Below are 43,978 nucleotides of genomic sequence, written 5' to 3' on the forward strand. Positions count from 1 at the left end.
TTGTTGTGCAGCTCTTCGCCACCAATGATGAAGCCCCACGGCGACACGTTGGTCGATGCATCCTCGCAATCGTAGTTGCGATAACCCCACCAGTGGCCAAGGCCGTTGATGATGCCGGCGGCGTGGATCGGGATCCACAGCATCTGCACGGCCCACACGCTCATGCCGACCACGCCGAACAGCGCCAGGTCGATGATCAGCATCAGGCCCACACCCTGCCAGCCGAAGCGCGAATATACATTGCGCTCGACCCAGTCATCGGGCGTGCCGTGACCGAACTTGGCGATGGTTTCCTTGTTCTTGGCCTCGGCGCGATACAGCTCGGCGCCTTCCAGCAGCACCTTGCGGATGCCGCGGGTCTGCGGGCTGTGCGGATCGTCCTCGGTTTCGCACTTGGCGTGGTGCTTGCGGTGAATGGCGGTCCATTCCTTCGTCACCATGCCCGTGGTCAGCCAGAGCCAGAAGCGGAAGAAATGCTGGGCAATGGGATGCAGGTCCAGCGACCGGTGCGCCATGCAGCGGTGCAGGAAGATCGTGACACCGGCAATCGTGATGTGCGTCACCACGAGCGTGTAGATCACGATCTCCCACCAGGACCAGTTGGCGAGGCCGTTGGCGGCCCAGTCAAGAATTGTGTCGAACAAACTATGTTCTCCGTCGTAAAACGAGTGTTTGCAGCGCGGCACCACCGTGCGGCGCACCTGTCGCGCAGAAAAAAGACTGCAAATTTATCGATTGCGATAGCTTTCTGGCGCGGGCTGTATCCCTGAGGGAGCCTGGCCGAGGCACGAACCGCTGCAATCTGGCGGTTGTCTGGTGTGGGGCTGCGGGTCATCCGTATACCCCGCGACAACCCGGCATTCTACCGGATCGGCGCGAGAGGGACATCCGCTTTTTCCCCGACTTCGATACCTGCCAGCGGCCTTTGTTCCGCAGGTGATGCGCGAAGAACTTACTCGGCGTTGGCTGCGGTGACGGGCAAGGCACCCGCAGTGGGGTTCAGCACCCGCAATTCTCGCTGCGGGAACGGTATGGACACGCCATGTTTCTGGAAAGTTCGCCAGATGGCGCGGTTCATCGCCGATTGCACGCCCAGCCTGCCGTTCTGCGGATCGGCGATGTAGACGGCAGCTTCGTACTCGATGCCGCTATCGGCAAATGCCACCAGGAAGGCGGCAGGTGCCGGTGCATCGAGCACACGTGGAATATCGCGCACACATTCCTGCAACAGCCCGATCACCGTTTCGGGGTCCGTGTTGTAGTCGGCCTGCACCCGCACCGCCACCCGCACATTGGTCCCCGAGAACGAATGGTTCTGCACCGACTGGGCCACCAGCTGCTCGTTCGGCAGCAGCGTTTCGCCGTCGCCGTTGCGCAGCACCGTGTAGCGCGTGCGGATCTGCGACACGATCCCGGTGTACTTGTCCACGGTGATCTGGTCGCCGAGCGCGATCGAGCGGTCCAGCAGGATGATGAACCCGGAGATGTAGTTGCTGGCGATCTTCTGCAGGCCCAGGCCGAGGCCCACGCCCAGCGCGCCGCCGAACACGGACAGCACGGTCAGGTCGATCCCCACCAGCGACAGGCTCACCAGCAGCGACACCAGCAAAAGCAGCGCCTTGGTGATCCGCGTCAGCACCACCTTGAGATTGGCGTCCAGCGTCTGGGCCCGCATCAGGCGGTCTTCGAGCCAGGAGCCGAACCACATCGCCACCAGCACGGTCAGCAGGATCCAGACCACACCCATCAGCGCGTCGGCAATGCTGATCGGGTGCTTGCCGCCCACCGAAAACCGCACGGACTCCATCCACCGCACCACGTCTGGCAGCAGACCTACCACGTACAGCGCCATGCCGATCCACACCAGCGTGGTCAGCACCTTCTCCACCAGCACCAGTATGCCGTGGAGCTGTCCGTTGGCGGACATCACCCGGCGAAGGATATAGAAGGTGAAATACAGGCCCGTGATGCCGAACAACGGCACCAGCGCCAGCCGCAACACGCTGATCGACGCGAACGGCGCCAGCGCGTACCGCGCCACCAGCACCAGCAGCCAGGCGAACAGCGGGAACATCGCCCGCTCCAGGCTGACGGCCGCCAGGCGCAGCGCGAAGCTCGATGTCTCGTGCCGCGCTTCGAGCCGCTTGACCACGTTGCGCGCCAGCGGCCACGCCACCAGCAGGCAGGCGGCCAGAATGCCGATCTGCCAGAAGAACCCCTGCCCGCCTGCATCGTGGATCAGGTCGTCGAGCATCTTGCCCATGACCGAATGCGAGCGGGTCAGCGCCGCGAGCGTATCAGGGTTCATCGTGCTGCCTTCTGCATGGTTTTGCGCATCTCCCGCTTCAACCCCTTATTCCCTTAGCGCGTACGTTCCAGCACGGCCGCGAAGAAACCGTCGGTCTGGTGGATGTGCGGATACAGCGCCAACATGCCGCCTTCGGCCGGCAAATCGGGCACCGTGATCTTCTGCTCGGCAAACACCTCCGCCGCCGGCACAAGGCGGAAGTTCTCGTTTTTGGCCAGGAAATCACGGACGATGGCTTCGTTTTCGGCCTCCAGCACGCTGCAAGTGGCGTACACGACACGCCCGCCACCCTTCACCAGCTTGGCAGCCGCTTCCAGAATCGCCGCTTGCTTGGCGGTCAGTTCCAGCACCGATTCCGGCGTCTGACGCCACTTCAGGTCCGGATTCCGGCGCAGGGTGCCCAGGCCGCTGCACGGCGCATCGACCAGCACGCGGTCGATCTTGCCGGCCAGACGCTTGACCTTGACATCGCGCTCGGAGTCGATCAGCACCGGATGAACGTTGGACAAGCCGCTACGTGCCAGGCGAGGCTTCAGGTTGGCCAGGCGCTTTTCCGACACATCGAATGCATAGAGCCGGCCCGTCGAACGCATGGCCACTCCCAGCGCCAGCGTCTTGCCGCCCGCGCCCGCGCAAAAGTCGACGACCATTTCGCCGCGCTTCGGTGCCAGCAGATGGCACAGCAGCTGGCTGCCTTCGTCCTGTACTTCGACGCCGCCGTTGATGAACAGCGGCAACTGGTTCAGCGCAGGCTTGCCCTTCAGGCGGATACCGGCGGGGGCCATCGGCGCCGGTTCGGCCGCGATACCAGCGGTCTGCAGTTCGGCCAGCGCCTCCTCGCGGGAGAGCTTGGCCGTGTTGACGCGCAGGTCCAGCGGCGCCGGGCGCAGCCAGGCATCGCCCAGGGCGGCCGTGAACGCTTCGCCATGATGCGCCACCAGGTCGTCGTACAGCCATTCGGGCAGGTTGGCGCGCACGCGCGGCGCCAGGCTCGATCGCTCGATCGTGGTCAGGCGGTCCAGCCACTCGGCTTCGTCGGGATACAGGAACGGCGTCAGCGTGTCGCGGCCAAGCGTTGCGGCCAGGCCCAGCAGGCCCAGGCGGCGCGTGGCCGCGCCGGTGCCGCTTTCGGCAAACTGACCAAATTCGACGCGTCGGCGCAACACTGCGAAAACTGCTTCGGCAATGATTCCGCGATCACGATGGCCAAGTTTGTTATTTTCACGGAAGTAGTGGCTCACCACGGCATCGGCCGGACGTGCGAACAGCAGCACCTTGCCGATCAGGCGGTCGATGTGCTGCAGGTGAAACGCCTGCAGCGCGCCCGGCGTACGGGGCGCGTGATTGGCCTGGTCACCCTGAGACCTGCGGATCGGGCTGGCCTTGCCCTTGCTGCCGCGCGAACGCTGGCGGTTGTCGCGGGAGGTCGTGTTTTCTTGTTGGCGACTCATGGCTGTTTTCCTGCCGCTGCGGGCGAGATGGCCATGAACCATTGGGGTTCGGCCGGTTGAACTTGAACTACGCCGTCCTGCACATGCAGGCGGTCTTCGACAAACCAGCGCACGGCGCGCGGGTAAATGACATGTTCGCTATCGAGCAAACGATCGGCCAGAGAGTCTGGCGTATCGCCAGGCAGAACATCAAGCGCAGCCTGTACCACAATCGGGCCATGATCGAGTTCGGGCGTGACGAAATGCACGGTCGCGCCATGCAGCTTGACGCCCGCCTCCAGCGCTTGCCGGTGCGTATGCATGCCCGGAAAGCTCGGCAGCAGCGACGGATGGATATTCAGCATCCGGCCCGCGTAATGCTCGACGAAGTCGTCGGTCAGGATGCGCATGAAGCCGGCCAGCACCACCAGGTCGGGCTGGTACGCGTCGATGGCGTCGCGCATCGCCGCGTCGAAACTGGAACGATCGGGAAACTGCTTGTGGTCCACCGCGCCCGTGGCGATACCGTGACCGGCGGCAAACTGCAGGCCCGAGGCATCGGGCCGGTTCGACAGCACTGCGGCCACGCGCGCCGGCCATCGCTCGGCCGCGCAGGCCCGGACAATGGCTTCCATATTGGAGCCGCGCCCGGAAATCAATATGACAATATTTTTCATCGCCGCGATTCTACCAAGCTGTGGTGCAAACGCTTGCAATCCGTGCTCAATAGGTACTTAATTACCGCGAAACGCGCTTCCCACAACGCTTTTGGGCACGCCTGCAAGAAGAAATACCCAAGTGCCACCGATTGTGACGCGCACCCCGCTCTGTTAGAGTGGGTCCTACGTCCACGCGCCGCTTTCTCGGAAAACGGTGACAACAAGGACGAAACGGGAAATTAGACGGGAATACGCATGTCGAACGCTGCACCGACTTTGTTGGTGGTCGATGATCATCCTATGGCTCTTTCCGGCACCACTGCCTTCCTGGCGGAGGTGATGCCCGACGTTGCTGTCCACGCTGCCGGGAGCGCCAAGGAGGCTCTCCACTCGCTGAACCAGGGACTTCGTCCCGATATCGTGCTGCTCGATATCTGGTTGAATGACGGCACGGGCTTTGATGCCATGCAGGCGTTCAAGACCGTGATTCCGGGCGCACGTTTCATCTTCATGTCCGCCGAAGCCACGCCAGAGATCGTGGGCCGTGCGCGTGCGCTGTCCGCATGCGGCTTCGTCGGCAAGCATCTCGATGCCAATGCCTTTACGGCCGCCGTGCGCAAGGTGCTGGCCGGCGATACGAGCTTTCCGTCGGACGAAGCGCTGTCCGGTCGCTCGCAGTCTTTCGGCCCGGCGCACGGCATTCCCGTCACCCCGGCCGAACTGGGCCTGACGCCGCGCCAGGGCTCGGTGCTGGCACTGGTGCTGGAAGGCCTGCCCAACAAGGTCATCGCACGCAAGCTGGGGCTGACCGAAAACACGGTCAAGGAACACGTGTCTGCCATTCTGCAGCGCCTGGGCGTGCGTACGCGCATGCAGGTGATGTCGCGCATGGAGCGCTTCCGCCTGCGCCAGTAAGCGCCCTGCCCTGCCCGCCACAATAAGGAAACGCCGCCTCTGGTATCCAGGGCGGCGTTTTTGTTTGGGTGATGCCCTTTGACGCGCGGTTGGACAGACGGCGACCGCTTCAGCCAACCTGCAGCCAGCGGCGCAGCAGCATGCGCAGATTGGCCGGGTCCACCGGCTTGGGCAGCACGAAATAGCCGGCATCCTCGGCCGCCAGCAGCGCCGCCGATTTCAGGTCGCCAGTCAGCAAGGCGCTGCGCGCCTGCGGCTGCGTGGTCTGCCAGCGTTCCAGCAGGTCCAGGCCGTTCTCGTTGCCCGGCAGGCGCAAGTCGCAGAAGATGATGTCCGGCTTCAGGCCCTTGGCGAACAGTGCATCGGCCTCCTGCCCGTGCGCGGCACAGGCGACGCGGATACCCCATGCCTCCATCAGCGCGATCCACGCCTTGCGGATCTGGCTGTCATCGTCCACCACCAGTACCGTGCCGCGCAGCCGATCCTGCCGCGCTTCCTCGGCCTGCGCATTGGCGCGCATGGCCCGGACGTTGGCCACGGTCTCGGCCGGCACCGGCGCCAGCGCGAACCAGAACACCGAACCCTTGCCCGGCACCGAGCGCACGCCATAGGTGCCGCGCATCAATCGCACGCATTCCTTGAAGATGGCCAGCCCCAGCCCCAGCCCCTGCGACGGATCGCGCTGGGGGTTATGCACCTGGTAATAAGGCGAAAAGATCTCGGGCAAGTGTTCCGGCGTGATACCCGCGCCGGTGTCCCAGACTTCCACGCGCACATGCTTGCGGCGCTGGCGCGCGGTGACCAGGATGCCCCCGCGCCTGGTATAGCGCAGCGCGTTCTGCACGAGGTTGAACAGCGCGCGCCGCAGCAGCACAGGTTCGGCCATCGCGTAAAGTTCGTCGGGCACGCGCGGCGTCAGCGTCAGACCGCTTTCGCGCGCGTCGGCGGCGAACTGGCTCATGACGTCGTGGATCAACGAGTGCAGCTCGCACGGCTCCAGCGTGGGCAGCACCTTGCGCCCTTCGAGCTTGGACAGGTCGAGCAGCGAGCGGAACAGCAGGTCGATGGTCTGCGTGCCGGCCGCCACCTGCTCCACCAGCGGATGCAGCGCGCTGGACTGGTTGCGCGCGCGCAGCGCCTCGACCAGCATCACCAGCGCATGCACGGGCTGGCGCAGGTCGTGGCTGGCGGCGGCCAGGAAGCGGGATTTTTCCTCGCTGGCGTGGAGCGCCCGCTCCTTTTCCTCCTGAAACTGCTTGGCCAGCCGGCGGCTTTCCGATTCGAGCTGGATGGCGCGCACCAGCGTGTGCTGCAGGTTCAGCGAATGGCGCGCCAGCATCAGCGCATAGACCACCAGCAGCAGCTGCACGTAGCCGCCATGGGCCGGAAAGGCGATCTCGGCCAGCAGGATATTGGGCACCAGGATTGGCACGCCGGCAAAAACCAGGTTCGAGGGGATCGGCGACTGCGACGTGGCGCCGCCCGCCAGCACCCCCAGCGTCAGCAGGTACAGCACGCTGGAAAACACCACCGAGCCTGTATACAAATGCAGCAGCGCCGAGCTTCCCCAGGTCAGACCTGTCAGGAAGGCTATCGCCCGCATGTTGTTCCACCACTTGCGCGTGTGCGCCGAACGGCTCATCTTGCCGCTGTCGCGCTGGTATCCAAGGTAGAACCAGCTGCCGCCAGCCGTCAGCAGCAGCATGATCGCGCACCAGACCAGTAGCGCCGAATGGCTGGCTTCGTTCCAGAACGCCCAGGCGGTCAGGCCCGGCAGGAGCACGGACGAGGCAATGGCGGTGGGGGAGACGCGATGGACCGTGGCCAGCAGCTTGGCCCGCGTCTCGGTGTCCAGTTGCGGCCCGGGGGGCGGCAATATCTTGTTAAGCAGCGCGTTCAAGTGTGGCCTGGCATGTAAGGCGACGACATTCCGCTGCGACAGACCCGGGGAGCGGCGACTGTTGCAGGAATCGCGCGGTTCTTGTTCTGAATTGGGCATATCATGCCGCCTTTTGCGGCGCTGCGCCATGGCGGAGTGGCGGATAGGCCCACAAATTCGCCATTTGTGGGCAGCTTGCCTACAACGGCACAAGGCCGGTGCCGTCAAAAGAGGCAATCCGGCGGCACGCGGGGCCATTCGCCTTATAATGCTCGCTTTCCCTGAAAAGCTCGTCCGCCGTCCTCGTGAAAGTCTTCCGCGGCCTGCCCAACGCCGAAAGCCGGGCGCCCTGCGCGCTCACCATCGGCAATTTCGACGGTGTGCATCGCGGCCACCAGTCGCTGCTCGCGCGCGCCCGTGCGGCCGCCGACGCGCGCGGCCTGCCGCTATGCGTCATGACGTTCGAGCCGCACCCGCGCGAGTTCTTTGCGCCGGAGCACGCCCCCACCCGTATTGCCCTGCTGCGCGACAAGCTCGATGCCTTGCGCCGCAACGGCGTGGACCGCGTGGTGGTGGAACACTTCAACGCCCATTTTGCCGCCCAGTCGCCGCAGCAGTTCGTCGAGAACGTGCTCTGGCACGGCCTGCATGCGCGTTGGGTGCTGGTGGGCGACGATTTCCGCTTTGGCGCCAAGCGCGCCGGCGACTTCGGCTACCTGCTGCAGGCCGGCCGCCAGTTTGGCTTCGATGTGGAGCAGATGGGCTCGGTCTCCGAAGGCGGCATCCGCATTTCGAGTTCGGCCGTGCGCCAGGCGCTGGCCGATGGCGACCTGGAACACGCGCGTCGCCTGCTGGGCCACGGCTATGCCATCAGCGGCCACGTGATCCACGGCCGCAAGCTGGGCCGCAACCTGGGGTTTCCGACCCTGAACCTGCGGATCACGCACAAGCGCCCGGCCGTGAACGGCATCTTCGTGGTGCAGGTCCATGGCATTGCCGATCACCCGCTGCCAGGCGTGGCCAGCATTGGCGTGCGACCCACCGTGGAAGACGCCGGCCGCGTGCTGCTGGAGGTGCATTTGTTCGACTTCAACGCGAACCTCTACGGCAAGCTGGTGCGCGTGGAATTCATGAAGAAGCTGCGCGACGAAGAGCGTTTTCACACGCTCGAGGCGCTGACCGAGGCCATCGCCAAGGATGCCCGCGAAGCCCGGGCGTTCTTCGGCCTGGAGGCCGCCAATCCGGCCGGCGACCGGCGCGACTTCGCCACCTCCGCCACCGACCGAATTAGCTAGCGGCCGGCGGCGCGCCCCATGCATGCGCGCCGCCGGGACCCGCCCTGCCTTGCCCCGAAATGACACGCGCGCGGCGGTCATCCCCCGGTCCGCGCCCAAACGAATTGCCCCGAGAATCAACCATGTCCGACGACAAACGCGCCAAGCCTGAAAAAAGCAAGTATCCGGTCAACCTGCTGGATACCCCGTTCCCGATGCGCGGCGACCTGCCCAAGCGCGAGCCGCTGTGGGTCAAGCAATGGCAGGACAAACAGCTCTACAAGAAGATCCGCGCCGCGCGCAAGGGGGCGAAGAAGTTCGTGCTGCACGACGGCCCCCCGTACGCCAACGGTGACATCCACATCGGCCACGCGGTGAACAAGGTCCTGAAGGACATGATCATCAAGGCGCGCGGCCTGACCGGCCTGGACGCCGTCTACGTGCCGGGCTGGGACTGCCACGGCATGCCGATCGAGATCCAGATCGAAAAGCAGTTCGGCAAGGGCCTGCCGGTGCAGGAAGTCCAGGCCAAGGCACGCGCCTACGCCACCGAGCAGATCGCCCGCCAGAAGAAGGACTTCGAGCGCCTGGGCGTGCTGGGCGACTGGGACAATCCGTACCTGACCATGAACTTCAGCAACGAAGCCGACGAGCTGCGCGCGCTGGGCAAGATCATGGAAAAAGGCTATGTGTTCCGTGGCCTGAAGCCGGTGAACTGGTGCTTCGACTGCGGTTCGGCACTGGCCGAGGCCGAAGTCGAATACAAGGACAAGGTCGACCTGTCGATCGACGTGGGCTTCCCGTTCGCGGAGACCGACAAGATCGCCCACGCCTTCCACGTGCCGCTGGCGCAGCTCGAAGGCAAGCCGGGCTGGATCGTGATCTGGACCACCACGCCGTGGACGATTCCGTCCAACCAGGCGCTGAACATGCACCCGGAAGTGGAATACGCGCTGGTCGAAACCCCGCGCGGCTTCCTGATCCTGGCAAAGGATCGCGTAGAGGAACAGCTGAAAACCTACGCGCTGGAAGGCCGGATCGTGGCGACCGCGCGCGGCGATGCGCTGACCGAAGTGCGCTTCCACCATCCGCTGTCCAGGATGGACGCCGGCTACGCGCGCACGTCGCCGGTGTACCTGGGCGACTACGTGACCACCGACACCGGCACCGGCATCGTCCACTCGGCCCCGGCCTACGGTGTGGAGGATTTCCAGTCGTGCAAGGCGCACGGCATGCCGGATTCGGAAATCATCAGCCCGGTGATGGGCGATGGCGTCTATGCCAGCACGCTGCCGCTGTTCGGCGGCCTGTCGATCTGGGATGCCAACCCGAAAATCGTCGAAGTACTACGTGAGTCGGGCAACCTGTTCAACTCGCACAAGTACGAGCACAGCTACATGCACTGCTGGCGTCACAAGACGCCGATCATCTACCGCGCCACGTCGCAGTGGTTCGCGGGCATGGACGTGGACCCGGCCGACAACGGCCCCACCCTGCGCGAGAGCGCGCTGGCCGGCATCGAGGCCACCGAGTTCTACCCGTCGTGGGGCAAGCAGCGCCTGCACAACATGATCGCCAACCGCCCGGACTGGACGCTGTCGCGCCAGCGCCAATGGGGCGTGCCGATGGCCTTCTTCATCCACAAGGAAACCGGCGCGCTGCATCCGCGTACGCCGGAGCTGCTGGAAGAAGTGGCCAGGCGCGTGGAGCAGCACGGCATCGAGGCCTGGCAGTCGCTTGACCCGAAGGACCTGCTGGGCGACGAAGCCGCGCTTTATGAGAAGAACCGCGACACGCTGGACGTCTGGTTCGACTCCGGCACCACGCACTGGACCGTGATCCGCGGCTCGCATCGCGACGAACTCTACGATCCGTCGGCCGACACGCCCGATGGCCGTCTGGCCGACCTCTACCTGGAAGGCTCGGACCAGCACCGCGGCTGGTTCCATTCGTCGCTGCTGACCGCGTCGATGCTGTACGGCAAGCCGCCCTACAAGGCGCTGCTGACGCACGGCTTCACGGTGGACGGCGAAGGCCGCAAGATGTCGAAGTCGGTGGGCAACACGGTGGCGCCGCAGGACATCTCGAACAAGATGGGCGCGGAAATCATCCGCCTGTGGGTCGCTTCGACCGACTATTCCGGCGAGCTGTCGATCTCCGAGGAAATCCTCAAGCGCGTGGTGGAAGGCTATCGCCGCATCCGCAACACGCTGCGCTTCCTGCTGGCCAACCTGACGGACTACGACCACGCGAAGCATGCGCTGCCGGCCTCGGAATGGCTGGAAATCGACCGCTACGCGGTGGCCCTGACCGACCGCCTGCAGAAGGAAGTGCTGTCGCACTACCAGGCGTACGAGTTCCACCCGGTGGTGGCCAAGCTGCAGACATTCTGCTCGGAAGACCTGGGCGGCTTCTACCTCGACGTGCTGAAGGACCGCCTGTACACGACGGCCCCCGATTCGCAGGCGCGCCGCGCCGCGCAGAACGCGCTGTACCACATCACCCAGGCGATGCTGCACTGGATGGCGCCGTTCCTGTCGTTCACGGCCGAGGAAGCCTGGCAGGTGTTCGCGCACGGCACCGAGCACACCGACACGATCTTCACGAGTACGTACTACGACCTGCCGCCGGTCAGCGAAGCCGACGACCTGCTGCAGAAGTGGCACGAGATCCGCGCGGTGCGCGCCGAAGTCACGCGCCAGCTGGAAGCGGTGCGCGTGGAAGGCGACATTGGTTCGTCGCTGCAGGCCGAGGTCACGATCGCTGCGGGCGGTCCGGTGCTGGCCGCGCTGCAGAGCCTGTCCGACGACCTGCGCTTCGTGCTGCTGACGTCGGCGGCCAAGGTCACGCCGGCGCCGGAAGGCGGCGACCTGCTGGTGACGGTCACGCCGTCGCAGCACGCCAAGTGCGAACGTTGCTGGCACTATCGCGCCGACGTGGGCCACAACCCGGCGCATCCCACCCTTTGCGGCCGCTGCCACAGCAACCTGTTCGGCGCCGGTGAACACAGGAGCCACGCCTGATGGCATCGTCCTCGACCCGTTCGACGCGTTCGTCCTCGCCGCGCAGCAAGAGCAAGTCCGGCGGCAAGCCCAGCGCCAACGTCACGCCGTGGCTGTGGATGGCGTTTGCGCTGCTGGTGGTGATGATCGACCAGTTCTTCAAGGTCGTGATCACCCGGTCTTTCCAGTACGCGGAATCGCGGCCGGTCACCAGCTTCTTCAACCTGGTGCTGGTCTACAACAAGGGCGCGGCGTTCAGCTTCCTGGCTGACGCGGGCGGCTGGCAACGCTGGTTCTTCACGGTGCTGGGCGTGGCGGTGGGCGGCTTCATCGTCTGGCTGCTGTATCGCCATACGGGGCAGAAGATGTTCTGCCTGGCCGTGTCGCTGATCCTGGGCGGCGCCGTGGGCAACGTGGTGGACCGCGTGATCCATGGCCATGTGATCGACTTCCTGGACTTCCACTGGCGCAACACGCATTTCCCGGCCTTCAACGTGGCCGATTGCGCGATCACGGTTGGCGCGATCCTGCTGATCGTGGACGAATTGCGACGCGTGCGGCGGCACTGAGGGCTCGTCGTACTCCCCTCTCCCGCCCGCGGGAGAGGGGTTGGGGGAGAGGGCTCGGAGGCTCTGCTTGCCACTCGCTGCAGTTTGAGCCGCCCGCCCCTCTCCCCCGGCCCCTCTCCCACAAGTGGGAGAGGGGCGCAAACCTGTCGCATCCTCCCAGCGCCCCCCCTCACCCGGCGGTATCATGCACAGATTCCCGTTCCCTGAAGAGCCTTCCCCATGGATCTGCGCGGCAAGCACATTGTCCTTGGCCTGACCGGCGGCATCGCCTGCTACAAGTCGGCCGAGCTGGTACGGCTGCTGACCAAGGCAGGTGCCACCGTGCAGGTGGCCATGACCGAAGCGGCAACGCATTTCATCACCCCGGTTACGATGCAGGCGCTGTCCGGGCGCCCGGTGTTCCTGTCGCAATGGGATGCGCGCATCGACAACAACATGGCGCATATCGACCTCTCGCGCGAGGCCGACGCCATCCTGATCGCCCCCGCTTCCACCGACTTCCTGGCCAAGGTGGCCAACGGTCTCTGTGACGATCTGCTCACCACGCTGTGCATCGCGCGCGAGTGCCCGCTGCTGGTGGCACCGGCCATGAACCGCCAGATGTGGGCCGCCGCGCCGACGCAACGCAATGCGGCCCAGCTGCGCGCCGATGGCGTGACGATCCTCGGCCCTGGCACCGGCGACCAGGCCTGCGGCGAAATCGGCGACGGCCGGATGCTGGAGCCCGAGGAACTGGTGGAAGACCTGATCGCGTTCTTCCAGCCCAAGCCACTGCAGGGCAAGCGGGTGCTGATCACCGCCGGCCCGACCTTCGAGGCCATCGACCCGGTGCGCGGCATCACCAACCTGTCATCGGGCAAGATGGGCTTCTCGATCGCCCGCGCGGCCCGCGAAGCCGGTGCCGACGTGCTGCTGGTGGCAGGACCCACATCGCTGCCCACGCCGCGTGGCGTGGTGCGTACCGATATCCGCAGCGCCCAGCAGATGCACGATGCGGTCATGGCGCAACTGCGCGATGTCGATGTGTTCGTTGCCGTGGCCGCCGTGGCCGACTGGCGCCCGGCCGAGGTGGCCCAGCAGAAGCTGAAGAAGGCCAACGACACCGACACGCCGACGCTGCAGTTCGTGCAGAACCCGGACATCCTGGCCGCCGTGGCAGCCCGCGCGGATGCGCCCTACTGCGTGGGATTCGCGGCCGAAAGCGAGAACCTGGAGCAGTATGGCGAGCAGAAGCGCCAGCGCAAGGGCGTGCCGCTGCTGGTGGGCAATATCGGCCACCACACCTTCGGCCTCGACGACAACGAGATCGTGCTGTTCGATGCCAACGGCATGACGCGCCTGCCGCGTGCCGACAAGCTGTCGCTGGCCCGCGAGCTGGTGGCCGCCATCGGCCAGCGCCTGCCGCACAAGTCCGTGTCACACCGCCGCACCCACAGCCATGAGTAATACCCGCCCCAGGCTGCGCCTGTCCGTGCTGGACCAAAGCCCCGTCATCCACGGCCATACGGCCCGCGATGCCCTGGCCGCCACGATCGATCTGGCCCAGATGGCCGACAGCCTTGGCTTTACGCGCTACTGGTGCGCCGAGCACCACGGCCTGCAAGGCGTGTGCAACCCGGCCCCCGAAGTCATGCTGGCGCGGCTGGGTAGCGTGACCCGGCGCATCCGGCTGGGGTCGGGCGGCGTGATGCTGCCCTACTACAGCCCATTCAAGGTGGCCGAGCAGTTCCGCATGCTCGAGGCGCTGTTTCCGAACCGGATCGACCTTGGCGTGGGCCGTGCCCCAGGCGGCGACATGCGCACCGCACAGGCCGTGGCCATGGGCCAGTACAACCGGGGCGACCAGTTCCCGCAGCAGGTGCAGGACCTGGCCTTCCTGCTGCGCGGCGAGGTGCCGCCCGATCATCTGGCCGAAGGCGTGCTGCTGCAGCCGGCCATCGATACCCGGCCCGAGATCTGGGTGCTCGGCTCCAGCGACTTCGGCGGCGCGCTGGCCGCACGGCTGGGGCTGCGGTTCGCCTTCGCGCATTTCATCAACGCCCATGGCGGCGACATGGTGGCGCAGCAGTACCGCGAGGATTTCGAGGCCGGGTACGAAGACCAGCCATACAGCGCGGCTGCGGTGTTCGTGATCTGCGCCGATACGGAGGCCGAGGCCTCCGCGCTGGAGCGCGCCGTCGATATCCGCCGGCTGCAGATGGCCTATGGCGTCAACGCGCCGATTCCGTCGCTGGCCCAGGCCGCCGATTTCACGCCCACCGAACGCGACCGCCTGATCATCGAACGCGAGCGGCCCCGTACGATCTGCGGCACGCCCGCGCAGGTGGCCGAGCGCATGCTGGCGCTGAAGGGCCGCTTCGCGGCCGACGAACTGGTGGTGCTGAGCGTGACGGCGTCATACCAGGCGCGCATGCGCACGTACGAACTGCTGGCCGAGGCCTTCGACCTGCAAGGCTGACCGCGGGGCGCGACACCACGTGGCGGATCGAAGTGGCGGATCAGCGAAGGCGGCGCGGTATCATGCCGCCTTTGTCCCCTCGTACGAATCCACATCCATGACCGTAGCCGCGAATCCGACTGTCGAGATCAAGGTGCTCGACGCCCGCCTGAACGACTGGGGCCTGCCCGCCTACCAGAGCGACATGGCCGCCGCCATCGACCTGCACGCCTGCGTGGACGGCCCGGTGACCATCGAACCCGGCACGCCGGCGCAACTGGTGCCGGCCGGCTTCGCGGTGCATATGGCCAACCCGTTCATGTGCGCGACCATCGTGCCGCGTTCGGGCCTGGGTCACAAGAAGGGCCTGGTGCTGGGCAACTCGATCGGCGTGATCGATGCCGACTACCAGGGCCAGATCATGGTGAGCGTGTGGAACCGCAACGCGCCCGGCACCGAGCCGATCGTGATCCAGCCCGGCGAACGCATCGCCCAGATGATGTTCGTGCCGGTACTGCGTCCGGTGTTCACGACGGTGGAAGCGTTTTCGGAGGATTCCGCGCGCGGCGCCGGCGGCTTCGGCTCGACCGGCGTGGCACACGCGAAGGCGTAAGGCCAGATCGGTGTTCTCCCCTCTCCCGTGAAATGGGAGAGGGGAGCAAGAATTAGCGCTGCTCGAAGATCAGCGCCACGCCGTTGGCCTGCCCGGCCGGGATCCACGTGATGGACGGCGACAGGTCGGTGGCCTGCACCCCATTGGCCCGCCAGTGTGCGCGGGCTTTCTCCAGATCGTCAGTGGCAAGCCGGATCGCAGCATAGCCCGTGGCGCCATGCCGCAGCCCCGGCACGTCGGCAGCATCGGCCAGCGCCTGCGGCGCCGTGACCACGAACGATGCACCATCGATATCGAGCATCGCCGTTTCGCCACTGGCGCGCGCAATCGTCGCGCCAGTCAGCGTGGCGTAGGCTTCGGCCGTGGCCGCCACCTGGTCCGCTTCCACCACCAGATACGTCGCTGCAATCGCCGTTGCGCCATTCGCGTGCGTCAGCCATTCCGGCCGCCACAGCAGTTCCGGCGTGCGATGCTCGCAGACGAAATAGCGGGCGCCTGGCGCCTGGTCCAACGCTGTCACGCGGAACGTGGCGGGGTGCTCCGAACCATCGTCCAGACGCACCGGCCGAGAGAATTCGATGGGGTCCGAAGGATGAAAGCCGGCGGCACGCAGCCGGTCGGCCGTGGCAAACGCATCGCGGCTCTTGCACGACATGGCTGCGCAACCGCCGCCGCGCTGCTGGGCATCCCAGTAATACTGGCGGCTCGGGCTGGGCGCGGTCACGTGCAGCAATTCGAGGTAGTCGCGCGCCAGCATGATGCAGTGGTTCTGCGATCCCAGCGTGTGATAGCCGCGCGGCGTCAGCGAAAAACCCAGCGCGCGCCAGCGGTCTGCGGCAGCGTCCAGGTCTGCGCAGACGATGACGGCGTGGTCGAACGGTTCGGGTAACGTCGGCATCGGGTCAGTCGAACTGGATGTTGGCCTTGCGGGCCACGGCCTGCCACTTGTCGTGCTCGTGACGGACCAGGTTGCCCAGGTCGGCCGGCGACCCCACGGCGATTTCGAATCCCTGCGCGGTCAGCGCCTCCACCACGCGGGGCTGCCTGATCGATGCGCCCAGCGCGTCGTGCAGGCGCATCACGGTGTCCTGCTGCATCTGCGCCGGCCCGAAAACGCCAATCCACGAATAGGCTTCGAAGCCCTTGTAGCCTTGCTCGGCCACGGTCGGCACCTGCGGCATCTGCTTGATGCGGCTTGTTCCCGTGACGCCAAGCACCTTGATCGTCCTGGCGGCCACGTGGGCCTGTACGGCCGCGTAGCTGCTGAAGAACAGGTCCACCTCGCCCGCCAGCACGGCCTGCACGGCCGGGCCGCCGCCCTTGTAGGGCACGTGCAGGAAATGCACGCCGGCCTCGGTGGCCAGGGCCTCGGCCGCCAGTTGGTTCAGGCTGCCGATGCCCGAGGAGGCAAAGCGCACCGCGTTCGGGTTCGACTTCGCCAGCTCGATCAGTTCACGCACGTTCGATGCCGATAGCGCCGGGTTGGCGGCGATAACAAGCGGGAAGCGCACCAGTTGGGTGATCGGCGTGAAATCCTTGAAGGTGTCGTACGGCAGGTTCTTGTACGCAAACGGGTTGATGGCGTGCGTGTCGAAGGCCATCAGCAGCGTGTTGCCGTCCGGCTTGGCCCGCGCCACGGTGCTGCTGGCAATCAGGCCGCCGGCGCCGGGCTTGTTGTCGACCACCACGGTCTGTCCCAGGACCGTCTTCAATCCCGGTTGCAGTTGCCGGGCCACGATATCGACGCTGCCCCCGGGCGGGAACGGCAGGACCATCGAAATCGGCCGGCTGGTTGCCGAGGGCTCGGCTGCGTGGGAAACCTGGGCGAGGCCCGCGAGTGACGCCACAGGCATGGCGCCCATCAGCAGGGACTTGAGCAGCAGGCGGCGCAGCCGCATGCGGTCGGGAGAAGACATCAGAGACTCGGGCTGGGCGGCCGGATGGCCGCGGAATCAGGAAAAGGCGGCATGCCGCCAGCCGCGTATTTTGCCCGATGATCGCCCAACTTGCAGGATTGCCCGTCGCTGATCGCCCAAAAATGGAACAATCGCACCCCGATTTGCCGGGAAACGGACAAAAAAATGGCCGGGGGAACCCGGCCATTTTTGCATTGCGGCGTGGCGCAATCGAGGCGCGCTCAGACTTCCGCGCGCTGCTCGCTTTCCGGCGCCTCGGGCGGCTCCGGATCGGCTTCCGAGAACGTCAGCTTGATCTGGTCCGCTTCGTCCAGATCCACGGCCACCTTGCCGCCGGTGACCAGCTTGCCGAACAGCAGCTCGTCCGCCAGTGCCTTGCGGATCATGTCCTGGATCAGACGCTGCATCGGACGCGCGCCCATCAGCGGATCGAAGCCCTTCTTGGCCAGGTACTTGCGCAGCTTTTCCGAGAAGCTGGCTTCCACCTTCTTCTCGTGCAACTGCTCTTCCAGCTGCATCAGGAACTTGTCCACCACGCGCAGGATGATTTCCTCGTCCAGCGCCCGGAAGCTGATGGTCGCATCCAGACGGTTGCGGAACTCCGGCGTGAACATGCGCTTGATGTCGGCCATCTCGTCGCCCTGCTCGCGCGCCGTGGTGAAGCCGATCGTGGCCCGGTTCATCGTCTCCGCCCCCGCGTTCGTGGTCATGATGATGATCACGTTGCGGAAGTCGGCACGACGGCCGTTGTTGTCGGTCAGCGAACCGTGGTCCATCACCTGCAGCAGGATATTGAAAATATCCGGATGTGCCTTCTCGATCTCATCGAGCAGCAGCACGCAGTGCGGCTTCTTGGTGACGGCCTCGGTCAGCAGGCCACCCTGGTCAAACCCGACATAGCCCGGCGGCGCGCCGATCAGGCGGCTGACCGCATGGCGCTCCATGTATTCGGACATGTCGAAGCGCAGCAGTTCGATGCCCATGATGAACGCGAGCTGCTTGGCCACTTCGGTCTTGCCCACGCCCGTGGGGCCTGAGAACAGGAACGAGCCGATCGGCTTGTCGGTCTTGCCCAGGCCGGCGCGCGACATCTTGATTGCCGATGCCAGCGCCTCGATGGCCGGGTCCTGGCCGAACACCACCGACTTCAGGTCACGCTCCAGCGTCTGCAGCTTGCTGCGGTCGTCCTGGTTCACGCTCTGCGGCGGGATGCGGGCAATGCGCGACACAATGTCCTCGATCTCGCCCTTGCCAATGGTCTTCTTCTGCTTCGACTTCGGCAGGATGCGCTGCGCGGCACCTGCCTCATCAATCACATCGATGGCCTTGTCAGGCAAATGGCGGTCGGTGATGAAGCGGGCGGACAGTTCGGCCGCCGCGGTCAGCGCCGAGGCCGCGTACTTGACGCCATGGTGCTCTTCGAAGCGCGACTTCAGACCACGCAGGATCTGCACGGTCTGGTCGACCGAGGGCTCGACCACGTCGATCTTCTGGAAACGACGCGACAGGGCCGCATCCTTCTCGAAAATGCCGCGATATTCGGTGAACGTGGTGGCACCCACGCACTTGAGCTGGCCCGAGGACAGCGCCGGCTTGAGCAGGTTGCTGGCGTCCAGCGTGCCGCCCGATGCGGCGCCCGCGCCGATCAGCGTGTGGATTTCGTCGATGAACAGGATCGCGTGCGGATTGTCCTTGAGCGACTTCAGCACGCCCTTGAGCCGCTGTTCGAAGTCGCCGCGGTACTTGGTGCCGGCCAGCAGTGCGCCCATGTCGAGCGAGTACACGGTAGCCTTTTCCAGGATATCGGGCACCTCGTTCTTGGTGATGCGCCAGGCCAGGCCTTCCGCAATGGCGGTCTTGCCCACGCCGGCTTCGCCCACCAGCAGCGGGTTGTTCTTGCGCCGGCGGCACAGCACCTGCACCACGCGCTCCACCTCGCTGTCGCGGCCGATCAGCGGATCGATCTTGCCGGCCTTGGCCAGCGCGTTCAGGTTCTGGGTGTATTGCTCGAGCGGGCTTTCCTTGCCGTCACCGCCCTCGCCTTCGGGGTTGCCCTCGCCGTGCTTGGCCGGTTCGGCCTGGTCCTTGCGGATGCCATGGCTGATGAAGTTGACCACGTCCAGGCGCGTCACGCCCTGCTGCTGCAGGTAGTACACCGCGTGGGAGTCCTTTTCGCCGAAGATGGCCACCAGCACGTTGGCGCCGGTCACCTCCTTCTTGCCATTCGACGTCGACTGCACGTGCATGATGGCGCGCTGGATCACACGCTGGAAGCCCAGTGTGGGCTGCGTGTCCACTTCATCGGTGCCAGGTACGACAGGCGTGTTGTCTGCGATGAAATTCTTCAGACTGGTGCGCAAGTCCTCGATATTGGCCGCGCACGCGCGCAGCACTTCAGCTGCTGTGGGGTTGTCAAGCAGCGCCTGTAGCAGGTGCTCCACGGTAATGAATTCGTGGCGTGCCTGGCGAGCCTCGACAAAGGCCATGTGCAGACTTACTTCCAATTCTTGCGCAATCATGCTTCCTCCATCACGCACTGCAGGGGGTGGCCCGCCTGCCGCGCATGGGTTGATACAAGCTCGACCTTGGTCGCCGCAATATCCCGCGTGTAGATACCACAAACGCCTTTACCTTCCCGGTGGACGGTGAGCATGATCTGCGTCGCCGTTTCCCGGTCCCTGCTGAAATACTGCTGCAGGATCATCACGACAAACTCCATCGGAGTGTAGTCGTCATTGAGCAGGAGCACCTTGTACATCGCCGGCGGCTTGAGCTGCTGCTCTTTCCGCTCGATGACTGTGCCTGCTTCGCGTTGGGGGGTGTTCGCCAGCCGTGTCGCCATGGCTTTTATTCTAACCCTTACTCACAAGTCTGCAATTTGGGGAACTGGCCCCGTATTCAAGGGCAGCCCTTCGGAAAAATCCCGGCGTGGGCAACCGCACAAAGGGCGCCCGGCGCACGTTCCCGGTGCATGGTACGCGCCCGCCGACCCTTGCCGGGGCACCGGACGGGCCGCCAGACGGCATTTTCAAAAATCCATGCACCACGGCGACAAAGGTACCATCTGGCGCCGTTTCAATCCCGCCACACCCCACGCCCAGTGGGGAATCTGCCAGCTTGACAGTATGTAGGTTTGCCAGAAAAATCGTTTGCACATCCGGGCCTGGACAGCGAGCCGAAGCAAAAAGTCCAGACCGGATGTATCCGTGAGCAGGGAGGCCCACGACCGGCGTAGGTCAGCCATTTGCGGCGCGTTTCCGGAGGCGGTTTCGTTTCCGGACGGGCGCGGCGGCTGGCCACGCGAATTTCATTTGCGCGGCGCTTTACGCAGCTGGTCCGTCAGGAACGGCATGCTGGGCCCGCCAGGGTGGTTTTCAGCTGGCCATTGGTTTCCCCGCTTGAAATCAGCTTTTTCGTTGGGGGAGTTTATGGCAAGCGGTATCGTCAAATGGTTCAATGACGCCAAGGGTTTCGGATTTATCAAGCCGGACGATGGCGAGGAAGAACTGTTTGCGCACTTTTCGGCAATCCAGATGGCGGGCTTCAAGACGCTGAAGGAAGGCCAGCGCGTTTCGTTCGAGGTGGTGCAAGGCCCGAAGGGCAAGCAAGCCACGAACATCCAGGACGCCGCCCAGTAAAGTGCGCCGCGGCCGAACACGCCATACAGAGCGGCGTCGGCCAATGCGGATGTGAAGGGGGGAAACTTCCTTCGGAACGGGATCCAGTGCCACGGCTGGCAATGCCAGTCCGGGGCACACGCCAAGCGCGTACGCCAAGCATCCGGAAAAACGCCCGGCCCATGTGAACCATGTGCCGGGCGTTTCTGTTTCTGCGTTGGCCGCTGCGGTTCCCGAGCGCGGAACGGTGTTCCGTAAAACCCCTCGCCGAGCCGGCGCTGTCAACCAGGTCAAGGAAACTTCCCAAGGTCGCCTCGCTTTCGTAGGAGCGCCATTTCGGCATCGATGGCGGCTTCGTAGACTGGCCCGAGCCATCCCCGCGCACGGTGCGCGCGGACACTCTCGACCATCGGAGCTTCGCCAAATGACACACACGCTACGAGCAGCCGCATTCTGCTGCGCCATCGTCATGGGGTCAGCCAGCGCAATCGCCGCCGAACCGCCTGGCCACGACCCTCACGCCTGGTCCTACGAAGGCGCGACGGACCCCTCTCACTGGGGCGAATTGGACCCAGAATTTTTCCGATGCGCCTCGGGCAAACTGCAATCGCCCGTGGATATCCATGGCGCGACACCGGCGCACCTTCCGGCGCTCGCGTTTCACTATCGGCCCACGCGGGTCAAGGTCGCCAATACCGGACATACGATCGAGGTGCGGCCCGCTGGCGCCGAGACGCTGACCACGGCGACGGGCACCTATCGGCTGGCGCAATTCCACTTTCACACGCCCAGCGAGACCCGCTTCAACGGCAAGGCCTATCCGCTGTCCGCGCACTTTGTCCACCAGGACGATAACGGGCGCGTCGTCGCCGTGGTCGCGGTCATGTTCAAGATGGGCAAACCCAACCCACAACTGGCCACGTTGTTCCGCACGCTGCCCAAGCCGGGCGCCCAGCCCGTGCCGATGCCCGGCCGGGTCAACATCGCCGGCCTGCTGCCTGAATCACATCACTACTACACGTTCCCCGGCAGCCTGACCACACCGCCTTGTACCGAGGATGTCCAGTGGTACGTGATGAAGCAGCCGCTGACGATCTCGCCGCAACAACTGGCCGCGTTTCGTAGCCGCTATCCGATGAATGCGCGGCCGCCCCAGCCGCTGGATGGGCGCGCCGTGCAGTCGGACGGTTGAGGGACATCCGAAAAAAGACGCCCCGGCCACCTCGCGGTGCCGGGGCGCTTGCCGTCCGGGTCGGCCAGCCTTACATGTTGTCGATCATCACCTGGCCGAAGCCCGAGCACGACACCTGCGTGGCGCCTTCCAGCAGCCGCGCGAAGTCATAGGTCACCTTCTTCGACTGGATCGACTTTTCCATCGACTCGATGATCAGGTCGGCAGCCTCGGTCCAGCCGATATGCCGCAGCATCATTTCGGCGGACAGGATTTCCGAACCCGGATTCACGTAGTCCTTGCCGGCGTATTTCGGCGCCGTGCCATGCGTGGCCTCGAACATGGCCACGTCGTCCGACATGTTGGCGCCCGGCGCGATGCCGATGCCGCCCACCTGGGCCGCCAGCGCGTCGGAGATGTAGTCGCCGTTCAGGTTCAGCGTGGCGATCACCGAATACTCGGCCGGGCGCAGCAGCACCTGCTGCAGGAACGCATCGGCGATAACGTCCTTGATCACGATGTCGCGGCCGGTCTTCGGGTTCTTGAACCTGCACCACGGGCCACCATCGACCAGTTCGGCACCGAATTCCTGCTGCGCCAGTTCGTAGCCCCAGTCACGGAAGCCACCCTCGGTGAACTTCATGATGTTGCCCTTGTGCACCAGCGTGACCGACGGCTTGTCGTTGTCGATCGCATACTGGATCGCCTTGCGCACCAGCCGTTGCGTGCCCTGCTTCGACACCGGCTTCACGCCAATGGCCGACGTGTCCGGGAAACGGATCTTCTTGACGCCCATTTCGTCCTGCAGGAAGGCGATCAGCTTCTTCGCCCCCTCGCTGCCGGCCTCCCATTCGATGCCGGCGTAGATGTCCTCCGAATTCTCGCGGAAGATCACCATATTGGTCTTTTCCGGCTCGCGCACCGGCGACGGCACGCCCTTGAAATACCGAACCGGGCGCAGGCACACATAGAGATCGAGCTGCTGGCGCAGCGCCACGTTCAGCGAACGGATGCCGCCACCGACCGGCGTGGTCAACGGGCCCTTGATCGACACCACGTACTCCTTGACCACGTCGAGCGTCTCTTCGGGCAGCCACACGTCCGGGCCGTAGATACGCGTGGACTTCTCGCCGGCGAAAACCTCCATCCATGCGATCTTGCGCTGGCCGCCGTAGGCCTTGGCCACCGCGGCGTCCACCACCTTCAGCATCACCGGGGTGATATCGACGCCCGTGCCGTCGCCTTCGATATACGGAATGATCGGGTTGTCAGGCACGTTCAGCGAGAAATCGGCGTTGACCGTGATCTTCTCGCCTGCCGGCACCTTGATGTGCTGATACATGTTCGTCTCCAACTGCGGATGGGGTGATGGCTGGCACCAGGCCGCGGAGCCCGGCGACGCGATTGTGTTGTGCGAGGCATTGTAACGGGCGTTTCGCCACCGTCGCGTGACATGGACCAACGGCATCCGCGACCGGCGGTGTGCCACATCGCATAGCAGTCTTATATAAGACATAAGACTATCTGTATATTATGCATAAAGCGATGGCGCGCGCCAACCTTTGCGCGCCGGCCATGGCGGCACTGGTGGATAATGCGCGGCCATGACCTTGATCGCCCTCAACAAGCCCTTCCAGATGATGAGCCAGTTCTCCGCGCATCCGTCGCGGGCGACGCTGGCCGACTGCGTCGACATACCCGGCGTCTACCCGGCCGGACGCCTCGACGCGGACAGTGAAGGCCTGCTGCTGCTGACCGACGACGGCGCGCTCCAGACGCGCATCGCCGACCCGAAGCACAAGCTGGCCAAGACCTATCTGGCGCAGGTGGAGGGCATGCCCGACGATGCCGCGCTGGCCCGCCTGCGCGGGGGCGTGGATCTTGGCGATTTCACGACGCTGCCGGCTGCTGTGCGCGTGGTCGATGCGCCTGCCTGGCTATGGGATCGCGATCCGCCGATCCGGTATCGCGCGGCCATTCCCACCACCTGGGTCGAACTGCAGATTCGCGAAGGCAAGAATCGCCAGGTGCGGCGGATGACGGCCGCCGTGGGCTTTCCCACGCTTCGGCTGATCCGGGTAGCCATCGGCGGCCTGTCGCTGCCCGCGCTTGGCCTGATGCCGGGGCAATGGGGCGAGGTGGATGTCCGCGCACTGGGACTTCCATCCCGCCCGTCACATGTCCGTGGCGCAATACATGTGCCCAGACGCCGGTAAAACGCAGTTACAAATAGTGTTAAACATGACGTCAACGGCAAAAGATGGCGTTTCGTTTTTGCGAGTGACACGTCTACGCGCGTCGAACCCTCCAAATACTGGATACATTTCTGAGGTACTCGCAATGAAAAAACTGATCGCTGCCCTGGTTGTTGGCCTGTTCGCTACCGGCGCTTTCGCGCAAGCTTCGGCTCCCGCTGCTGACGCTGCGCCGGCCGCCAAGGAAGCCGCGAAGCCCGCGAAGTCCACCCACCACAAGCATTCGTCGACCAAGCACCACGCCAAGAAGGCGGAAGCTTCGGCACCGGCCGCCCAGTAAGGCGACCCTGCGCGCGGACACCTTCCGCGCGTCTGTAGAAAGGCAGGCGCCCATGCGACCTGCCTTTTTTCATGTCCGGCGTTTTCGGCACGGCCGGCATGGCTGCGCTATGCTCTCGCCTGCAGCAAGACCCCCAACGACAAGATCCGCCATGCATCCCGTGTTCAAGACCCTGATGGCCGTGGGCGCCGCCGCGCTGACGAGCCTGGCCCACGCGCAGTCCGCGCTGCCTGTCATCCCGCTGACCGCCGGCATGTACGCCATCCAGGCCGAAGTGGCGGCATCGTCCGAAGCGCGCGAGCGCGGCTTGATGTTCCGCAAGTCGATGCCCGCCAACGCCGGCATGCTGTTCGTGTTCGAGGAAAAGGCCGGGCACTGCTTCTGGATGCGCAACACGGACCTGCCGCTTTCCATCGCCTTCCTGGCCGATGACGGCAGCATCGTGAACATCGAGGACATGAAGCCCCAGACCGAGGACAACCACTGCCCGCGTGCGGCCGTGCGCTACGCGCTGGAGATGAACAAGGGCTGGTTTGCGCAGAAGGGCATCAAGCCCGGCGCAAAGATCGGCGGCCTGCCGCAAGCGCGGCAGGGGCAGTAGCCATTCCCGGTTCGATCGTGCTTCCTAGTCGCGGAAGTTGTTGAAGTCCAGGGGCGCCTCGCTGACGTCCTTGCGCAGCAGCGCGATCACCGACTGCAGGTCGTCGCGCTTGGTGCCCGTCACGCGCACGGCGTCGCCCTGGATGCTGGCCTGCACCTTGATCTTGCTGTCCTTGATCATGCGCACGATTTTCTTCGACAGGTCGCCGGTCACGCCCTTCTTGATCGTGATGACCTGCTTGACCTTGTCGCCGCTGATCTTCTCGACCTTGCCGTAGTCCAGGAAGCGCACGTCCACATTGCGCTTGGCCATCTTGTTGATCATCACGTCCTTGACCTGGCCGAGCTTGAAGTCATCATCGGCAAACGCGGTCAGTTCGCCTTCCTTCTGCTCGACGCGGGCGTCGGACCCCTTGAAGTCGAAACGCGTGGAGATTTCCTTGTTGGCCTGTTCCACGGCGTTCTTCACTTCCACCATATTGGCTTCACACACTACGTCAAACGACGGCATATCGATTCTCCTGGTCTTGCACGGCGCGCCGTTTGCCCCGGCGGCCCGTTCATGCGGTTACGTATAATCTTGGCCTGCCCCGGTCCGGGGTGCTTTCCCCGTCCTTCATGGCAGATTTTTACGAATTTTATCCCCTGCGCACCCACAATACATTCGGGTTCGATGCGCGTGCGCGTCTGGCGGCGCATATTCGCAGCGAATCGGACCTGGTTTCGGCCCTGTCGGACCCGCGCGCGGCCGGGATGCCGGTGGTGGTGCTCGGGGGTGGCAGCAACGTCGTGCTGACCGGCGATCTCGACGCCTGCGTGCTGCTGATGGAAATCCCGGGCTACGACATCGCCGAGGACGTCAGCGCAGGCCGCGCCGACTGGCTGGTGACGGCCGGTGCCGGCGAAAACTGGCACGGCCTGGTGAGCCGCACGGTTGCCGACGGCGTGCCGGGCCTCGAAAACCTGGCCCTGATCCCGGGCACGGCCGGCGCCGCTCCGATCCAGAACATCGGCGCCTATGGCGTGGAATTGCGGGACCGCTTTGCACGGCTGCGCGCCTACGATCGCCAGGCACGCGAATTCGTCACGCTGGACCTGGACGCCTGCGCGTTCGGCTACCGCGACAGCCTGTTCAAGCGCGAAGGCCGCGACCGCTACATCATCACGGCCGTCACGCTGCGGCTGCCGAAGACCTGGCAGCCAGTCCTCAACTACGGCGAACTGGCGCGCGAACTGCAACACATTGCATCACCCAGCGCCGCACAGGTGCGGGATGCCGTCATCGCCATCCGCTCGCGCAAGCTGCCCGATCCGGCACAGATCGGCAACGCGGGCTCGTTCTTCAAGAATCCGGTGGTGGAAGCGGCGCAGCGCGATGCGCTGGTGGCCGAGCATCCGGCGCTGGTCAGCTATCCCCAGCCCGACGGTCGCTACAAGCTGGCGGCGGGCTGGCTGATCGACCAGTGCGGCTTCAAGGGCCTGGACGACGGCCCGGTGGGCGTCTACGGCAAGCAGGCGCTGGTGCTGGTACATCACGGCGGCGGCACGGGCGCCGCGCTGCTGAAGCTGGCGGACCGCATCGCGGATACGGTCCAGGCGCGCTTTGGCGTCAGGATCGAGCCGGAACCGGTGATCCTTTGAAGGGTGTACTTCTCCTCTCTCCCGCGTAGTGGGAGAGGGGAGAAAACCGTGCAGCTTAAGCCAAAGCTCAAGCGAAGTGGCAGACGTAGTCCAGCGTGTCGGTCACTTCGATGTCGAAGCTGCTGTTGCTCGGCACGTCGAACTGCTGGCCCGCGCCGTAGGTCTTCCATTCTTCCGAGCCGGCCAGGCGCACGCGGCAGCTGCCCGCGTTGATTTCCATGACTTCCGGCGCGCCCGTGCTGAACGTCAGCGCAGCCGGAAAGATCACGCCCAGCGTCTTGCGCGTGCCATCGGCAAACAGCACCGTGTGGCTCACGCACTTGCCATCGAAATACAGGTTGGCCTTCTTGACGACCGACACATTGTCGAACTGGCTCATCTCAATCTCCTCGGATCTTGCGGTTCGTAAAGACGTAAAAAAGGGAGCCATCGCGGCCCCCTTTCATTGGCTCCAGCGGCGGCTCAGTAGCGGCCGCAGAGCAGGTATTCCATCAGCGCCTTCTGCACGTGCAGGCGGTTCTCGGCTTCTTCCCAGACCACGCTGCGCGGGCCGTCGATGACGGCGGCTTCCACTTCCTCGCCACGGTGCGCCGGCAGGCAGTGCATGAACAGTGCATCGTCCGCGGCGCAGTCCATCATCGCCGTGGTCACCATCCAGTCCTTGAACGCGCGCTTGCGCGCTTCGTTCTCGGCCTCGAAGCCCATGCTGGTCCAGACATCGGTGGTCACCAGGTGCGCGCCCTGGCAGGCTTCCAGCGGATTGGCGAACACCTTCACGCGCGGCGCGGCCGATGCCGGCACCATGGCCGGGTCCAGCTGGTAGCCCGGGGGCGCCGAGAACGTGAACGTGAAGTCGAGCCGCTCGGCCGCCTGGATCCAGGTGTACGCCATGTTGTTGGCGTCGCCGATCCAAGCCACGGTCTTGCCGGCAATGCTGCCGCGCTGCTCGATATACGTGAAGATATCGGCCAGCACCTGGCAGGGGTGGTATTCGTTGGTCAGCCCGTTGATCACCGGCACGCGCGAATGCGCGGCAAAGCGGTCGATGATGTCCTGGCCGTAGGTGCGGATCATGATGATGTCGACCATGCGCGAGATTACCTGCGCGGCATCCTCGATCGGCTCGCCACGGCCCAGCTGCGAATCGCGCGTGTTCAGGAACACCGCATGGCCACCCAGCTGGTGGACACCGGCCTCGAACGACAGGCGCGTACGCGTGGAATTCTTTTCGAAGATCATGGCCAGCGTGCGGTCGTGCAGCGGGTGCCATGTTTCGTAGTTCTTGAACTTCGCCTTCAGGATCCTCGCGCGGTCCAGCAGGTACGCGTACTCGTCGGCACCGAGGTCGCTGAACTGGAGGTAATGCTTGATCGGGGTTGGGCTCATAAAACAAAGAAGGCGGCTCGCTTGGGACACGCAGCCCGATTGCGCGGAAGTGCAATCCATGAGGGCCGGAGCGTGTCGCGGAGCCGCCTTTCGCGTCGCTTACGCAATGTAATTGCAAAGATCATAAGGGATTATTCCAGCTTTGGCGAGCCCGGTCCGTTAACCTCCAGAGGCGGCACTGGCGCGCCATCCGGCGGTCACTGACAGGTTTCCGACAGGATTCAGCCTTATGCGCAGGTCTTATATAAGATATAATACTCGCTGATTCACGCGGGGCCCGGCATACCCATGCCAACAGCCCGCCGCCGGCATCAAAAGTGCCCCCGCCGACACCACGCCCCGCTGGTCATGTCCGGATGCGCGCGAACCATTCGCCCGCCGGATGCGTCAAACGGTGCGCCCGTTGAAGCGGGTTTACCGTCGAGTCACCAAGCAGAATCCCCGCAGTCCCATGACCACCCCCCAAGTCCGCGAATATTTCATCCAAGGCGTTACGAAGGAAGGCAAGACCTTCCGCCCCAGCGACTGGGCCGAGCGGCTGTGCGGCGTGATGGCGCAATTCCGCCCCGAAGGCGATACCGGCGATCCCCGCCTGACCTACTCGCCATATGTGCGTCCGGTGATCGTAGCTGGCGTCAAGAACGTGGTGGTCGATACCCGGCTGCGCGACATCGAGCCCAAGGCGCTCGATTTCGTCCTGAACTTCGCCCGCGACAACAACCTCCAGGTGGTGGAAGCCTGCTCGGTCGAACACTGACACCGAAGTCGACGCACCCCACATGAAGAAACCCGGCCGGCGCCGGGTTTTTTGTTGGCCGGCCGCACGCGGCCAAGCCAGCGACAGCAACGCGCCAGAAAACAAAAAAGCCCGTCCGAAGACGAGCTTTTCTTTCTGCAGGCCACCGGGGTGGCCCAGGCAGACTCAGGCGGCCATGCCCTTGATGGCGGCCGACAGGCGCGACTTGTGACGTGCGGCCTTGTTCTTGTGCACGATCTTCTTGTCAGCAATGCTGTCGATGATCGTTTGCGACTGCTTGAAGATTTCAGCAGCTGCAGCCTTGTCGCCGGCGTCGATCGCCTTGCGAACTGCCTTGACGGCGGTGCGCAGACGCGAGCGCAGGCTGGAATTGTGGGCGTTCGCGGCGACGGCTTGGCGCGCGCGCTTGCGAGCTTGTGCGGAATTTGCCATGTATCTCTTCCTGAATTCAGAATGCGCGCCCGGGGCGACGCAATAATTTGGGACGCAACAATTAAGTCACATCGTGCGACCCGGGATGTTTCGACAAACGAATCCTGGACGCGACTGTCCTTGCGAATCGGCGATTATACACACATGCTGGCGGGACAGGCAAGGGCGATTCGTATACCCGCGCTGACGGTCGCCCAACATCGGCCGATCCGTATAATAAGCGCCACATCCGGCGCCGCCTGGCCGCAGACCGTGGCGCCGCGGCAACTTTTGGGGCCAAACGGGCGTCTGAACCGCATTCCGCCCGGGCTGCGCAGCGGCCGGACGGCCTGAAGCTTTCCCCGACTACCACCTTGAACCTTCTCAAAGCCCTTGCCACCATCAGTGGCCTGACGATGCTGTCGCGCATCACGGGCCTGATGCGCGAAATCCTGATTGCCCGGGCCTTCGGCGCTTCGGACATGACCGACGCCTTCAACGTGGCGTTCCGCATCCCCAACATGCTGCGCCGCATCTTTGGCGAAGGGGCCTTCTCGCAGGCCTTCGTGCCGATCCTGAACGAATACCACGGCAAGCGCGGCGACGCCGAGACGCATCTGCTGATCGACGCCGTGGCCACGGTGATGGCCTGGGTGCTGGCCGCCGTTTCGCTGGTGGGCGTGATCGCCGCGCCGATCGTCATGACCGTGGTGGCCACGGGCTTCCGGGGCGACGCCGAAACCTACGACTCGGCGGTGTTCATGACGCGCGTGATGTTTCCGTACATCGGCCTGATCTCGATGGTGGCCCTGGCCTCCGGCATCCTGAACAGCTGGCGCAACTTCGCGGTGCCCGCCTTCACGCCCGTGCTGCTCAATCTCTGCCTGATCGTGGCCGCGGTCTGGGTGGGGCCGCACCTGAAGCAGCCGATCTATGCGCAGGCGTGGGGCGTGCTGATCGGCGGCGTGCTGCAACTGGCCATCCAGGTGCCGGCCATGCGTCGTCTGGGCGTGCTGCCGCGGATTTCGCTGGACCTGCGCCAGGCCTGGTCCAATCCCGGCGTGCGGCGCGTGGTCAAGCAGATGGCGCCGGCCCTGCTGGCCGTGTCGGTGGCCCAGATCAGCCTGATCATCAATACGAATATCGCATCGCGCCTGGGGGCCGGCGCCGTGTCGTACATCACCTATGCAGACCGCCTGATGGAGTTCCCGACGGCGCTGCTGGGCGTGGCGCTGGGCACCATCCTGCTGCCGAGCCTGTCGCGCGCCAACGCCAACGACAACCGCGAGGAATACTCGGGCCTGCTCGACTGGGGCCTGCGGCTGACCTTCCTGCTGGCCCTGCCCTGCGCGGCCGGGCTGATGCTGTTCGGCACGCCGCTGACATCGGTGCTGTTCAACTATGGCCGCTTCGACGCCCACGCGGTGGAGATGACGCGTCAGGCGCTGGGCACCTATGGCGTGGGCCTGCTGGCGCTGATTCTCATCAAGATCCTGACGCCGGGCTTCTATGCGCGGCAGGACATCCGCACCCCGGTCAAGATCGCGATCCTGGTGCTGGTCATCACGCAGCTGTCCAACTTCGTGTTCGTGCCGGTGCTGGGCCATGCCGGCCTGCCGCTGTCGATCAGCTTTGGCGCCACCGTCAACGCGCTGCTGCTGTTCTTCGGTTTGCGCCGGCGCGGCTTCTACCGTCCGGCGCCGGGCTGGGGCATGTTCCTGCTGCGGCTGGCGGCGGCCATGCTGATCCTGTCCGGCATGCTGCTGTGGTTCTCACGCAATTTCGACTGGGTGGCGATGGGTGCCACGCCGTGGCTGCGCATCGCGCTGATGGCCGCCTGCCTGGTACTTGCAGCGGCGGTCTACTTCGGTACACTGTGGCTCATGGGCCTGCGCTACGCAGCCTTCCGGCGCCGCGCCGGCTAGTCAGGAACACCGCCCCATGACCTCCACGAAAGTCCTGGATTACTTCGCCAGCCTCGTGGCCGACGACGATGCGATCCCGCTCACCGAAACCGCGCTTGCGATTGCCCAGGACGCCTACCCTGACCTGGACCTGCAAGCCGAACTGGCCGCCCTCGACGTACTGGCGGTGCGCCTCAAGCGGCGGATCGCCGAAGGCACGCCCGCCATCCAGCGCCTGCGCCTGCTAAACCATTTCTTCTACCGCGACCTGGGCTTCGGACCCAACGCCAACGATTACTACGACCCGGACAATTCGTACCTGAACGTGGTGCTCAAGCAGCGCCGGGGCATTCCGATCTCGCTGGCCGTGCTGTACATGGAGCTGGGCCAGCAGATCGGCCTGCCGCTCAAGGGCGTGTCGTTTCCGAACCATTTCCTGGTGCGCATGACGATTCCCGCCGGCGAGGTCGTGCTCGACCCGCTGACTGGCGAAACGCTGTCAAAGGAACAGTTGCAGGAAATGCTCGACCCGTTCCTGGAGCGCGAGGGCATCACGGGGTCGAATGAAGTGCCGCTGGGGCTGTTCCTGCAGGTGGCCGGCCATCGCGAGATCGTGGCGCGCATGCTGCGCAACCTGAAGGCCATCTATCTGCAGGAATCGCGCTGGCAGCGGCTGCTGGCGGTGCAGAACCGGCTGGTGATCCTGCTGCCCGATTCGATCGAGGAAGTCCGCGATCGCGGCCTGGCATATGCCAACCTGGAGTGCTTCCGGCCGGCGCTGGAAGACCTGGAAGCCTATGTCCAGGCGCGGCCCGACGCCGCCGACACCACGCAGATCCGCGACCGCATGCCAGCCCTGCGCATGATGAGCCGCAGCCTGAGCTGACGTCCGGCCGCGGCGTTCAGGGCAATGCGCCGCCTTAGCGGTCGGCCGGGGCGCGCGTGCGGCCCTTGCCGCGCACCAGCTTCCACAGCCCCCCCAGCACCAGCGGCACCACGGCCGCGCCGATACCGGCCAGCACGATCAGGTTCAGATACTGCTTGATGAACGGCAGGTTGCCGAAGAAGTACCCGGCGAACACCAGGCCGAACACCCACGTGGCCGCACCGATCACATTGAACAGCTGGAAGCGTGCAAACGTCATCTGCGACACGCCCGCCACGAACGGCGCGAAGGTGCGCACGATCGGGATGAAGCGCGCCATCACCAGCGTCTTGCCGCCGTGGCGTTCATAGAAGTCGTGCGTCTTGCGCAGGGCTTGCTGGTCCAGGAAGCGCCAGTGCTGGTCGAACACCTTGGGCCCGATCCAGCTGCCCACGAAGTAGTTGACCGTGTTGCCCGTGACGGCAGCCACGAACAGCAGGCCTGCCAGCATCCATTCGTTCATGGCGCCTGCCGCGCACATGGCGCCGGCAATGAACAGCAGCGAGTCGCCCGGCAGGAACGGCAGCACCACCAGTCCGGTCTCGGCAAAGACGATGGCAAACAGGATGCCGTAGACCCAGACCCCATAGTCCAGGACGAACTGTCCCAGGAATTTGTCGACATGCAGGACCATGTCGATCAGATGCAATACGGTATCCAAATTAGCCTCTCTCCAAAGAAGGCCCCCATCATACAAGAGCCATTACGACAATCCGTCACCTCTTGGCGGGACTTGTGCCGAAAACGTGTCCGCCCGCACGTATAATCGCCCGCATGCCTGCCGACGCCGCCCTGCCTGACGCCTCAGCCCCCCTTCGCACCACCCAGCCTGGCCGCCCGATCCGTCCGTTGCCGGATCAACTGATCAGCCAGATTGCGGCTGGCGAGGTGGTGGAGCGCCCCGCTTCGGTGGTCAAGGAACTGCTCGAAAACGCACTCGATGCCGGCGCGACCCAGCTGGGTATCCGGCTGGAGGAAGGCGGCGTGCGGCGCATTGTCATCACCGACAACGGCTGCGGCATTCCCGCCGACGAACTGCCCGTTGCGCTGATGCGCCACGCCACCAGCAAGATCGCCTCGCTCGATGAACTGGAATCGGTCCTGACGCTCGGTTTCCGGGGCGAGGCCCTGGCGTCGATAGCCTCGGTCTCGCACCTGGTACTGACCAGCCGCACTGCTGCGGCCGCACACGCCACCCAGATCAGCGCCGACAGCGGCCAGCTGCAGCCGGCCTCGGGCGGCGTGGGCACGATGATTGACGTGCAGCACCTGTACTTCAACACGCCGGCGCGTAGAAAGTTCCTGAAATCGGAACAAACCGAACTGGGCCACTGCCTGGAGATGATCCGGCGCGCGGCGCTGGCGCGGCCCGATGTCACGATCTCCGTCCACCACAACGGCAAGCCGCTGGAGCACTGGAATGCCGGCGACGTGTCCACGCGCACGGCGCAGGTGCTCGGCAGCGACTTCGCGCGGGCGCGGCTGGCGCTGGATGAAGACGCCGATGCGTTGCACCTGTACGGCTTCGCCGGCCTGCCCACGGCGTCGCGCGGACGGCCCGACCAGCAGTACTTCTTCGTCAACGGGCGCTTCGTGCGCGACAAGCTGCTGAACCACGCCGTGCGCAGCGCCTACCAGGACGTGCTGCACGGCGACCGCTTTCCGTCGTACGTGCTGTGCCTGGACCTGCCGCCCGAACTGGTCGACGTCAACGTCCACCCGTCGAAGATCGAAGTGCGCTTCCGCGAATCGCGCGCGGTCCATCAGTTTGTCTATCACGCCGTGCAGCGTTGCCTGGCGCGCCAGGCCGGCGAACAGGGCGACAGCCTGCATTCCGATACCGGCGACGGTGCCGGCCTGATGCCGATGCCCACCGCGCGCCCGGCCACGCCCGCCCCCGGGGTGCCCGGCGCCGCGCCACAATGGATCAACTACTCGGCGGGCCGCCAGACCGAACTGGGTATTGCGCAGCCGCGCCAGGCCTATCTGGGCATGGTGCGTGACGCCACCTCGCCGGGATCGGCCAACCCGGGGTCGTGGCAGCCGTCGTCGCGCCCGCCCGCCTGGCTGGCCGACGCCCAGGCCGCCCGTGCCGACGACCCGCCCGGCCTGCTGGACCGCCTGCCGCCGCGCGTCCCGGAACTGCCCGGCGCCGATGCCGAATCGGGCGAGGCCGATCATCCGCTTGGCTACGCCATCGCCCAGTTGCACGGCATCTACGTGCTGGCGCAGAACGCGCGCGGGCTGGTGCTGGTGGACATGCACGCCGCGCACGAACGCATCCTGTACGAACAGATCAAGGATGGCCTGGCCGCGCGCCAGCTGGCCGTGCAGCCGCTGCTGATTCCGGTCACGCTGCCGGCCAGTCCGGTGGAAATCGGCGCGGCCGAAGAGCACCAGGAAACACTGCAGCTGCTGGGCTTCGATATCGCCCCAATGTCGCCCACCACGCTGGCCGTGCGCGCCATTCCGGCCCTGCTCAAGCAGGCCGATGCCGAAGCACTGGCGCGCGACGTGCTGCGCGACCTGCAGTCCTACGGCGGCTCGCGCGTGCTGGCCGAACGTCAGAACGAACTGCTGGCCACGCTGGCCTGCCATAGCGCCGTGCGCGCCAATCGCAAGCTGACCGTCGAGGAAATGAACGCGCTGCTGCGCCAGATGGAACAGACCGAACGCGCCGACCAGTGCAATCATGGCCGTCCCACCTGGGTGCAGCTGACCGTGACCGAACTCGACCGCCTGTTCCTGCGCGGCCAGTAGGCCCCTGTTTCCCGTTGGCCGTTTGATGATGTCATCGCAGTTTTCCGACTTTCCGCCGATCGTCTGCCTGCTGGGGCCCACCGCGTCCGGCAAGACCGCTGCCGCGCTGGAGCTGGCCGCGCGCCGCCCGGTGGAGATCATCAGCCTCGATTCCGCGCTGGTCTATCGCGAGATGGATATCGGCACGGCCAAGCCCACGCCGGCCGAACTGGCCAGCGTGCGGCACCACCTGATCAACATCATCGATCCGCTGGACAGCTACTCGGCCGCGCAGTTCGTGACGGATGCCGAACGGCTCATCGACGAGATCCGGTCGCGCGGACACACACCGCTGATCGTCGGCGGCACCATGCTCTATTACAAGGCGCTGACGCAGGGCCTGAACGATCTGCCGCAGGCCGATGCCACCGTGCGCGCCGAACTCGATGCGCTGGCTGCCGAGCGCGGCTGGCCCGCGCTGCATGCGATGCTGGCCGAAGCCGATCCGGTCACGGCCGCGCGCCTGGCGCCCAACGATGCGCAGCGCATCCAGCGTGCGCTGGAGATCTACCGGCTCAGCGGCCAGCCGATGTCGGCACTGCTGGCCCGCCAGGCCGATGCGCGGACCTTCACGGGGGCGGCCGATGCGCGCTACCGGGTGATTGCGCTGGAGCCCTCGGACCGCGCAGTGCTGCACACCCGTATCGCCGACCGCTTCGACGCGATGCTGGCTGGCGGGCTGATCGACGAGGTGCAGCGGCTGCGCGCGCGCGGCGACCTGCATCTGGGGCTGCCCTCGATGCGCTGCGTTGGCTATCGGCAAGTGTGGGAATACCTGGACGGCGACTGCGATGCCGCCACCATGCGCGAGCGCGGCATTGCCGCCACGCGCCAGCTTTGCAAGCGGCAACTGACGTGGCTGCGCAGCACGCCGGAGCGCATCAGCGTCGATGCCCTGGCACCCGACTACGTCGCGCAGGTGGCCCGGGCTGCGGGCTGGTGACCGCGCGCCGGGTGACCGATAATCATCGCTTCCGTTTTTTTGAGCGAATGACGATGACCGCCTTCCTGATCCGCCCCGCCACGCCTGCCGACAGCGCCACGCTGTTCCGCCTGATCTCGGAACTGGCCGAATACGAAAAGCTGACGCATCTGGTGGAAGCCACGCCGCAGAAGATTGGCGACGCGCTGTTCGGGGCCAGGCCCCATGCCGAAGCGGTGATCGTGGAAGTCGACCAGGATGGTGCGAAGCAGGCTGTTGGCTTTGCCCTGTTCTTCCACAACTTCTCGACCTTCCTGGCCAAACCTGGCCTGTACCTGGAAGACCTGTTCGTCGAGCCCGCCTGGCGCGGGCATGGACTGGGCAAGGCGCTGCTCAAGCATCTGGCCGCGCTGGCCGTGGAACGCGGCTGCGGCCGCTTCGAGTGGTCGGTGCTGGACTGGAACCAGCCGTCGATCGATTTCTACCGGGCGATGGGCGCCGACGTGATGCCGGACTGGCGCATCTGCCGCGTGACGGGGGATGCGTTGACGAAGCTGGGGACGGAGTAACAATGCCTGGAGTTGGCTCCCCTCTCCCACGTCGTGGGAGAGGGGAGAACAGCAAACAGTCAGATCAGACCACCACGGTCTGCGCCTGGCCTTCGGCGCGTTCCTGGATTTCGCCGATCTGCCACACGGCTTCACCGGCGGCCTGCAGGTGGCGGATGGCGCGTTCGGCGTCTTCCCGGGCCACGATCACGACCATGCCGATGCCGCAGTTGAACACGCGGTGCATTTCGGCGTCGGCCACGTTGCCCTGCGCCTGCAGCCACTGGAACAGCGGCGGCAGCGTCCAGGCATCGCGCTGGATCACGGCGGTCAGGTTGTCGGCCAGCACGCGCGGCACGTTTTCGGTCAGGCCGCCGCCGGTGATATGGGCCATGCCCTTGACCGGCAGCGTGTCGATCAGCGACAGCAGCGGCTTCACGTAGATGCGCGTCGGCGCCATGATGGCGTCCTGCAGGCGCTGGCCGTGGAAGTCGGCATTCAGGTCCGGCCTGGCCACTTCGATGATCTTGCGTACCAGCGAGTAACCGTTCGAGTGTGCACCCGACGAGGCCAGGCCCAGCACCACGTCGCCCGGGCGGATCGTGGTGCCGTCGATGATCTTCTTCTTTTCCACGGCGCCGACCGCGAAGCCGGCCAGGTCGTATTCACCGTCCGGGTACATGCTCGGCATTTCGGCGGTTTCGCCGCCGATCAGCGCGCAGCCCGACAGTTCGCAACCATGGGCGATGCCCTGGATCACGGTGGCGGCGGTGTCCACGTCCAGCTTGCCGCAGGCGAAATAGTCCAGGAAGAACAGCGGCTCGGCACCCTGCACCAGGATGTCGTTGACGCTCATGGCCACCAGGTCCTGGCCCACGGTGTCGTGGCGGTTCAGCTGGAACGCCAGCTTGAGCTTGGTGCCCACGCCGTCGGTGCCGGATACCAGCACCGGCTCCTGGTACTTCTTCGACAGTTCGAACAGGGCGCCGAATCCGCCGATACCAGCCATCACGCCTTCGCGCATGGTGCGCTTGGCAAACGGCTTGATCCGGTCGATCAGGGCGTCGCCGGCATCGATGTCAACACCGGCATCGCGGTAGGAAAGGCCTGCCTGGCCGGCGGTCGGGGATGCGCTCATGAGAACCTGCTTGTCTTGGATGAGGATGAAGTGCGGAATCCGTCGCTTTTAGCTAAGTCCCTGGGCCGGGGAGGCCAATCGGGCACGGAGCACGGACGCGAGTCCAGTAAAATCGCGATTTTAACGGATACAGGCTCCTGGCGACCAGTGATCGCGGACGAATCCACCTGCCACACTGCCAGACCATGACGCGCCGGACCCTCCGATGACCGCTCCCCTGCTTTCCCAAGACACCAAGCGCATCCTGCTGTGGATGGTGGTCGGCGCCGCCCTGTTCGCCGTGGTTCTGGCGCTGGCGCCCGTGCTGACGCCGTTTCTGGTGGCCTTCATCTTTTCGTACATCCTCAATCCGGGCGTGGACTGGCTGCAACGCCGCCGCGTGCCGCGTTTCATCGGCGTGGCGCTGATGATCGGGCTGCTGGGCGTGGTCCTGGTGCTGCTGGTGCTGCTGCTGATCGCGGTGCTCCAGCGCGAGATCCCGCAATTGCGCGAACAGGTGCCGATGCTGCTGCAGAAGCTCAACAGCGTGCTGGCGCCCCGGCTGGCCGAACTGGGCGTACGCGTGCGCTTCGACTTCCCCGGCCTGCGCAGCATGCTGCAGAACCGCTTCGCGGCCAGCCCCGAAGACCTGATGCAGGTGCTGTTCGACTACGTGCGCGTGTCGGGATCGGCGCTGATCGAACTGGCCGGGCTGCTGTTCATCGTGCCGATCCTGATGTTCTACCTGCTGATGGACTGGCACATGGTCATGCGGCGTATCGAGCGCCTGGTGCCGCGCCGCTGGGTGCCCAAGGTGCATGAACTGTCGGCCGAGACCGACGCCCTGCTGTCCCAGTACCTGCGCGGGCAGATCCTGGTCATGGTGATCCTGGCCGCGATCTACTCGATCGGCCTGACCGTGGCAGGCTTCGATGTGGGCATCCCGGTGGGCATCTTCACCGGCCTGGCCGTGTTCATCCCGTATATCGGTTTCGGCATTGGACTGACGCTGGCGGTGCTGGCCGCGCTGCTGCAGTTCGGCAACTGGTACGGGCTGGGCGCCGTGGCGGTGGTATACGGCATCGGCCAATTCGTGGAAAGCTTCTACCTGACACCGCGGCTGGTGGGCGAGCGTATCGGCCTGCATCCGCTGGTGGTGATCTTCGCGCTGCTGGCGTTCGGGCAGCTGTTCGGCTTCTTTGGCGTGCTGCTGGCACTGCCAACCTGTGCGGTGCTGCTGGTCGGCGCGCGTCAGCTGCGACGCGTTTACCTGGCCAGCGACCTCTATCGGCACTAGGCCGGCACTAGGCATACTGCAGGCACGCATCGCGCAAGTAACGGATTCGTCATGTCACCGCGTCAAAGTCATAAGCAGCTGTCGCTGGAACTGGGCAGCCCGCCCCCGTCCACGTTCGACAATTTCTTCGTGTCGGCCAATCGCGAGCCGGTGCAGCGCCTGCGCGACCTGCCCGGCCTGGTGGCGCGCGAGCAGGCCAACGACCGCCTGTTCTACCTGTGGGGCGACATGGGCTCCGGCCGCACCCACCTGCTGCATGCCGTCTGCGACGCCGCGCTCCACGCCGGCCTGAACTGCCGCTACCTGAGCCCGCATCACGCGCTGGCCGACTTCATGTTCGACCCGGCGTGCCAGATCTATACCGTCGACAACGTCGACCTGCTGGACGAGGCGCGCCAGATCGCCGTTTTTTCGCTTTATAACGAGGTGCGCGCCCATGTGCGCTGCGCGCTCGTGGTGGCGGGCAGCCTGGCGCCGCGCGCCATGCCGGTACGTGAAGACCTGCGCACACGGCTGGGCTGGGGGCTGGTCTACCAGCTCCAGCCGCTGTCCGACGAGGACAAGATGGCCGCGCTGGTGCAGGCCGCCAAGGAGCGCGGGCTGCAGCTTTCGCCCGAAATCCCGCACTGGCTCGTGACGCGCCACTATCGCGACATGCCCAGCCTGATGGCGCTGCTTGACGCGCTGGACATGTATTCGCTGGAGCGCAAGCGCGCGGTGACGCTGCCGCTGCTGCGCGAAATGTTCGCCGAATTCCGGGAGTAGCCGCCGGACCCGCACGCTTGCCTGGTGGGGCCGGCGAGACGCCGCCCCGCTCGTCCCCCGGGCCCGGCCGACCGCCCGGGACACCTTAATGTAAAATCGCGCCCCATGAATCTGGCACTGTTTGACCTCGACCACACCCTGATCCCGACCGATAGCGACCACGAATGGGGCCGCTTCCTGGTCCGCATGGGCGTCGTCGACGAGGAATCGTATCGTCGCAAGAACGACGAGTTCTACAGCCAATACAAGGCTGGGACGCTCAATATCCAGGAATTCCTGCGCTTTGCGCTGGCCCCGCTGGCGGCCAACCCGCGCGACCGGCTGGACCAATGGCGCGTGCGCTTCATGCACGAGGTCATCGAGCCGGTGATCACGCCGCAGGCGAAGGCCCTGGTGTACAAGCACCTGGAAGCCGGCGACCTGTGCGCGGTGGTGACGGCCACCAACAGCTTTGTCACGGCGCCGATCGCCCAGGCCTTCGGCATCAAGCACCTGATCGCCACCGATCCGGAAACGATCGACGGCAAGCCCGAGAGCGCCTTCACCGGCGAAGTGGCTGGCGTGCCCAGCTTCCGCGAAGGCAAGATCACCCGCGTGGAAAGCTGGCTCAAGAGCCTGGGCGCCAAGTGGGACGACTTCGGCACCACCACGTTCTATAGCGATTCGGCCAACGACCTGCCGCTGCTCGAAAAGGTCAGCGAGCCGATCGCCGCCAACCCCGACGACCGCCTGCGCAACCACGCCGCGGCCGCTGGCTGGCGCATCATGGACCTGTTCTGACGTGATCAAGAAGCTCATCACCCGGCTGCTGGGCAAGCCGGGGCCGAAACAGCGCCGCACGGGCCGCGCCCATACCCCGCGCGTGGTTGGCGTGGAAGAACACAGGATCGACCCGGCGCTGATCTCGCGCAACGCGGTCAAAGTCACGTCCACGCTGCAGCAGGCCGGGTACCAGGCCTTTATCGTGGGCGGCGCCGTGCGCGACCTGCTGCTCGGCATCAAGCCGAAGGATTTCGACGTGGCCACCAACGCCACGCCGGACCAGGTGCAGGCGCTGTTCCGCCGTTCCCGCATCATTGGCCGCCGCTTCCAGATCGTGCACGTGACGTTCTACGGCGGCCGCGAGCAGGAGATCATCGAGGTCTCGACATTCCGCGCGCTGGTGGACGCCGTGGCCAGCGAGACGCTGCCCGAAGGGCGCCGCCTGAAGCGGGCCGAGCTCGACAGCAAGACGCACGCGATCGACGCCAGCGGCCGCGTGCTGCGCGACAACGTGTGGGGATCGCAGGCCGAAGACGCCGAACGCCGCGACTTCACCATCAACGCGATGTACTACGATCCGGCCGCGCAGACCGTGCATGACTACCATCACGGCATGGAAGACATGCACGCCCGGACGCTGCGCATGATCGGCGACCCGGTCACGCGCTACCGCGAGGACCCCGTCCGCATGCTGCGCGTGGTGCGCTTTGCCGCCAAGACCGGCTTCGGCATCGACGAGGAAACCCGTGCGCCGATCGCCGAACTGGCTCCGCTGATCCACAACGTGCCCAGCGCGCGCCTGTTCGACGAAATGCTCAAGCTGCTGATGTCGGGCCACGCCTGGGCATCGCTGCAGGAACTGCGCAAGGCCGGCCTGCACAAGGGCCTGCTGCCGCTGCTGGACGTGGCCATCGAACAGCCGATGGGCCAGCGTTTCGTGCAGCTGGCGCTCGACAACACCGACCGCCGCGTGCAGGCCGGCAAGCCGGTGTCGCCGGGCTTCCTGTTCGCGTCGCTGCTGTGGCACCACGTGCTGCAGCGTTGGACCAAGCTGCGCGACGAAGGCGAGCATCCGATCGCCGCGCTGAACACGGCCATGGACATGGTGCTGGAAAAGCAGACCGGCCAGCTGGCCATCCAGCGCCGCTTTGTCACCGACATGCGCGACATCTGGGGCATGCAGCCGCGCTTTGAAAAGCGCGTGGGCCGCATGCCGTACCGCCTGCTGGAATCGCCGCGCTTCCGCGCCGGTTACGACTTCCTGCAACTGCGTTGCGAAGCCGGCGAGCAGCCGGCCGAGGTGGGCCAGTGGTGGACCGACTTCCAGAACGCCCACCCCGACGAGCGCGAGGCGCTGATCGAGGCGGCCCGGCCCCCGCGCGGCAAGTCCGGCAAGGGTTCCAGGGGCGGTTCGGGTGAGAGCCACGACGGCGGCCAGGACGCCGGCCACGACGGTGGCGCGGAAGGCGCCGAGGACGGCACCGGCCACGATGGCGACGCGCCGGCACGCAAACGGCGCCGCCGACGCGGTCCGCGGAAATCGGATAAAGTGTCTTCCCGCAGCGAGGCGCAATCGACTGACGGGGCCGATGGAGGTCAGCCCGAGCCGGGACCGCGCCGCGCCCAGCCGGAGGAATAACATGACGCTTGCCTTCATCGGCATCGGCGCCAATCTTGGAGATGCGCGCCAGGCGTTGAAAGACGCCATCGTGTGCCTGGCCCAGCAGGTCGGGATCACGGTCGTTGCGCGGTCGTCGTTCTACCGCACGGCCCCGGTCGACGCCTCCGGCGACGACTACTTCAACGCCGTGGTCAAGGTCGAGACGACCTTCACGGCGTCGCAACTGCTGCGCATCTGCCACCACATCGAAGACCAGTTCGGCCGCGAGCGGCCGTTCCGCAACGCCCCGCGCACGCTGGACCTGGACCTGCTGCTGTTCGGCGCCGAAGCGATCAACACCGAGGCGCTGACCGTGCCCCATCCGCGCATCACGGAACGCGCGTTCGTGCTGGTTCCGCTGATCGAGCTGGACGCCGCGCTGGACATTCCCGGCCGCGGCCGGGCAGCGGACTTCCTGCCGGGCGTGCAGGACCAGCGCATCGAAAAGCTTTCCACTTGCAAGTGCACGCGCCTGCAGGAAGGCAACACCCCGTCCTGAGCGCACCGCGCACCTGACGCATGCTCGACCATCTGCGCCGCATCGTCGTCGAAGGCCCGGTCGGATCGGGAAAGTCCGCGCTGGCCCAGCGGCTGGCGCAGTACCTGCGGGCCGGCGAACTCGCCGACGGCGCCCGCCAGAATCCCTTCCTCGAACGCTTCTATCGCGAGCCGCAGCGTTACGCGCTGCCGATGCAGCTGGCCTGCCTGAACCAGCGCGCCACCCAGGTGCAGCAATGGCAGACCGCGATGCTTGCCGGCCAGCGCATGATGACGAACTTCCTGTACGCACGCGACCGTCTCTATGCCGCGCTGACGCTGGAGGCCGACGAACTGGCGCTTTACGACGCACTGGCGGCACGGCTGCAGGTGCCCGCGCAGCGCGTGGACCTGGTCATCCTGCTGCAGGCTACGCCGTCGCTGCTGCGCGAACGCATTCTGCGACGGGGCCTGCCTGGCGAATCCGCCATCGACGAGACGTATCTGCAACGGCTGCACGACGCCTACGGCGAACTGTTCCATCGCTACGACGACGCCCCGGTGCTGATCGTCGATACCGCCCACTTCAATCCGGTAGACAACGACGACGATTTCCGTACACTACTGTCGCGCATCGAGAACATGCGAGGCCGCAGGGCCTTCCTGAATCTCGCTGCCCGCTGATCTGCTCCAAAGCCGCTGCAAAGACGCGCCTAAGGCCCCCGGCAGCACAACACGATAACGACAACGGCCGCCGCCGAAGCTTGTTCGTGCGACCCACGGCCGCCACTCCTACGGGCACTGCCATGAGTTACCTCCTCGACCCCTCCCGCAAGACCGTCACCGCGCCCAGGCTGCAGGCCATGCGTGACGCCGGCGACAAGATCGCCATGCTGACCGCCTACGATTCCAGCTTCGCCGCACTGCTCGACTACTGCGGCGTCGAGATGATCCTGGTCGGCGATTCGCTGGGCAATGTGATACAGGGCCAGCAGACCACGCTGCCCGTCACGCTGGAACACATGGCGTATCACACCGAATGCGTGGCACGCGGCAACCAGACCGCGCTGCTGGTGACGGACCTGCCGTTCGGCACCTATCCCACGCCCGAAAAAGCCTTCGAAAGCGCGGCCACGCTGATGCGCGCCGGCGCGCAGATGGTGAAGCTCGAAGGCGGCGAATGGCTGGCGCCCATCGTGAAATTCCTGGTCGAGCGCAGCATCCCGGTGTGCGCCCATATCGGCCTGACGCCGCAATCGGTCCACGCCTTCGGCGGCTTCAAGGTGCAGGGCAAGACCGAGGCCGGCGCCGCGCAACTGAAGCGCGAGGCCCAGGCGCTGGAGCAGGCCGGCGCGCAGGTGATCCTGATGGAAGCCGTGCCCGCCAAGCTGGCCGGCGAGGTGACCGCGATGCTGAAGGTGCCGACCATCGGCATCGGCGCCGGCGTGGACTGCTCGGGCCAGGTGCTGGTGCTGCAGGACATGCTGAACATCTACCCCGGCCGCAAGGCCAAGTTCGTCCGCAACTTCATGGACGGCCAGACCTCGATCGAAGGCGCCGTGCGCGCCTACGTGGCCGCAGTGAAAGACGGCAGCTTCCCGGCGTTGGAACATACGTTTTCGGCTTGAGAAAACAACAAACCGGGGGTGGTCTCCCCTCTCCCATTTATGGGAGAGGGGGCG

42 protein-coding genes (1 of these 42 cut by a window edge) are annotated in these 43,978 nt (G+C 65.4%); 26 read left to right on the plus strand and 16 right to left on the minus strand.

What is annotated here, in order from left to right; translation table 11 throughout:
• From AC3FJ6_RS03870 to purN, 4 genes are all read right to left on the minus strand, one after another.
• A protein-coding gene (locus AC3FJ6_RS03870) for a DesA family fatty acid desaturase (RefSeq protein ID WP_400391664.1) crosses the window boundary here: on the minus strand, positions 1-644 show its 5' portion. The gene continues 547 nt to the left of window position 1, outside the view; 644 of the gene's 1,191 nt are visible here — the first part of the coding sequence; its start codon is at positions 642-644; its stop codon lies beyond the left edge, outside the window.
• Between the two features lie 308 nt (positions 645-952).
• Complete coding sequence (locus AC3FJ6_RS03875) at positions 953-2,308, minus strand: mechanosensitive ion channel family protein (protein WP_488770738.1); 1,356 nt, start codon at positions 2,306-2,308, stop codon at positions 953-955.
• Between the two features lie 53 nt (positions 2,309-2,361).
• The gene (locus AC3FJ6_RS03880; protein ID WP_488770739.1) at positions 2,362-3,759 is read right to left on the minus strand and encodes an RsmB/NOP family class I SAM-dependent RNA methyltransferase; all 1,398 of its coding nucleotides are present in this window, start codon (positions 3,757-3,759) and stop codon (positions 2,362-2,364) included.
• Positions 3,756-4,415: a phosphoribosylglycinamide formyltransferase gene (purN, locus tag AC3FJ6_RS03885; protein WP_488770786.1), complete on the minus strand. Its 660-nt coding sequence runs from the start codon at positions 4,413-4,415 to the stop codon at positions 3,756-3,758. Before purN ends, AC3FJ6_RS03880 begins: the two co-directional genes overlap by 4 nt.
• A 237-nt stretch (positions 4,416-4,652) precedes the next feature.
• Here purN and AC3FJ6_RS03890 point away from each other — a divergent pair, with 237 nt between their 5' ends.
• Positions 4,653-5,312, plus strand: a complete 660-nt coding sequence (locus AC3FJ6_RS03890) for a response regulator (RefSeq protein WP_029051234.1) — start codon at positions 4,653-4,655, stop codon at positions 5,310-5,312.
• Positions 5,313-5,421: 109 nt separating this feature from the next.
• Here AC3FJ6_RS03890 and AC3FJ6_RS03895 read toward each other — a convergent pair whose 3' ends face one another.
• Complete coding sequence (locus AC3FJ6_RS03895; RefSeq protein WP_488770740.1) at positions 5,422-7,212, minus strand: ATP-binding response regulator; 1,791 nt, start codon at positions 7,210-7,212, stop codon at positions 5,422-5,424.
• Between the two features lie 284 nt (positions 7,213-7,496).
• Between AC3FJ6_RS03895 and AC3FJ6_RS03900 the strand changes: the two genes are divergently transcribed.
• From AC3FJ6_RS03900 to dut, 6 genes are all read left to right on the plus strand, one after another.
• Positions 7,497-8,486 carry a bifunctional riboflavin kinase/FAD synthetase gene (locus AC3FJ6_RS03900; RefSeq protein WP_488770741.1) on the plus strand — a complete coding sequence of 330 codons (990 nt, stop codon included), beginning with the start codon at positions 7,497-7,499 and terminating at the stop codon, positions 8,484-8,486.
• A gap of 122 nt (positions 8,487-8,608) precedes the next feature.
• Entirely contained in the window at positions 8,609-11,488 is a 2,880-nt protein-coding gene (gene ileS / locus AC3FJ6_RS03905; RefSeq protein WP_488770742.1) for an isoleucine--tRNA ligase, read from the plus strand.
• Positions 11,488-12,036 (plus strand): signal peptidase II, encoded by a 549-nt coding sequence (lspA, locus tag AC3FJ6_RS03910; protein WP_488770743.1) that lies wholly within the window; start codon positions 11,488-11,490, stop codon positions 12,034-12,036. The genes ileS and lspA overlap by 1 nt, the downstream gene beginning before the upstream one ends.
• A gap of 219 nt (positions 12,037-12,255) precedes the next feature.
• Positions 12,256-13,482: a bifunctional phosphopantothenoylcysteine decarboxylase/phosphopantothenate--cysteine ligase CoaBC gene (coaBC, locus tag AC3FJ6_RS03915; RefSeq protein WP_488770744.1), complete on the plus strand. Its 1,227-nt coding sequence runs from the start codon at positions 12,256-12,258 to the stop codon at positions 13,480-13,482.
• On the plus strand, positions 13,475-14,494 hold the full coding sequence (locus AC3FJ6_RS03920) for an LLM class flavin-dependent oxidoreductase (protein WP_488770745.1): 1,020 nt from the start codon (positions 13,475-13,477) through the stop codon (positions 14,492-14,494). Before coaBC ends, AC3FJ6_RS03920 begins: the two co-directional genes overlap by 8 nt.
• A gap of 97 nt (positions 14,495-14,591) precedes the next feature.
• Complete coding sequence (dut, locus tag AC3FJ6_RS03925; RefSeq protein WP_092601756.1) at positions 14,592-15,086, plus strand: dUTP diphosphatase; 495 nt, start codon at positions 14,592-14,594, stop codon at positions 15,084-15,086.
• 52 nt (positions 15,087-15,138) lie between these two features.
• On the opposite strand, the gene AC3FJ6_RS03930 is transcribed toward dut, so the two are convergent.
• The 4 genes from AC3FJ6_RS03930 to clpS form a co-directional block, all read right to left on the minus strand.
• A complete protein-coding gene (locus AC3FJ6_RS03930) occupies positions 15,139-15,984 on the minus strand; it encodes a VOC family protein (RefSeq protein WP_488770746.1) in 846 nt (281 codons plus the stop codon).
• A 4-nt stretch (positions 15,985-15,988) separates the two neighbouring features.
• Positions 15,989-17,002, minus strand: coding sequence for a Bug family tripartite tricarboxylate transporter substrate binding protein (locus AC3FJ6_RS03935; protein WP_488770747.1), 1,014 nt, complete (start codon positions 17,000-17,002; stop codon positions 15,989-15,991).
• A gap of 221 nt (positions 17,003-17,223) precedes the next feature.
• Positions 17,224-19,521, minus strand: a complete 2,298-nt coding sequence (gene clpA / locus AC3FJ6_RS03940; protein ID WP_153947338.1) for an ATP-dependent Clp protease ATP-binding subunit ClpA — start codon at positions 19,519-19,521, stop codon at positions 17,224-17,226.
• Positions 19,518-19,844 carry an ATP-dependent Clp protease adapter ClpS gene (clpS, locus tag AC3FJ6_RS03945; protein WP_049815983.1) on the minus strand — a complete coding sequence of 109 codons (327 nt, stop codon included), beginning with the start codon at positions 19,842-19,844 and terminating at the stop codon, positions 19,518-19,520. Before clpS ends, clpA begins: the two co-directional genes overlap by 4 nt.
• 586 nt (positions 19,845-20,430) lie before the next feature.
• Between clpS and AC3FJ6_RS03950 the strand changes: the two genes are divergently transcribed.
• Positions 20,431-20,640 (plus strand): cold-shock protein, encoded by a 210-nt coding sequence (locus AC3FJ6_RS03950; RefSeq protein WP_029051623.1) that lies wholly within the window; start codon positions 20,431-20,433, stop codon positions 20,638-20,640.
• Positions 20,641-21,088: 448 nt separating this feature from the next.
• On the plus strand, positions 21,089-21,811 hold the full coding sequence (locus AC3FJ6_RS03955; protein ID WP_488770787.1) for a carbonic anhydrase: 723 nt from the start codon (positions 21,089-21,091) through the stop codon (positions 21,809-21,811).
• A 70-nt stretch (positions 21,812-21,881) separates the two neighbouring features.
• Here AC3FJ6_RS03955 and icd read toward each other — a convergent pair whose 3' ends face one another.
• Positions 21,882-23,132, minus strand: a complete 1,251-nt coding sequence (icd, locus tag AC3FJ6_RS03960; protein ID WP_400396649.1) for an NADP-dependent isocitrate dehydrogenase — start codon at positions 23,130-23,132, stop codon at positions 21,882-21,884.
• 262 nt (positions 23,133-23,394) lie between these two features.
• Here icd and AC3FJ6_RS03965 point away from each other — a divergent pair, with 262 nt between their 5' ends.
• From AC3FJ6_RS03965 to AC3FJ6_RS03975, 3 genes are all read left to right on the plus strand, one after another.
• Positions 23,395-24,006: a pseudouridine synthase gene (locus AC3FJ6_RS03965; RefSeq protein WP_488770748.1), complete on the plus strand. Its 612-nt coding sequence runs from the start codon at positions 23,395-23,397 to the stop codon at positions 24,004-24,006.
• A gap of 124 nt (positions 24,007-24,130) precedes the next feature.
• Positions 24,131-24,325 (plus strand): hypothetical protein, encoded by a 195-nt coding sequence (locus AC3FJ6_RS03970; RefSeq protein WP_066732106.1) that lies wholly within the window; start codon positions 24,131-24,133, stop codon positions 24,323-24,325.
• A 151-nt stretch (positions 24,326-24,476) separates the two neighbouring features.
• The gene (locus tag AC3FJ6_RS03975; RefSeq protein ID WP_488770749.1) at positions 24,477-24,926 is read left to right on the plus strand and encodes a DUF192 domain-containing protein; all 450 of its coding nucleotides are present in this window, start codon (positions 24,477-24,479) and stop codon (positions 24,924-24,926) included.
• Between the two features lie 24 nt (positions 24,927-24,950).
• On the opposite strand, the gene AC3FJ6_RS03980 is transcribed toward AC3FJ6_RS03975, so the two are convergent.
• Positions 24,951-25,436 carry a YajQ family cyclic di-GMP-binding protein gene (locus AC3FJ6_RS03980; RefSeq protein ID WP_092601771.1) on the minus strand — a complete coding sequence of 162 codons (486 nt, stop codon included), beginning with the start codon at positions 25,434-25,436 and terminating at the stop codon, positions 24,951-24,953.
• 107 nt (positions 25,437-25,543) lie between these two features.
• On the opposite strand from AC3FJ6_RS03980, the gene murB reads away from it, so the two are divergent.
• Complete coding sequence (gene murB, locus AC3FJ6_RS03985) at positions 25,544-26,566, plus strand: UDP-N-acetylmuramate dehydrogenase (protein WP_488770750.1); 1,023 nt, start codon at positions 25,544-25,546, stop codon at positions 26,564-26,566.
• Between the two features lie 67 nt (positions 26,567-26,633).
• On the opposite strand, the gene ppnP is transcribed toward murB, so the two are convergent.
• Complete coding sequence (gene ppnP, locus AC3FJ6_RS03990) at positions 26,634-26,945, minus strand: pyrimidine/purine nucleoside phosphorylase (protein ID WP_488770751.1); 312 nt, start codon at positions 26,943-26,945, stop codon at positions 26,634-26,636.
• An 83-nt stretch (positions 26,946-27,028) separates the two neighbouring features.
• Complete coding sequence (gene argF / locus AC3FJ6_RS03995) at positions 27,029-27,952, minus strand: ornithine carbamoyltransferase (RefSeq protein WP_400392980.1); 924 nt, start codon at positions 27,950-27,952, stop codon at positions 27,029-27,031.
• Positions 27,953-28,403: 451 nt separating this feature from the next.
• Between argF and AC3FJ6_RS04000 the strand changes: the two genes are divergently transcribed.
• Entirely contained in the window at positions 28,404-28,709 is a 306-nt protein-coding gene (locus tag AC3FJ6_RS04000; RefSeq protein WP_092601779.1) for a DUF3579 domain-containing protein, read from the plus strand.
• A 165-nt stretch (positions 28,710-28,874) separates the two neighbouring features.
• Here AC3FJ6_RS04000 and rpsT read toward each other — a convergent pair whose 3' ends face one another.
• On the minus strand, positions 28,875-29,141 hold the full coding sequence (rpsT, locus tag AC3FJ6_RS04005; RefSeq protein ID WP_066732116.1) for a 30S ribosomal protein S20: 267 nt from the start codon (positions 29,139-29,141) through the stop codon (positions 28,875-28,877).
• Between the two features lie 353 nt (positions 29,142-29,494).
• On the opposite strand from rpsT, the gene murJ reads away from it, so the two are divergent.
• Together murJ and AC3FJ6_RS04015 are read left to right on the plus strand one after the other, a co-directional pair.
• A complete protein-coding gene (murJ, locus tag AC3FJ6_RS04010; RefSeq protein ID WP_488770752.1) occupies positions 29,495-31,045 on the plus strand; it encodes a murein biosynthesis integral membrane protein MurJ in 1,551 nt (516 codons plus the stop codon).
• A 16-nt stretch (positions 31,046-31,061) separates the two neighbouring features.
• Positions 31,062-31,910: a SirB1 family protein gene (locus AC3FJ6_RS04015; protein WP_400392984.1), complete on the plus strand. Its 849-nt coding sequence runs from the start codon at positions 31,062-31,064 to the stop codon at positions 31,908-31,910.
• A 34-nt stretch (positions 31,911-31,944) separates the two neighbouring features.
• Here AC3FJ6_RS04015 and AC3FJ6_RS04020 read toward each other — a convergent pair whose 3' ends face one another.
• Positions 31,945-32,583 (minus strand): VTT domain-containing protein, encoded by a 639-nt coding sequence (locus tag AC3FJ6_RS04020; RefSeq protein WP_175459959.1) that lies wholly within the window; start codon positions 32,581-32,583, stop codon positions 31,945-31,947.
• Positions 32,584-32,723: 140 nt separating this feature from the next.
• On the opposite strand from AC3FJ6_RS04020, the gene mutL reads away from it, so the two are divergent.
• The 3 genes from mutL to AC3FJ6_RS04035 are packed head-to-tail and all read left to right on the plus strand — an operon-like array spanning position 32,724 to position 36,239.
• Positions 32,724-34,709, plus strand: a complete 1,986-nt coding sequence (gene mutL, locus AC3FJ6_RS04025) for a DNA mismatch repair endonuclease MutL (protein ID WP_488770753.1) — start codon at positions 32,724-32,726, stop codon at positions 34,707-34,709.
• A gap of 25 nt (positions 34,710-34,734) precedes the next feature.
• Positions 34,735-35,691 carry a tRNA (adenosine(37)-N6)-dimethylallyltransferase MiaA gene (miaA, locus tag AC3FJ6_RS04030; protein WP_488770754.1) on the plus strand — a complete coding sequence of 319 codons (957 nt, stop codon included), beginning with the start codon at positions 34,735-34,737 and terminating at the stop codon, positions 35,689-35,691.
• A gap of 53 nt (positions 35,692-35,744) precedes the next feature.
• Positions 35,745-36,239 (plus strand): GNAT family N-acetyltransferase, encoded by a 495-nt coding sequence (locus AC3FJ6_RS04035; protein WP_488770755.1) that lies wholly within the window; start codon positions 35,745-35,747, stop codon positions 36,237-36,239.
• 64 nt (positions 36,240-36,303) lie between these two features.
• On the opposite strand, the gene purM is transcribed toward AC3FJ6_RS04035, so the two are convergent.
• Positions 36,304-37,356: a phosphoribosylformylglycinamidine cyclo-ligase gene (gene purM, locus AC3FJ6_RS04040; RefSeq protein WP_488770756.1), complete on the minus strand. Its 1,053-nt coding sequence runs from the start codon at positions 37,354-37,356 to the stop codon at positions 36,304-36,306.
• A 205-nt stretch (positions 37,357-37,561) separates the two neighbouring features.
• On the opposite strand from purM, the gene AC3FJ6_RS04045 reads away from it, so the two are divergent.
• From AC3FJ6_RS04045 to panB, 7 genes are all read left to right on the plus strand, one after another.
• The gene (locus AC3FJ6_RS04045) at positions 37,562-38,632 is read left to right on the plus strand and encodes an AI-2E family transporter (RefSeq protein WP_488770757.1); all 1,071 of its coding nucleotides are present in this window, start codon (positions 37,562-37,564) and stop codon (positions 38,630-38,632) included.
• 51 nt (positions 38,633-38,683) lie between these two features.
• Positions 38,684-39,397 (plus strand): DnaA regulatory inactivator Hda, encoded by a 714-nt coding sequence (gene hda / locus AC3FJ6_RS04050; protein ID WP_153947325.1) that lies wholly within the window; start codon positions 38,684-38,686, stop codon positions 39,395-39,397.
• A 105-nt stretch (positions 39,398-39,502) separates the two neighbouring features.
• Positions 39,503-40,177, plus strand: a complete 675-nt coding sequence (locus AC3FJ6_RS04055) for a histidinol-phosphatase (RefSeq protein WP_153947324.1) — start codon at positions 39,503-39,505, stop codon at positions 40,175-40,177.
• A gap of 1 nt (position 40,178) precedes the next feature.
• Positions 40,179-41,798: a polynucleotide adenylyltransferase PcnB gene (gene pcnB / locus AC3FJ6_RS04060; RefSeq protein ID WP_488770758.1), complete on the plus strand. Its 1,620-nt coding sequence runs from the start codon at positions 40,179-40,181 to the stop codon at positions 41,796-41,798.
• A gap of 1 nt (position 41,799) precedes the next feature.
• A complete protein-coding gene (gene folK, locus AC3FJ6_RS04065; protein ID WP_400391420.1) occupies positions 41,800-42,318 on the plus strand; it encodes a 2-amino-4-hydroxy-6-hydroxymethyldihydropteridine diphosphokinase in 519 nt (172 codons plus the stop codon).
• Positions 42,319-42,338: 20 nt separating this feature from the next.
• Positions 42,339-42,980 (plus strand): deoxynucleoside kinase, encoded by a 642-nt coding sequence (locus tag AC3FJ6_RS04070; RefSeq protein WP_488770759.1) that lies wholly within the window; start codon positions 42,339-42,341, stop codon positions 42,978-42,980.
• 122 nt (positions 42,981-43,102) lie between these two features.
• Positions 43,103-43,924: a 3-methyl-2-oxobutanoate hydroxymethyltransferase gene (gene panB, locus AC3FJ6_RS04075; RefSeq protein WP_488770760.1), complete on the plus strand. Its 822-nt coding sequence runs from the start codon at positions 43,103-43,105 to the stop codon at positions 43,922-43,924.
• Positions 43,925-43,978 lie beyond the last annotated feature (54 nt).

Source organism: Cupriavidus sp. 94F1 (genome assembly GCF_057798875.1).

Coding starts and splice junctions, on each gene's coding strand:
- AC3FJ6_RS03875 (WP_488770738.1), bottom strand. CDS start 2,308: ATGAACCCTGATACGCTCGCGGCGCTGACCCGCTCGCATTCGGTCATG.
- AC3FJ6_RS03880 (WP_488770739.1), bottom strand. CDS start 3,759: ATGAGTCGCCAACAAGAAAACACGACCTCCCGCGACAACCGCCAGCGT.
- purN (WP_488770786.1), bottom strand. CDS start 4,415: ATGAAAAATATTGTCATATTGATTTCCGGGCGCGGCTCCAATATGGAA.
- AC3FJ6_RS03890 (WP_029051234.1), top strand. CDS start 4,653: ATGTCGAACGCTGCACCGACTTTGTTGGTGGTCGATGATCATCCTATG.
- ileS (WP_488770742.1), top strand. CDS start 8,609: ATGTCCGACGACAAACGCGCCAAGCCTGAAAAAAGCAAGTATCCGGTC.
- lspA (WP_488770743.1), top strand. CDS start 11,488: ATGGCATCGTCCTCGACCCGTTCGACGCGTTCGTCCTCGCCGCGCAGC.
- coaBC (WP_488770744.1), top strand. CDS start 12,256: ATGGATCTGCGCGGCAAGCACATTGTCCTTGGCCTGACCGGCGGCATC.
- AC3FJ6_RS03920 (WP_488770745.1), top strand. CDS start 13,475: ATGAGTAATACCCGCCCCAGGCTGCGCCTGTCCGTGCTGGACCAAAGC.
- dut (WP_092601756.1), top strand. CDS start 14,592: ATGACCGTAGCCGCGAATCCGACTGTCGAGATCAAGGTGCTCGACGCC.
- AC3FJ6_RS03930 (WP_488770746.1), bottom strand. CDS start 15,984: ATGCCGACGTTACCCGAACCGTTCGACCACGCCGTCATCGTCTGCGCA.
- AC3FJ6_RS03935 (WP_488770747.1), bottom strand. CDS start 17,002: ATGTCTTCTCCCGACCGCATGCGGCTGCGCCGCCTGCTGCTCAAGTCC.
- clpA (WP_153947338.1), bottom strand. CDS start 19,521: ATGATTGCGCAAGAATTGGAAGTAAGTCTGCACATGGCCTTTGTCGAG.
- clpS (WP_049815983.1), bottom strand. CDS start 19,844: ATGGCGACACGGCTGGCGAACACCCCCCAACGCGAAGCAGGCACAGTC.
- AC3FJ6_RS03950 (WP_029051623.1), top strand. CDS start 20,431: ATGGCAAGCGGTATCGTCAAATGGTTCAATGACGCCAAGGGTTTCGGA.
- AC3FJ6_RS03955 (WP_488770787.1), top strand. CDS start 21,089: ATGGGGTCAGCCAGCGCAATCGCCGCCGAACCGCCTGGCCACGACCCT.
- icd (WP_400396649.1), bottom strand. CDS start 23,132: ATGTATCAGCACATCAAGGTGCCGGCAGGCGAGAAGATCACGGTCAAC.
- AC3FJ6_RS03965 (WP_488770748.1), top strand. CDS start 23,395: ATGACCTTGATCGCCCTCAACAAGCCCTTCCAGATGATGAGCCAGTTC.
- AC3FJ6_RS03970 (WP_066732106.1), top strand. CDS start 24,131: ATGAAAAAACTGATCGCTGCCCTGGTTGTTGGCCTGTTCGCTACCGGC.
- AC3FJ6_RS03975 (WP_488770749.1), top strand. CDS start 24,477: ATGCATCCCGTGTTCAAGACCCTGATGGCCGTGGGCGCCGCCGCGCTG.
- AC3FJ6_RS03980 (WP_092601771.1), bottom strand. CDS start 25,436: ATGCCGTCGTTTGACGTAGTGTGTGAAGCCAATATGGTGGAAGTGAAG.
- murB (WP_488770750.1), top strand. CDS start 25,544: ATGGCAGATTTTTACGAATTTTATCCCCTGCGCACCCACAATACATTC.
- ppnP (WP_488770751.1), bottom strand. CDS start 26,945: ATGAGCCAGTTCGACAATGTGTCGGTCGTCAAGAAGGCCAACCTGTAT.
- argF (WP_400392980.1), bottom strand. CDS start 27,952: ATGAGCCCAACCCCGATCAAGCATTACCTCCAGTTCAGCGACCTCGGT.
- AC3FJ6_RS04000 (WP_092601779.1), top strand. CDS start 28,404: ATGACCACCCCCCAAGTCCGCGAATATTTCATCCAAGGCGTTACGAAG.
- rpsT (WP_066732116.1), bottom strand. CDS start 29,141: ATGGCAAATTCCGCACAAGCTCGCAAGCGCGCGCGCCAAGCCGTCGCC.
- AC3FJ6_RS04015 (WP_400392984.1), top strand. CDS start 31,062: ATGACCTCCACGAAAGTCCTGGATTACTTCGCCAGCCTCGTGGCCGAC.
- AC3FJ6_RS04020 (WP_175459959.1), bottom strand. CDS start 32,583: ATGGTCCTGCATGTCGACAAATTCCTGGGACAGTTCGTCCTGGACTAT.
- mutL (WP_488770753.1), top strand. CDS start 32,724: ATGCCTGCCGACGCCGCCCTGCCTGACGCCTCAGCCCCCCTTCGCACC.
- miaA (WP_488770754.1), top strand. CDS start 34,735: ATGATGTCATCGCAGTTTTCCGACTTTCCGCCGATCGTCTGCCTGCTG.
- AC3FJ6_RS04035 (WP_488770755.1), top strand. CDS start 35,745: ATGACCGCCTTCCTGATCCGCCCCGCCACGCCTGCCGACAGCGCCACG.
- purM (WP_488770756.1), bottom strand. CDS start 37,356: ATGAGCGCATCCCCGACCGCCGGCCAGGCAGGCCTTTCCTACCGCGAT.
- AC3FJ6_RS04045 (WP_488770757.1), top strand. CDS start 37,562: ATGACCGCTCCCCTGCTTTCCCAAGACACCAAGCGCATCCTGCTGTGG.
- hda (WP_153947325.1), top strand. CDS start 38,684: ATGTCACCGCGTCAAAGTCATAAGCAGCTGTCGCTGGAACTGGGCAGC.
- AC3FJ6_RS04055 (WP_153947324.1), top strand. CDS start 39,503: ATGAATCTGGCACTGTTTGACCTCGACCACACCCTGATCCCGACCGAT.
- folK (WP_400391420.1), top strand. CDS start 41,800: ATGACGCTTGCCTTCATCGGCATCGGCGCCAATCTTGGAGATGCGCGC.
- AC3FJ6_RS04070 (WP_488770759.1), top strand. CDS start 42,339: ATGCTCGACCATCTGCGCCGCATCGTCGTCGAAGGCCCGGTCGGATCG.
- panB (WP_488770760.1), top strand. CDS start 43,103: ATGAGTTACCTCCTCGACCCCTCCCGCAAGACCGTCACCGCGCCCAGG.